The following is a 57671-nucleotide window of genomic DNA, read 5'->3' as shown; positions in this document are numbered from 1 at the left end:
GGGAAGTTGCCGACCCTGGAACAGCATTAAAACTGATCAAAGAGCAACTGCGTAGTATACCGGTTCGAGGTATTGGCTATGGCTTGCTGCGCTACCTCAATGAAGACCGTAATATTACTGACCAACTAGCAAAACTGCCTCAACCGCAAGTGAAATTCAACTACTTGGGTCAATTTGACCAGGTGATGTCGGAGTCATCACTATTTGAACCAGTTGACGAGTCTACTGGCCCAGAGCGCAGTTTGCAAGGTAGCCGCGATCGCTTGTTGGTAGTTAACAGCTTAATTACTTCCGGTCAGCTGCAACTGAATTGGAGTTATAGCGAAAATATCCATCGCCGAACCTCCATTGAAACTTTAGCTGAGAATTTTGTACAGGCGTTGCGCGAACTCATTACCCATTGTCAGTCTCCAGAGGCTGGAGGATACACGCCTTCTGATTTTCCCCAAATGCAGTTTAGCCCAGAAGAGTTTGATGAACTGCTTGCAGAACTATAGTGAATCATTATTAAAAATATGGAAAATAAAAAGAATATAGAAGATATTTATCCCCTTTCGCCCACGCAGCAAGGCATACTTTTTCACAGTCTCTATTTACCCAATTCAGGAGTATATGTAGCTCAGATTAGCTGTACTCTTAGTGGTTTTCTCAATGTCTCGGCATTAAAGAAAGCCTCGCAGTTGGTAATGGAGCAGCACTCAGTATTGCGTACTTCTTTTCATTGGGAACGTCGTGACCAACCGTTTCAGGTCGTTTATCGGCATGTAAACTTGCCTTGGAAGCAGCATGATTGGCGGGGAGTTTCTCCAGCTGAGCAACAACCATTGCTAGAGAATTTCTTACAGACGGATCGAGAGCAGGACTTTGACCTTGACAAACCCTCACTCATGCGTCTAAATCTGATCCAGCTAGCTGACGACAAACACCAATTTGTCTGGAGCAAACACCATCTAATTCTAGATGGGTGGTCAACGGCAATTGTTTTCAAGGAAGTTTTTGATGCTTACGAAGCGCTGCATCAAGGTAGCGATTTGCCTGTGAGCCGCAGCAGACCTTACGGAGACTATGTTGCTTGGCTACAGCAGCAAGATTTGTTGCAAGCCGAAACTTTCTGGCGGCTGATGCTTAAAGGTTTTACTGCACCTACTGCTTTAAAAGTTGATCGTAATTTTAGCGACTCTAATGGCAAGCAAGACCACAATGAGCAGCAAATCCAGCTATCTGAAGCGACAACATCTGCCCTAAAGTCTTTGGCTCAACAGCATCAGCTAACCTTGAACACTCTTGTCCAAGGAGCTTTTGCTCTACTTTTGAGTCGTTACAGTGGAGAGACGGACATCTTATTTGGCGTAACTTCTTCTGGTCGTCCACCAACTCTAGCTGGTGTTGAATCAATGGTAGGTGTTTTTATTAACACCCTCCCACTACGAGTCAATGCAAATCCTGAAGATTTTCTTCTACCTTGGCTGAAGCAGTTGCAAACTCAACAAATTGAGGCACGAGAATACGACTATAGCCCGTTAGTCGAAGTCCAAGCATGGAGTGAAGTGCCACGAGGTACACCTTTATTCGAGAGTATCTTAGTATTTGAAAACTATCCTATTGACTCTTCTTTACCAAAGCAAAGTGAAAACCTGGGTATTCGTGAGGTTCGCTTTGTTGAATCTATAAATTACCCCCTTACTATGCTGGTAAATGGTGGTACAGAGATGTCAATCAATATTTGGTATGATTGCCAACGTTTTGATGCAGATACTATTACCCGGATGTTGGGGCATTTCGGGACTTTGCTAGAAGAGATGGTTGCCAATCCTGAAAAGCGCCTCAAGGATTTGCAGTTATTGACACAAGGTGAACGGCATCAACTGCTGATAGAGTGGAATGATACTCAGGTAAATTATCCCCAAGACAAGTGCATTCATCAGTTGTTTGAGGAGCAGGTAGAGCGATCGCCAGATGCCATTGCTGTAGTTTTTGAAGACCAACAGTTAAGCTACCGAGAGCTGAATCAGCGAGCGAATCAGTTAGCGCACCACTTGCAAAAGCTAGGAGTGCGGCCAGAGGTACTGGTGGGGATTTGCATAGAGCGATCGCTAGAAATGGTAATCGGTCTTTTAGGCATCCTCAAAGCTGGTGGAGCCTATGTACCAATCGATCCAGCCTATCCACAAGAGCGCTTAACCTTCTTTTTACAAGACTGCCAAACAAGAATATTATTAACTCAAGATAAATTTAAACAAACCCTGTCCAGCAATGAAATTCAACTGATTTGTCTAGACAATGAGTGGACTACTATTGCCCAAGAACCCAGCGATAACACAGTCACAGGCATTGCATCTCATAATTTAGCCTACGTTATTTACACATCTGGTTCCACAGGTAAGCCCAAAGGCGTTTTAGTCAATCACTCTAATGTAGTTCGTTTGTTTGCAGCGACAAACTCTTGGTATAACTTCAACGCTGAAGATGTGTGGACACTGTTCCACTCTTATGCATTCGACTTTTCCGTGTGGGAAATTTGGGGTGCATTGTTTTATGGTGGAAGACTGGTAGTAGTGCCTTATTTAGTGACGCGATCGCCCGATTCCTTCTATAAGTTATTGTGTCAAGAGCAAGTCACAATTCTCAATCAAACACCTTCAGCCTTCCGCCAGTTAATTCAAGCCGAACAGTCAATAGCAACTATTGGTGAGTTAAACTTACGCTTAGTAATTTTCGGTGGAGAAGCCTTAGAACCCAAGAGTTTACAACCTTGGTTTGAAAGCCACGGCGACCAGTCGCCCCAATTAGTTAATATGTACGGGATTACAGAAACCACTGTACACGTTACCTATCGTCCACTAAGCAAAACCGATTTGCATGGCACGGCAAGTGTAATTGGTCGTCCAATACCCGACTTACAGGTGTATGTGCTGGATGAATATAAAAAGCCAGTACCAATTGGTGTTCCAGGCGAGATGTACGTTGGTGGTGCTGGGGTAGCGCGTGGTTATCTGAATCGTTCCGAATTGACACAACAACGGTTTATCTCTCATCCTTTTAGCCATGAACCAGGAAAACGACTTTATAAAACTGGAGATATCGGGCGATACCAACCAGATGGAAGCATCGAGTACTTGGGACGAATTGACAATCAGGTAAAAGTCCGCGGCTTCCGCATTGAGCTAGGAGAAATTGAGGCGACTCTGAGTCAATACCCAGGTGTGCGGGAAACGGTGGTTCTGGTTCGAGAGGAACAACTAGGCGACAAGCACTTGGTGGCTTATATTGTTCCAATGTCTGAGCAAACTCTTACAACTAGTGAACTACGAAACTACCTGAAGGGGCGAATGCCTAATTATATGGTGCCAACAGCTTTTGTCATGCTAGAGGCACTGCCTTTAACGCCTAACGGTAAAGTGGATCGTCGGGCATTACCTGCACCCGACACAGTTAGACCCGAATTGGACAAAGGTTTTGTCGCACCTCGCACCCCTGTAGAGGACTTATTGGCTGGGATCTGGTCTCAAGTTCTGAGTATTGAGCGGGTTGGCATCCACGACAACTTTTTTGATTTAGGTGGACACTCGTTGCTTGCGACCCAAGTCATGTCCCGCTTGTACAAAGCTTTCCAGATAGAGCTACCACTGCGCTATTTGTTCGAGTCACCGACTATTGCCGGATTAGCAGAGCATATTGAGACAGCAATAAGAACTGGGTCAGGATTAACAGTTGTGCCTCTTGAGTCGGTTTCACGGGATAAAGACTTACCTCTATCCTTCTCCCAACAACGCCTCTGGCTCCTCAACCAATTGGAGCCTAACAGTTCGTTGTACAACGTTCCCGCAGCAGTGCGCCTAACAGGTTTACTTAATGTCGCAGCACTCGAACATAGTTTCAATGAGCTGATCAAGCGTCATGAAGTTTTGCGGACTAGATTTGTGGCAGTAGATGGGCAACCGTTTCAGGTAGTTGAACCAACCTTAAGCTTGACCCTACCATTAGTGGATTTGCGATCGCTTTCTCAGACAGAACGAGAAGCTGAGGTTGAGAAATTAGCTCAAGAGGAAGCTAATCGACCTTTTGAGTTAGCTAAAAGTCCCCTGCTACGATGTGTGCTGCTGCAACTGGATGATACAGAGCATGTGTTGCTGGTCACCATGCACCACATTATCTCTGATGCCTGGTCTGTAGCAATCCTCATCCGAGAGCTAGGGGAACTCTACAAAGCTTTTTCTGCCAATCAGCCCTCTCTACGAGACGCTACGCGTAGCTTGCTTCCCCAAAGGGGTACACCACTTACTGAACTGCCCATCCAATATGCTGACTTTGCTATTTGGCAACGGCAGTACTTGCAGGGAGAGACGCTCAAAACTCAGTTGACCTACTGGAAGCAGCAACTAAACGGTGCTCCTCCCTTACTGCAATTACCTACAGATCGACCGCGACCAGCAGTTAGAACTTTCCGGGGTGCAACCCAATCTTTTACTCTACCAAAGTCCCTAACTGAGGAAATTAAAAACCTCAGCAACCGCGAAGGGGTAACTTTGTTCATGACTCTGCTGGCAGCTTTCAAGACTTTACTCTATTGCTGGACAGGGCAGGAAGATATTATAGTCGGCTCACCCATTGCGAATCGCACTAGAGCAGAACTGGAGGGACTAATAGGATTTTTTGTTAATACCTTAGTTTTGCGGACTGATTTGTCTGATAATCCTAGTTTCCGGGAGTTACTAGGTCGGGTACGCTCACGTACGTTAAAAGCTTACACTCACCAAGACTTACCATTTGAAAAACTAGTAGAAGAGTTGCAGCCTGAGCGAAATTCGAGTTACAATCCACTGTTCCAAGTGTGGTTTGTCTTCCAAAATGTTGCAATGCCATCGTTAGAGCTTTCAAATTTACATATCACTTCATTAAATATTGATAGCGATAGGGCAAAGCATGATTTGAGGCTTGAGTTAGCAGAGAGTGAAGAGGGGCTTATTGGCTCAATTGGTTACAGAGTGGACTTATTTGAAAAGGCTACCATTGCTCGCATGGTAAAAGATTTTGAAAGTCTTCTGATACAGATTACCATGCAGCCCAATATTAAATTAAACAATCTTGTAGAAATACTAACTGAAACTGATAGACAACAACAGATGATCAGAGAAAAAGAGTTAGAAAATGCCACTAGACAAAAGCTCCAGATGACTAAACGCAAGTCTATCAGTGGCATTTAAGTTCATTTAAATTAGATAAATAACCATGAAAAAACCTGAGATTGATAAACCTGTTATCAAAAAAATAGGAACTTTTAAGCGGCAAGTTGTTAGCATTTCTCCAGAGGAATTGATCAAAACAGAGTGGCTAGAAGGTAGGCTATTACCTTTGATAATTAAACCTGCTACACAAGAGTTAAAACTTGCAGATTGGGCTAAAAATAATCAACAGATGATCGAGACTAATTTACTCAATCATGGTGGCATTCTTTTTCGTAATTTCCAGGTAAATGGAGCAGCAGAATTTGAGTTATTCATTCAGGCGATCGCTGGAAACTTATTAGAGTATTCTTATCGTTCAACACCACGTCATCATGTCAGTGGCAAAATCTACACTTCAACTGAATATCCGGCTGAAGAATCTATTCCTTTACACAATGAAATGTCATATTCTTGCAACTGGCCAATGAAGATTTGCTTTCATTGTGTGCAACCTGCAAAAGAAGGAGGAGAAACACCAATTGCCGATAGTCGTAAAGTTTTTCAACGCATCGATCCCAGCATTAGAGAAAAATTTCAGCAAAAAAAGGTCATGTATGTGCGAAACTATAGAGATAAATTAGACCTTCCCTGGCAAGATGTTTTTCAGACTAATAGCAAAACCGAAGTAGAAGATTATTGCCGCAATAATGGCATTGAATATGAATGGTACGATCAAGATAGTCTGAAAACTCGCCAAATTTGTCAGGCTGTTGCTACTCATCCTCAAACCAACGAAACAGTCTGGTTTAATCAAGCTCATTTATTTCATATTTCTAGCTTAAATCCAACTGTTCGAGAAGGTCTTTTAGCTGGTTTCAAAGAAGAAGATTTACCACGTAATACTTATTACGGTGATGGTTCACCTATTGAAACTTCTGTATTAGATAGTATTCGGGAAATTTATCAACAAGAAGCGATTACTTTTCCCTGGCAAGCAGGAGATGTATTGTTACTAGACAATATGTTGATTTGTCATGGACGCGCTCCATTCATAGGCTCTCGAAAGGTTTTAGCAGGTATGGCAGAGCCGTTTAGCAGTAAGAATTAATCAGAGGGTGAAATATGCAACAGGAAATCATTGAAGGTTATCGGCTTTCGCCTCAGCAAAAGCATTTGTGGTCGTTACAACAACTTGATTCGACACTACCTTATCGCGCTCAGTTTTCTCTTCTAATTGAGGGAAATCTCAATCAGAAAATTTTAGAGGTTGCCTTAGAAAAGCTTGTCAATCGACATGAAATTCTTCGGACAAACTTTTGTTGTTTACCTGGAATGACAACTCCACTTCAGGTAATAGCTGATAACAGTAAACTCTCAGTTCATTATTCTGACTTCAGCAATTTAGATAGGCAACAACAAGATGCCAAAATTGCAGCGCTTTTTGATGAAGTACTTCAATTACCTTTTAACTTTGAACAGAAGCCCATTTTTGATGTATATCTAATAACTCTATCCATAAACCAGCATATATTGCTGATTAGTTTACCATCTCTTTGTGCGGATACTGCAACTATCTCTAAATTAGCAGAAGAAATTAGTTATTTATATACAGCATGTTATCATGCTCAAGAATTAACTGACGAACCTACACAATATGCAGATATTGCTCAATGGCAAAATGAAATCATTGAAGCTGATGAAACAAAAACAGGAGTAGAATATTGGCAATTTATAGATATTGATAACATTTTCAAGGCGCAGCTTCCTTTTGAAAATAAAATTATAGAAAAATCTATATTTCATCCTCAAACTTTAACTTTAAATATTCGTCCAGATTTAGTAGAAAAAATTGCAGCTTTAGCTCAGAAGTATGAAACTTCAACTTCTACATTCTTACTAGCTTGCTGGCAAATTATGTTATGCCGTCTGACTGGAGAGTCAAAGATTATTGTAGGTCAGGCTTTTGATGGTAGAAAATATGAAGAGTTAGAGCAAGCAATAGGGCTATTTGCCAAATATTTACCGATCGCTTGTATTCTAGAAGATAATTTACAAATTAATGAAGTTATAAATCAAGTTCATAAATTAGTCAATGATGCCTACAAATGGCAAGAATATTTTGATTGGGAGCAACTAAATTTCAATAAAAAAAGTATAGGATTAGCATTTTTACCTTTTAATTTTGAATTTTCAGAATATCCTGAAAAATATTCTCATAGCGGAATTACATTCTCGCTTTTGAATCAATATGTCTGTTTTGACAGATATAAAGTAAAATTATCTTGTATTTGTCAAGATGATTATTTAACATTAAATTTTCACTACGATTCATCTTTATTTAACTCAGAACTTATTGAACGTTTAGCAAGCAAATTTCAGACTTTGTTGCAAAGTGCAATCAATGAACCGAAAGTCGCAATTGGCAAGTTAGAAATCCTCAATTATATTGAACGACAACAATTATTAATTGAGTGCAATCAAACCAAAATTGACTATTCGCCAGATAAATGCATTCACTATTTATTTGAACAACAAGCAGACCTGACACCAGACAAAATTGCTGTAGTCTTTGAAGACCAGCAAATTACTTATGCTGAACTCAATGCCAAGGCTAACCAACTAGCTCATTATCTCCAGCAACTGGGAGTCCGGCCTGATATGTTGGTGGGGTTGTTTGTCGAGCGATCGCTTGAATTAATAATAGCAATCCTTGGTATCCTAAAAGCTGGCGGAGCATACCTACCCTTAGACCCAACATTGCCGAAAGAAGGCTTAAACCTAAGGTTGCAAAATGCCCAAGCCCCAATACTATTAACCCAGCAGCATTTAGTTGAGACACTACCTGATTACGCTGGAAAAATAGTAACTTTAGATACTGGCTGGCACAACATTGCCCAGGAAAACCAGGAGAATCCCACTAGTGGGGTTGGACTGGAGAATTTAGTCTATGTGCTGTTTACTTCTGGCTCTACAGGTAAGCCTAAAGGCGTTGCCGTTGAACATCAACAACTGTTCAACTACATCAACGCTATCAAAGATAGACTAGACCTTTCCGGCTGTAATACATTTGCTACAATTACCACCTTTGCTGCTGATTTAGGCAACACCACAATTTTCCCTTCACTGTGCAGTGGTGGATGTCTGCATGTAGTGTCATCAGAGAGAGCATCTAATCCAGAGGCATTAGCAGATTATTTTCATCGTCATCCCATCGACTGTTTGAAAATTGTGCCTTCTCACCTTGCAGCCTTACTAGCATCTTCTCAAGCCCAAACAATATTACCAAAGCAACGGCTGATTCTTGGTGGTGAGGCTTGCAGTTGGGATTTAATTGAGCAGATTCAGCAATTAGAGCCAAAATGCTTGATTTTTAATCATTATGGGCCCACAGAAGCTACTGTAGGCGTGCTGACTTATCCAGTCAAGCTAGGACAAACAGATTGTCATTCTAAAACTGTACCTATCGGACGCCCAATTGCTAATGCCCAAGTATATCTGCTGGACTCTTATCTGCAACCAGTACCGATAGGTGTACCAGGAGAGCTATATATTGGCGGTGCAGGTGTAGCTAGAGGCTATTTGAACGAACCTGATTTGACTAGCGAAAAGTTTATTTATCATACATTTGAGAAGACACAAGGCAAAGGAGCAGAGGAGAATTTCCCAGTCACCAGACTTTACAAAACTGGCGATTTAGCTCGCTACTTACCTGATGGAAACATTGAGTTTCTGGGAAGGATTGACCAACAAGTCAAAATTCACGGCTACCGCATTGAGCTTGGGGAAATAGAGGCGGCGTTGAGACAACACCCGGCGGTGCGGGAGACTGTGATACTGGTTCGTGACGAATCAGGTAATAAGCGTCTGGTAGCCTATGTTGTGCCTGAGAAACAATCTGCCCCCAAAACTGCCGAATTGCGGGCATTCCTGTCAGAAAAGCTACCTGAGTACATGATTCCCTCTGCTTTTGTACGGCTGAAAGCTCTACCACTGCTGCCCAACGGTAAGTTAGACCGTCAAGCACTCCCAGCACCCGACATGACCCGCTCGGATTTAGAAGGAAGTTTTGTTGCTCCTAGCACGGCTTTTGAAAAAGTATTGGCTGAGATTTGGGCGAAAAATCTCCGACTTGAGCAGGTAGGAATTCACGATAATTTCTTTGAGTTGGGTGGAGATTCTATCCTCAGTATGCAGATTATCGCCAAAGCTAACCAAGCTGGTCTACAAATTACTCCCAAGCATCTGTTTGAACACCAGACAATTGCCGAGTTAGCAGTAGTAGCTGGCAAAAACCGAATCATTCAAGCTGAACAGGGGCTAGAGACAGGTCAAGTACCGCTTACACCGATTCAGCACTGGTTTTTTGAACAGAATCTTCTCGATTCCCACCACTGGAACCAATCAATCCTGCTAGAAGTTCACCAATCTCTCGACCCCGCACTTTTGGAACAGGTAGTTAAGCAGTTATTGGCACATCACGATGCCCTCCGCCTACGCTTTGTTCGCCAAGAATCTACCTGGCAGCAGGTTAATGCCAACCTCGATGCAGTAGTGCCATTTACCGTAGTAGATTTGTCAGGGGTGTTAGAGACAGAACAAGCTGCGGCAATATCAGTTACAGCAGCTCAACTACAAACCAGCCTGAATTTGTCGTCAGGGCCGCTGATGCAGGTAGCTTTCTTTAACTTGGGAGATACTAAGCCAAGCCGACTGCTGATGACTATCCACCACTTAGCTGTGGATGGTGTTTCATGGCGGATTTTATTGTCTGACCTGGAAACTGCTTACCAACAAATCAGCCAAGGTAAGGCAATACAACTACCACCTAAAACTACCTCCTTCAAACATTGGGCAGAAAAATTGCAGGAATATGCCCAATCTACACTACTACAACAAGAACTAGAATACTGGTTGGTGATCGCTCCTGAGCAATTTGCCCAAATCCCGGTAGATTTTCCTGAAGGCGACAACACAGTAGCTCAGGCGCACACTATATCGGTAGCCCTCAGCCAACAAGAAACGCAAGCTTTGCTACAGAAAGTCCCGACAATTTATCAAACCCAGATTAACGATGTCTTACTCACGGCGCTGGTACAAGCCTTTAAACCCTGGACAAACGAAAGGTTGCTAGTTGACCTAGAGGGACATGGACGAGAAGAAATCTTTGAAGATGTAGACTTGTTGCGTACTGTGGGCTGGTTTACTACCATCTTCCCTGTTGTGCTAGATGTCAGCAAAACCTCCGGTGTCGGCGAAGCAGTCAAAGCAGTCAAAGAGCAGCTACGTAAAATTCCAAATCGAGGTATTGGCTATGGTGTGCTGCGCTATCTCAAGGGTGAGTCACGACTGCATCAACTAAAAGCCAATGTCAGATTTAACTACTTGGGTCAGACTGACCAAGTATTTGAATCATCTATGTTTGCACCAGCCTCAGAGTCTACTGAACCAGGGCGCAGCCTGGGAGGAAACCGCAGCTATTTACTAGATATCAACGGCATTGTTGCTGATGGTCAGTTCCAATTAAATTGGACATACAGTAAAGCAATTCATCGCCAAGCGGCGATAGAAAGTCTGGCACAAGATTATATAGCAGCACTACGCGAGCTAATTGCCCATTGTGAAACTTTCACAGATTACAAATCTTTGGACTTACCAGAAGCAAAGCTCAGTCCAAAGGAGAAACAAGGAGTTTCTACTAATGTTGCCTTTTTAAACGCCGAAGCTGTACTAGACTCAACAATTTACCCACAGACATATTTTGAACATAACGCAGAACCATCTCATATTTTTTTAACTGGAGCAACAGGTTTTGTCGGAGCTTTTTTAGTTTATGAACTTTTGCAACAGACTTCTGCTGATATTTATTGCTTAGTACGTTCTCCTAATGCAGAATTAGGAAAGAAGAAGCTCCAAAGCCATTTAGAATCTTATAAAGTTTGGGATGAAACTCTAAGCGATCGCATCATCCCAGTTGCAGGTGATTTATCTCAGCCATTACTCGGTCTTTCCCATGATCAATTTCAACTAATGGCGAGTAAAATTGATATAATTTATCACAATGCAGCTTCTATTAATCTTGTTTATCCTTACTCTACTTTGAAGGCAGCTAATGTTCTTGGAACTCAAGAAATTTTGAGGTTAGCCTGTCAAACAAAAGTCAAACCTGTGCATTACATTTCGACTTTGAGCGTTTTAACCTCAGAAAATCATGCTGAAGTTAAGCAGATTTCAGAACTTCACAATTTTAATCATAATCAAGTACCATTTGGTGGCTATGCTCAAACAAAATGGGTTGCTGAAAAATTAGTAACTATTGCATATCAACGAGGAATTCCTGTCAGCATTTACAGACTGGGACGGATCTCAGGACATAGCAAAACTGGTGTTTGTAACACTAATGACCGTCTGTACAGAATGATTAAAGGCTTTATCCAACTTGGATGTGTGCCAGATGTAGACACTATAGTAGACATGACTCCAGTGGATTATGTGAGTCAGGCGATCGTTCATATATCAAAGCAGAAAAAATCACTCAATCAGATATTTCACCTGTCTAATCCCAATCCTAGTCGCTCATTCCAACTGTTTAATTTTATCCGTGAGTTTGGTTATCCACTCCAACTAATGTCTAACAACCAATGGCAAACAGAGCTACTTAATGTTGCTGAACGTTCCTTGGACAATCCATTGTATCCACTCATACCTTTTTTCGCTAGTAATGAAGGCGCTAATGAGAAAGAGGAATTAGCAGAAGATTTGAATTCACCCTCATTAAAATTTGATTGTCAGAATACAACTGATGAACTTGCAGATAGCTCAATTATTTGTCCAGCTGCTGATGTTGAGTTACTTAGTACTTACTTTTCTTATCTTATTCAAAGTGGCTTTATGAATGCCCCACAGATAAAAGATTTATCTAGTTAAGTGCGGCAATTGTCCAAACCTAAAAGCTAGTTTTGTATTAATGAGTAAGTAAACATCTAGTCTTAAACAATTAAAAACGTAGGAAAATACATGGGAACTCTAAATAAGGAAGCAACAGAAAATCATATTTCCCACCAACAAAAGTATCTAAATGAATTAATAGCACGCTATACCAAACGCACAAAGACATCAAAACAAATGACCCAAGCCTACCGCTCTGTTATGGCAGATAACAGAGTCTCCGCAGGGTTTAGTTTTCCTCTAAAAGAGATGTTTTATCCCATTGTAGGAAAGCGCTCTTTAGGCTCAAGAATTTGGGATATTGATGACAACGAATATATAGATCTCACGATGGGGCTAGGAGTAAATCTCTTTGGTCATAATCCGCTTTTTATCAAAAAAGCCTTGGAGGAACAACTAGAGTTAGGCATACAACTTGGGCCGCAATCTGAGTTTGCTGGTGAGGTAGCTGAGTTGATTTGTGAACTAACAAAGATGGAGCGAGTAACCTTTAGTAATACAGGTACAGAGGCAGTGATGACGGCGATTCGCCTTGCACGAACAGCAACAGGTCGCAACAAAATTGCCTTATTTTCTGGCTCTTATCATGGTCATTTTGATAGCACTTTAGTTGAGGCGCAAATAGTAGACGGTAATCCAATTACAGTGCCAATCGCTCCAGGAATCCCGCCAAATATTGTAGAAGATATTTTGGTTCTAGATTACGGCAAGCCAGAATCACTAGATGTTATAAAAGCTCATCAGCATGAATTAGCAGCTGTTTTAGTTGTACCTGTGCAAACAACGCGACCTAATTTACAACCTAAAATATTTCTTCAACAATTACGGCAATTAACAAAAGAAACAGGAATAGTGCTAATTTTTGATGAAATGGTTACGGGTTTTCGTATTCATCCAGGTGGCGCACAGGCTTGGTTTGATGTTGAAGCAGACATAGCAACTTATGGCAAGATTGTTGGCGGTGGTATGCCCATCGGAATTATTGCTGGTAAGGCTGCTTATATGGATGGTATCGACGGCGGAATGTGGAATTATGGAGATGAATCTTACCCGCAAGCAAAAACAACAGTTTTTGCAGGCACATTCTGTAAACATCCATTGGCGATCGCCGCTGCACGAGCTGTACTGAAGCATTTAAAGACTCAGGGACCAGTTCTCCACGAGGAGTTAAATCAACGCACATCGCAATTTGTTCAAGCCTTGAATACTTACTTTGCAGAACAAGAACTACCTATTAGGATGGCTAATTTCGGCTCACTCTTCGGACCTGCTTATTCAGAAGATTCTACACCTTCAGAAAACTCTTCAGCCTCAGATAGCATGGCTTTGTTACTATATCACCTGTTTGACAGAGGAGTTTATCTCCTTTCGCGGGGAGGTGGTTTTCTATCAACAGCCCATACAGATGATGATATTAATTACATAATTCAAGCAGTCAAAGATAGTGTTGAAGAATTACAAATAGGTGGTTTTTTGCCTGTTCCTGCTGACAAATTAGCCAAAGCATGAAAGTAGTTTAAATTAATAGTAAATAACTTCAATAGGTTTGCATATTTTCTGGGATTAATCATTATGTCTGCAACAACACTCCATTTGAATTACGATATTTATGCTCGGATATACAACGATCGCAATGGCCAAAGTTTGTGCGAGATGGGATTACAGCCTTTAGAAAAATTATTGCTCCCACATCTTTCCCCAGGAGCGCATATTCTTGACCTCTGTTGTGGTACAGGACAATTAGCACAACAGCTGAACTTGAAAGGCTACAAAGTGACTGGAATTGACATTTCGGAAGGCATGTTAGACTATGCCCAAAAGAATGCACCAGATGTTGAATTTATCCAGGATGATGCACGCTTTTTTGAATTGCCTGCTATTTTTGATGGAGTTATTTCGACATCTGATAGTCTCAACCATGTTATGAGCCTAGAGGAGTTAACTCGCGTTTTTCAAAACGTGTATGCAGCACTGCAAGAAAACAGTTTGTTTGTATTTGACTTAAATTTGGAAGAACGGTATAAAACAGATTGGTGGAACGGCTCTATTGTTGGGGATATTAAGGAGGATTATGCTTGGGCTGCTCGACGTAGCTATGACCCAGAAGAAAAAATTAGCCAAACTCAAGTTACTATATTTCATCTGCTAAATGGTAACTGGCAGCGTGCAGACACTAATTTACTGGGAAGATGTTATTCCAGAACAGAAGTTCAAGCAGCTTTAGAAAGTGTAGGGTTTACAGATATAAAGGTCTACGACGCAGAACTTGACTTTGATATACATGATTGGGGACCAGGCAAAGCTTACTTTGTTGGGTGCAAGCAGGCAACAAAGTAAGTAAAATTTCCAGGTTGATAGACCACAGGTAGTATAAATTGTGTGGTTTAATGGCGAGGTAGTAATAATTACAATGTCTCGAATCTAGGTGAAATACCAAAACCGATAGCGATCGCCAGGGATAAATCAACCAAAATATTTTAATTAATTTTGCAAAAACCTTGAATTGTCTCAACCAATAGGTCGATTTCCGATTCTAAAGTAAAGTAATGAACGGTGGCGCGTATACAGCTAGGATCGGCAATTGTTCGAGTTAATATCCTTTGTGAGTCTAAAACTTGCACTAACTTGAGATTAGCTTGGGGCTGATTATTTATGAGTTGAAACGAGACTATACCACTTTCGGGTGGAGAAGTTCGCAGACACTTGACATCAGATAACGCCACCAAGCGCCGCCAGAGGTAGTCACTGTTCTGACAAATTTGCTCGTAACGTTCCTGTGAGGTTCCCCATTGCTGATGGATAGCGATCGCTTCCTTTAGCCCAAGATACAACGGATAAGCTAATGTAGACACTTCGTATCGTCGCCCATCTGGAAGCCAATCTACAGGCTGAGATTGACTATCCACAACAATACCATTCAAGCCAATAAACGTGGGTTTCAAGCTTTCTCGTGCTTCTGGCCGGACATACAAGCCACCAGCACCCGCTGGGCCACATAACCATTTATGGCCAGTGAAAGCATAAAAATCTACACCCAATTCAGTTAAGTTTAAAGGTAATAAACCAGCAGATTGGGCAGCATCTATCAGTAAAAAAGAATGATTATTTCTGCATACTTCGGCAATTTTATCAAGAGGTAAAACTTGACCAGTATTCCAGAAAACATGACTCAATATGACTAGGCGGGTATTGGGGCGCAAGTGCTGGGTAATGACTTTTACGGGGTCGCCCTCATTTAAAGTTGACTTGAGAGGACAGGTAGTAACTTCCACAGCGAATCTCCGCGCGATTTCCTGTGCTGTAGCAATTACGCCTGGATGTTCGCAGTCTGAGAGCAGCATATGGTCGCCAGCACGCCACTCAATGCCCCACATAGCGATATTACAGCCAATAGTGACATTCTGCGTGAGACTAATTGTTTGACTTGGTGCATGTAACTCCGAAGCGATCGCTTCTCTTGCGGCTTGAGTCTGGGGTGCTATCCAGCGATACGCCTCATTACCAAAGGGGCCTATTTCCTGAACATAAGCTTGAGTTTGGGTCATAGCATCCATTGCACTTTGGGGCATTGGCCCTTGTCCCCCATAATTGAAATAAGCCTTATTCGCTAAAGCGGGAAATTGTTCTCGATGGCTATGTAACCTAGTTTGTGCGACAGAAATACTAGTCATAATTTACAAGGGATATCTGCTATTTACAGGCTATTGATATAAGAGGTATTTGTACTTTGTCCTAGTAGCAACGCTAAAAATAGGGATGAGATTAATTTAAGCGATCGCAGCCAAATCTTATCTTGTAATCAGTAACAATAAATCCTCTCTGACTTTTTGTCCTAGATTCTGCGCTGTTTGAGGAGTAATCAGATGGTGTTTGAATTCTGATGCATGAAGCCACGGAATACCTTGGTGATCAGGATCAGACTCGTAGCGTGGGAAAAGATGCCAATGAATATGTGGTTCACTATTGCCATAACATGCATAATTCATTTTCCACTGACTTCACTAGCTAGCTGTTGACAGTATAGAGTAAACGGCAAATCAGGAGTAGAGGCGTTGGTGTAGCCCACCGTACCCCTACGGGGAAGCAAGCTACGCGTAGCGTCTGTCTGCGACACGCTGCGCGAACGCAGAGAAGGTATCGCCACTTCAAAACTTTTATTGTCTGAGTTACTGCCAGTGTGTGCTAATTCTTGTTAACTTAAAAGGATGCTAATTAATGCTGAACTCCTACTGCAATATCAACGCTGTAAACGCCGGACTTTTTTAGATATCCACGGTGACAAAAGTCAGCGCGATGCTCCCAATGAGTTGCTGCGAAAACTACAACAGGACAAAATCGCTCATCAGCTGAATGCTTTGGCACAGATGACTTATCACCAACCAGATTATTCATACGGAAACTGGGAAAAGGGAGAGAAGGCAACTTTAGAATTAATGGAGCGTGGGGTTGAGTATATATACAAAGGAGTACTGTTAACAACTTATTCTGAAGGATACACCCTGCTGAGTCGTCCAAATTTACTTGTGAGACAACCAGGACAGTCCCGTTTTGGAGAATGGATGTATGTCCCAGCTAGTATTGAACTGGGTAAGCGTCCTAAGCAAGAATATCAAGTTGTCGCTGCATTTCATGCCCAAGTATTGGCAACAGTGCAGGGAGTAGTACCAGAAACAGCTTCGCTCATATTGCGAACTAAAAACACCAATTATGCGGTGGATCTGTTCAAGTGGACACCACGGATGCAGCATATTCTGGAGGAGTTCATTCAAGTTTTAGAGTTAGCGAATCCGCCAGAGGTGTTTATTTCTCGGCAAAAGTGCAATTTTTGCCATTGGTATAGTCAATGTTATGCGATCGCTCAATCTGAAAAACATCTCTCACTATTACCAGGCGTAACACCTCTTCGCTACACTCAACTCCAAGACCTAGCCATTACCACACTAGAATCTCTCGCTAACACCAGTCCCGCCACCCTAGAAAATCTGCTTGGTTTCGACCGTGAAGTAGCACCCAAGCTAGTAGTACAAGCTCAATCTGCACTAGAAAAACGACCCCTAATATTACCCTACCCGTTACCAATAGAAGATATTACATTCACAGCGCCTATAGAGCTTTACTTTGATATCGAAGCACAGCCAGACTTGGATTTAAATTATCTTTTGGGAGTTTTGGTCGTTGATAGACAAGCAAATACAGAACAGTTTTATTCGTTTTTAGCAGATAAACCAGAAGACGAAGAACTAGTTTGGCAGCAATTTTTGGATTTGGTTTGGCAATATCCCGAAGCGCCAATTTATCATTTTTGTGTCTACGAGTTTGATACAGTCAAACGGTTGGCAAAGCTTTACAACACTCCCAACTCCTTAGTGCGTCCTCTGCTGAGTCGATTTGTGGATGTGTATGAACAATTAACCCAAAGTGTAGCATTGCCTGTAGAAAGTTATGCCCTGAAAGCGATCGCTCGTTGGTTAGGATTTGAATGGCGTGAAAAAGAAGCTAGTGGTGCTAAGTGTATTTACTGGTATGATCAGTGGCTAGAAACAGGCGATCGCACCTTACTAGAAATTATCCAAAGCTACAACGAAGATGACTGTCGCGCTACCCTGAGAGTTAAAGACTGGCTTGTAAACTTTTTTCAGGATGAATATGGTTTGCGGCTAGCTTAAGTAATTTCGTATTTTCTAAAGTTTTTTAATTGGTTGGAATACATGGTTTTTGTAGTGGTGCACAGATGTGCAGCCCTGCATCCTTCAGCGTGATATCTTATTTGTAACTTTGACACTTTAGCAAAAAAACTATGCAGCTAATTAAAAAAATAGTTACAATTCCACGAATTTTTTACTTATTTATTCCGATTATAATCATCATTTTCTTAGCCATAAATTTATCTACGAATGCTGTTGAAATTAGTAGCATAGAATTTATCGGGGAAGCCACTTTAGCGAAAGGTTTAACTTTCCAAAAAACTGAAGTTGGAGGTTTATCTGGAATTACCTATGATGCAAAAAACAGCCTTTATTATGCTATCTCCGATGACCGGGGACAAAAAGCTAATGCCCGCTTATACACCTTGACAATTGACTTGAGTAAGGGTTCTTTACAACAGGGTAGAGTTGTTCCTGTCAGTGTTACCACATTATTAAATGAAAATGGTCAAACATTTAGCCCTGGTGAGACTGATACAGAAGGTATTGCATTAACTAATAAAGCAACTGTATTTATTTCTTCTGAAGGCGATGCCGCAAAATTAATTAATCCTTTTATTAAAGAGTTTTTACTATCTTCTGGTAGAGAAATTGCAACACTTCCCATACCAAACAAATTGTTTACCGATAAAAGTGGTCAACAAGGTATCCGCAACAATTTGGCTTTTGAAAGCCTTACCATTACACCCGATAAAAAGCATCTATTCACAGCCACCGAAAATGCTCTAATTCAAGATGGTGTCGCAGCTAAACCTAACATCGGTAGTCCTTGCCGGATTTTGCAATACAACTTGCTTAACAACCAGCCAGAAAAGGAATTTCTTTACCAAACAGAACCAGTTTCCCCTTTCTTGAATCTGACTGGCAAATTCGCTAGTGGATTACCTGATTTACTTGCTCTCGATAATCAAGGACACTTCCTAAGTTTAGAACGGTCTTTTACTGGTTTAGGATTTGCTATTTCCCTGTTTCAGATTTCTTTAGAAGGATCTGATGATATTCATCAGATAGATAGCCTTTTAGCAGTTGACTCCAAGAATATTAAACCAGTTCAGAAAAAACTTCTGTTAGATTTGAGAACCCTAGATGTATTGCTAGACAACATCGAAGGCTTAACTCTTGGCCCTAAACTACCCGATGGTCAGCAATCATTAATTCTCATCAGTGATAACAATTTCAACTCTCTGCAACGCACCCAGATACTAGCCTTTAAACTTAAAATTGAAACACCACTAATCAGATTATTACGCCGTTTACTCCCGAATCTCAACCGTTAACTGTACAGAGGTATCGCCTCTTTTATGCCATTTACTTTTTCCTGTGTATTCACTGAATATACTAGGCAGCTTTATCTAGCTTATTTGTAGTTTACGTGTAATTTCTCAACCGTATTCATTAATAAATATGTTACACAATATTTAGGAAAATTAGCAGAAAGATTAACCTTATGATTAATTTTCTGCAAACTATTATGCTTTTTAGATTTTAATTTAATTATTAGCTAGACTTATCAAAGTATTTTGCCAATAATATTTTTCATAAATGATTTTTATGCCACAAAATAAAATTGAGAATATGGTAGGGCAAAAAGCAGAACTAGACGATTACATCGGGCAATTTTTAAATAATCGCTATTTAATCAGAAATTTGATTGGCAAAGGGGGGATGAGTAGAGTTTATTTAGCAGAGGATACTGCTAAAGGTAGTATGCCGATTGCAGTGAAAATTTTATCATTTAATTTGGCTAACCAGCATATGTCCCAACGTTTTGCCAGAGAAATTTTTATTGGCGCTCAATTGGGTCGCAAAAGTAAAAATATTGTTCGTATCTTAAGCTATGGGTTTACTGAGGATAAAACTCCATATTATGTAATGGAATATCTTCAAGGAAAAAACCTCAAACAAATTCTCAAAATTCAGCCCTTAACAATATCAAAGTTTTTGGATATTTGTAAACAAATTTGTTTAGGTTTACAATGCGCTCACCAAGGTATCAGTCATAAAGGAGAGATTTATCCCATTGTTCACAGGGATATTAAACCAGAAAATATATTTATTACTGAAGATAGTAAGCAAGAAGAAATTGTTAAAATACTCGATTTTGGTATTGCTAAGTTTTTAACAGAGCGAAGTGGGATGACCCTGACAGATTCTTTTATTGGCAGTTTACCTTACTGTTCTCCAGAACATATGGAAGGACGTAAATTGCTAGATGTCCGCTCTGACATTTACAGTTTGGGAGTACTAATGTTTGAGATGCTGACAGGAAAGCATCCATTTCAGACAAAAAGTAACTCCTTTGGTACTTGGTATCAAGCGCATCGCTTTCAAATTCCACCTACACTTGAGGAAGTGAACCCGCAAGTCAAAATCCCGCAGGTGTTAGAAAAAATAGTGATGAGTTGTTTAGCTAAAGAAGTAAGCGATCGCCCGCAAAATATCAACCAAATATTAGAAGATTTAGAAAAAGTTAATGTTCAGATTAATGATCTTACTCCTAGCAATAGTAGTAACATTATTAAACTTTCATTACCGGTTCAATTAGTCCCTGCAACTTTATTATCAGAAAAAGAGTGTTTGCAGAAGAATTGGCCTAAAAATAAACCAATTGCGCAAATTGGGTTTCCTCATTTACTCCAAACGACTCAAAGAGCTATACCAACGTTTTGGGCAATGTTACCCAAACAAGAGATTACAAAATTTTTGGATAAAATACATGGTACTGAGTTTATTAGTAAAATGAATATTTACCCAATGCTATTGTGGGTAACAGTACTATATGATGCACAACCTTCTATGGCTAAGTGGCTACCTCATTTTCTCGATTTAAAAGATAATAAAGGCCAGAATATAGCACGTAGTTTAGCAGAAGTAGGCTACTATCATCTACTATTTTTTGCTCTAGAAGATCCAAACCGTTGCTCTCATGTAACGACTTTAACCCTGACCGCTAACCAGCGACAGCAACTGATAGATTGCTTAGAGATGAGTCAAAATTCAAATGAATTAATTTTGTCTAATCAAGCTAAGAACCTTCTAAAAATAGATTACGAAAAGCTGAAAATAGAAATCTTACAAAAGTTAGGTGGATATCAAAAAGCTGAGAAAGAAGGCTTAAAAAATTGGATGGCTAAATTGTTGGAGATTTTTTTAAAACTCTTATCACGTCCTTGAAAATCTGCGATTAAAATCAAAATGCTTGCCACCATTCTCTAGTGATATTTTTATGCGTGTATTGCTAACTTTAAATGGATTCATCAGCAGAGGTGATCAAAGTGAATCAAAGCCCATTTACATCTCCAAGTAGTACGGGCTTGCTTGCCAATCGTTATCAACTCAAGCAATTAATTGGCAGCGGTGGCATGGGTGAAGTTTTTTTAGCACATGATATTTTGTTAGGAGGCATACCAGTTGCTATCAAGTTTTTGACTCAGACTGTGGTCGATAAAAAGATGCAAGAAGACTTTGCTCGTGAAGCTTTAATGAGTGCAGCTTTAAGTCAAAAGAGCTTACATATAGTTCGGGCGTATGATTATGGTGTAAATGAGAAAGGAAAACCATACTACGTCATGGAATATCTATGCGGCAAGAGTTTAAAGGATTTAATTCCGCTATCCTTGCCGATGTTTTTGACTCTCTCACGACAAATTTGTTTGGGCTTACAGTGCGCCCATCAAGGCATTAATCTTGATGGTATAATTTGCCCGTTAGTTCATAGAGATATTAAACCTGCCAATATATTAGTTATTCCTGATCCGATATTGGGTCAGTTAGTTAAAATTCTCGATTTTGGTATTGCTAGATTTTTGAATTATGCATCCACAGCTAGTACAAGTAGGGGATTTAATGGCACTTTACCCTACTGTTCTCCAGAACAGCTAGATGGAGAAAAATTAGATAGTCGCTCTGATATTTATAGCCTGGGTGTGATGATGTTTGAGATGCTCACCGGCAAAAAACCCTGGCAACCAGAAACTGATTACTTTGGTGCTTGGTATAAAGCACATCACTTTGAACAGCCAAAAGCGATCGCAGATGTTAAACCCACTCTTAAAATACCTCATAAGTTAAATAATTTAATCATGTCTTGTCTTGCTAAAAAAGCAAGCGATCGCCCACAAAACATTGCTCAAATTTTGCAAGTATTAAACAGTTTAGAACAGTCCAATTGTCCCAGTATACCTAGAACTTTAGGCTCTAGTTCTATCCTTAGCCGTCCTTTAAATTCAGGATTGCCAATCACAGTAGAACAAAGCTGTCGAAAAGTTTTGTGGCCTCAAAATAAACCAATTCAAGAAATTGTTTTTCCCCAGCTTATAGACACTGCACAAGGATCTATGACAGCGCTATGGTTGATGTTGCCTAAACAAGAAATCAAAAACTATGCGGTTTCTACCCGTTACAACCAGTTTATCTTCATGACATCCCCTCACCCAATGCTGTTGTGGGTGACTGTACTCTACAATCGGCAATTGGCTCCTAAGTGGTTACCATGCTACTTAGATATGCAAAATCCCCAAAATCTTAAGCTGGTAAGTTTGCTGGCTGAAAATGAACACTATCCTTTAATTTTCTTTACTCTGGAAGCACCACATTCCTGCACCAACGTTCTCAGCAGTCGCATTGAGCCAACTCAGCGGCAAATGTTGAAAAACTGGGCGCAACAAATTCATAGTCTACCACCAGCTTCTCAGCCCCAGTTGAGCAAACAGCTATTAAAGCAGCAGTATAAACAAATCCAATCCCGGATATTAGAGCATCTGGAATCACAGCCACAGGTTGTATTATCAGGGTTTTAACGAAAAATTCGCACCTTGGAGAGACGGGACAAAAATAATTCCGAATTTCCAACTCCAAAACACTTGACAAGTAGAAAAAAAATAGTGATAATAGCAAAGTTGCCAAACAAGGGACTGTAGTTCAATTGGTTAGAGCACCGCCCTGTCACGGCGGAAGTTGCGGGTTCGAGCCCCGTCAGTCCCGTTCTAAGTTTATGAGTAGTGAATCACCGAAGTTCAGTTCGGTGATTTTTAGTTTTGAATTCCCCAAAGGCATTAACTCAGAATTCAAGGTTTGAATATAAGCTACATTTATCATGCTTTGCAAAAGAGAGAATTAACTGTGACTGTTAGAGTCCGTATTGCGCCGAGTCCAACCGGAAATTTACATATTGGTACAGCTAGAACGGCTGTATTTAACTGGTTATTTGCCCGCCACCACGGTGGGAAGTTTATACTACGAATAGAAGACACAGATTTAGAGCGATCGCGTCCCGAATACACCGACAATATTCTTGAAGGACTGCGCTGGCTAGGTCTTAACTGGGATGAAGGGCCATTTTTCCAATCACAACGCCTGGATCTTTATAAAGAAGCAGTGCAAAAGCTACTAGATCAAGGATTAGCCTATCGCTGCTACACCACTTCTGAAGAACTAGAGGCGCTAAGAGAAGCCCAAAAAGCTAGGGGCGAAGCTCCCCGCTATGACAACCGTCACCGCAACCTCACCCCAGAACAACGCGCCGCATTTGAAGCAGAAGGTCGCTCCTCTGTGATTCGCTTCAAAATCGAAGATGGGCGGGAAATTGTCTGGAATGACCTAGTACGGGGAAAAATGTCTTGGCGAGGTAGCGATTTAGGTGGTGATATGGTCATCGCCCGCGCCTCCGAAGAAAGTAGCGGTCAACCACTGTATAACTTTGTCGTTGTAGTGGATGACATCGATATGCAAATCACCCATGTCATTCGCGGAGAAGACCACATCGCCAACACTGCCAAGCAAATTCTGCTATATGAAGCAATGGGTGCAAAAATTCCAGAGTTTGCCCACACGCCGCTAATTTTGAACATGGAAGGGCGCAAGCTTTCTAAGCGTGATGGAGTTACTTCCATTTGTGACTTTCAGCAAATGGGCTTTACTGCTGAAGGCTTGGTAAATTACATGACATTGCTGGGTTGGTCGCCACCAGACTCGACGCAAGAAATATTTACCTTAGAAACAGCAGCCAAAGAATTTGGCTTTGAGCGTGTAAATAAAGCGGGTGCAAAGTTTGACTGGGCAAAACTCGATTGGTTGAACAGTCAGTATATCCACAATACCCCAGTAGATAAACTCACAGATTTACTCATCCCCTATTGGCAAGCAGCTGGATATAAATTTGATGGTGGAAGAGATCGCCCCTGGTTAGAGCAGCTAGTAACTTTAATTAGCCAGAGTTTGACTCGTTTAGTAGATGCAGTACCTCAAAGCCAACTGTTTTTTAGCGACACAGTTGAATTTAGCGACGAAGGTAGTACACAACTGAAGCAAGAAGGTTCTACTGCTGTCCTTGAAGGGATTGTCACAGCTTTAGAAAATCAGCCGGAACTGTCAGAAACCGCCGCCCAGGACATTATTAAACAAGTGGTGAAAGAGCAAAAAGTCAAAAAAGGCTTGGTAATGCGATCGCTCCGAGCAGCCTTAACTGGAGATGTTCATGGCCCAGACTTGATCCAATCTTGGTTACTACTAAATCAGATTGGTTTAGATAAGTCGCGCTTGAATAGGGCAATAACGGAAGCTAATTAGCTATTACTTCCAGATTTTAGAAATATTTTAGATTTTAGGGGCGCACGTTTGTGCGCCCCTATCCATAAGGTAGAGCAACTATAAGAACAAAAAATCATTGACTAATTACTAATGAATTATCCCCAATTGCAAATCTAAAATAGGTAGTCAATTCTCCTCACATTGGGAACTTGGTGTGTAAAATTCATGTCTTCAAAAACACTTAGAAGCGAACGTAATTACAATGCCAACAAAAGCGCTCAATAGAGGGATGAGATTATCGTTCATGATAGTTACGCTCTTCATCACATCGGCAGTTAATGCTGCGGTTGATGCTCAGGAAGCGCCAACGATATTTGGAGATGTCACCATTGGCCCTCAGTTTTCCCCAGACCCCCTGACAGTTCGCGGGATGAGTGGTGGTTCAATATCTGGGAGTCAAGTAGCCGGGAGAAGCGAAACAGTCACTGGTACTTGCACTGGATTTGTTGATGAAACACCAGACCACACATTAGCGTTAACAAGTAAATTTGACTACCTGAAGCTACAAGTGCAAAGTCCTGAGGACACCACCATAATTGTCAAGGGGCCCGGTGGTAGTTGGTGCAATGACGATGTTGACGGCAAAAATGCCGGTATTGTTGGTGAATGGCTGGCTGGAAGTTACCAAATTTGGGTTGGTTCCTACGAAAAAGGCAAGTATCTCCCTTACACTTTACAAATTACAGAAGTGAAGTAGGGTATTGCGTATGGATTATTTTTTCCTCCCCGGCTCCCTCGTGTCCCTCATCTCCCACTCTCCCTAAATCTACATCTACAATCTTCCCCACAATGATGATTAAGAGAGGCTGGAACGGCACGAGGAGCATTGTGGAGAAATTATCTGTGGTTTTGTATCCCGTTGCGCTCCCTTTTCTCGTGCGATATTGTATTAAAATTAAGTTAACTTTGATTAAGATTCTTGTTGGCATCGCCATAATGCCCTAATTGCCTTATGGCAGTGCATGTAGGAGATCAAATTAAACAAAATGGATTTATAGACATCCGTTTAACAGCTTAAAGTAACAGAATGAGAAACATTCGGTTGCTAAGGCTGATGAGTTGTATAGCCATCTAAAGGCAAATTAACATGAAATTCTCTTGGAAAGTCCTAGTACTCTGGACATTGCCGGCTTTGGTAATTGGCTTTTTCTTCTGGCAAGGGGCCTTTGCAGGCGCTCCTACTGATATGAGTAAGAATGCAGCCAATACCCGCATGACTTATGGTCGCTTTCTAGAATACTTGGATGGCGATCGCGTCAGCAGTGTGGATCTGTACGAAGGCGGTAGGACAGCTATTATAGAAGCCCGCGATCCAGACATCGAAAATCGCGTCCAAAGATGGCGGGTAGATTTGCCTGTTAACGCTCCTGAGTTAATTAGCAAGCTCAAAGAAAAAGCTATTAGTTTTGATGCTCACCCGATGCGGAATGATGGCGCAATTTGGGGCTTGTTGGGCAATCTCGTGTTTCCAGTTTTATTGATTACCGGGCTGTTCTTTTTGTTCCGGCGTTCTAGCAACCTCCCCGGCGGGCCAGGTCAAGCGATGAACTTCGGCAAATCCAAAGCGCGTTTCCAAATGGAGGCAAAAACCGGGGTCAAATTTGACGACGTAGCCGGGATTGAAGAAGCTAAAGAAGAATTGCAAGAAGTCGTCACCTTCCTGAAGCAGCCAGAAAGATTTACTGCTGTAGGCGCACGCATTCCCAAGGGAGTACTGTTAGTTGGGCCTCCTGGAACTGGTAAAACTTTACTAGCAAAAGCGATCGCTGGCGAAGCAGGCGTACCTTTCTTCAGTATTTCCGGTTCAGAATTTGTGGAAATGTTCGTTGGTGTAGGTGCATCCCGCGTCCGCGATTTGTTCAAAAAAGCCAAAGACAACGCCCCCTGTATCATCTTCATCGATGAAATCGACGCAGTTGGACGGCAACGGGGCGCTGGTATCGGCGGCGGTAACGATGAAAGAGAGCAAACCCTCAACCAGTTGCTCACCGAAATGGACGGGTTTGAAGGTAACACAGGCATTATTATTATTGCTGCCACCAACCGTCCCGACGTACTAGACTCAGCCTTGTTGCGTCCCGGTCGCTTTGACCGCCAAGTAACAGTCGATGCCCCCGATATCAAAGGGCGTTTGGAAATCTTGCAAGTCCATGCGCGGAACAAGAAACTAGACACTAGCGTATCTTTAGATGCGATCGCTCGCCGCACTCCTGGATTTACCGGTGCTGACTTAGCCAACTTACTCAACGAAGCAGCAATTCTGACTGCTAGAAGACGCAAAGAAGGTATTACTCTCCGCGAAATTGATGATGCGGTGGATCGGGTAGTCGCTGGGATGGAAGGCACTCCTTTGGTAGACAGCAAGAGCAAGCGCTTAATTGCATACCACGAAATTGGACACGCTTTAGTGGGAACTTTGTTAAAAGACCATGACCCCGTGCAGAAAGTAACCTTAATCCCAAGAGGACAAGCGCAAGGTTTGACTTGGTTTACTCCCAACGAAGAACAAGGGTTAATTTCTCGTTCTCAGTTGAAAGCCAGGATTACTGGTGCTTTGGGCGGTCGCGCTGCTGAAGAAGTAATTTTTGGGGCTGCCGAAGTCACAACTGGCGCTGGTGGAGACTTGCAACAGTTATCGGGAATGGCGCGGCAGATGGTGACTCGTTTCGGGATGTCCGACTTAGGGCCACTTTCATTGGAAAGCCAACAGGGTGAAGTGTTTTTGGGTCGTGACTGGACAACTCGATCTGAGTATTCCGAATCTATTGCCTCTCGCATTGATGGACAAGTGCGAGCGATCGTGGAAGAATGCTACGAAAACGCCAAGAAAATTGTCCGTGACCATCGCACTGTCACCGATCGCTTAGTCGATTTACTCATCGAAAAGGAAACCATTGACGGCGAAGAATTCCGCCAGATTGTGGCTGAGTACGCTGAGGTACCTGAAAAGCAGCAGTACGTACCACAACTCTAATAGCTGATTTCTGGGCTAATGCCTGGAAATGAGCAAAACAAAAAAAATAAAATGGGGATGGTATTGACTATCCTCATTTTTTATTGCCAAGTTATTGTTGAAACTACACTGACCCAAAAACTCCTGTCTCAACTTTTGAAGTGCTTACTGGTTGAGAAACCACAGTAACTTCTGCTTGTGTAGTTCTATTTATAAAGTAGGTGAGTCCCAAATCAATTTATTCGCTGGTAGTGATAAAGGAACTTCTGCTGATTGAATATTGGGTATTTTTGTGTATAATAATTTACTTTAAATGCTTCAAAAATTCTATCTTTGCCTGTACACATTTTCAGGAACAGCGATGTTGATAATGTAGCTGTTGTTTATAAGTTATACTGAACCTGAATTTTGGTACTACGAGCATTTGCACTACTTGAAACTGCGATCGCAAAATCTTTGACCCTTCTACCAATGCTTTACTGTCTATTAGTAGCGAATTTAGCCAATGAAGAGCGATCTGACTCATGTCAGTAATTAGTTCATCATTCATAATTTATGAGTAATTGCTACTAGACAGCAAAATTTGAATTATGGAGATTGTACGGCTTTAAGAGAAAAGTCTGAAATTGGGACAATGGATTTTGTAGATAAAACTATAAACGTGTTTTTACCTCAAAAATCATGAAGAGTAAAGATAAATTATTGACTATTTTTACTACAATTCTTGCCCTTTCTTCTTTGACAGTCGGGACAGTACTAGCACAGACAAAACTGACCAATCAATCTAAATTGTTTACCAATGGTATTGGACAGGTGCGAGTTGGAATGACTGTTTCTCAAGCGAAGAAAGCTGCTGGTACTCGGCTAGTTGGCGATCCACCTAATAATAATTGCTACTACGTGAAGCCGGAATCGGAACCGAAGAATCTTGGGTTTATGGTGACAGAAGGTCGCATTTCTAGGGTAGATGTGTGGAGAAATAGTAAAATTGCTACCTTAAAAGGTGCAAAAATCGGCGATACCGAAGCGCAAATCAAGTCTCTTTACCCAGGACAAATTCAAGTCACACCTCATAAATACGTTCAAGGCGGACACTACCTAACATTTATCCCGAAAGACCGTGCTGATCAGAAATATCGTGTGGTATTCGAGACTGATGGTAAGCGTGTTACTCAGTTTCGGTCAGGTAAACTGCCGGAAGTTGAATTTGTTGAAGGCTGTTCTTGATCTGAGATATCATCAAACTCACTTGCGTAGCTTGTCGCCGTAGGTATCGCTACACTTTACTACCAAGATGATACTATGCAGTTAAGTTTAACCAGCAACAAGGAAATATGATCAATGAAATTTATGGTGTAGTTGCAACAGGAACAGATTGGAAATTTATCAAACTTTGTGAGAATACCATCTTTATCGATAAGAACGATTACTTTATTAAAGAAATAGACAAAATCTTAGGAATTCTGACAACGAATCTGATGGCTTGTCCGCAATTTTAGTTTGGGGATGGTGTGTACCATCCCCATTTTTTATCGTTCCACTTCATCCACTGCTTTGGGAACTCCCACAGTTAACACTTCATGTCCATTAGATGTAACTAACACATCATCCTCAATTCGAATACCAATACCAACCCATCGAGGATCAGTCTCTGGCTGGTCTTCTGCTAGTTTAGTGTCAGGCACAATATATAGTCCCGGTTCCACTGTCAAAATTTGGCCTGGTTGCAAAATCTGTGGTTTATCTTCACCGTGCTGGTAAACCCCCACATCATGGACATCCAAACCTAACCAATGACTGGTGCGGTGCATATAATATGGCTTATATTTCTCTTCTTCAATTAACTTGTCAATTTCACCTTTGAGAATGCCAAGTTCAACTAAACCTTCCGTGAGGACACGCACTGCTGTATCGTGAACTAATTTAAAGGGATTACCTGGTTGCACTTGAGCGATCGCTTGTTTTTGCGCCTCCAAAACAATCTCATACAACGTCTTTTGTTCGGGCGTAAATTTACCCCCGACAGGAAATGTTCGGGTAATATCGGAATTGTAATAACCGTATGCACAACCGGCATCAATTAGCAGTAATTCTCCATCCTGCATTTGACGATTATTTTCAATGTAGTGCAGTACGCAAGCATTCACGCCAGAAGCCACAATCGAAGGATAAGCTGGTCCCATTCCACCCCGCACTCGAAAGATGCGTTCCATCTCCGCCTGAATTTCGTACTCATAACGTCCGGGTGCGGCGATTTCTTGGGCGTAATTGTGGGCTTCAGTTGCGATCGCAACTGCTTGACGCATCAACCCCAACTCAGCTTCACTTTTGATCAATCTCATGCTGTTGAGGACAGTCCCAGTATCTTCAATAGCGATCGGCCCAGTACCGCGTTTAGGATAAGTCCGCAGTAAACTTTGGTAATGTCCCAGGATTTGGTCATTAAAAGTGCGATCGCGTCCTAAGTGATAATAAATGCGGCTGGCTTTTTCCAAATACTGTGGCAGCTTTTCGTCTAACTCGCTAATGGGGTACGCTTCATCAGCACCATAAATTTCCTTCGCTGCATCTACCCCAGAAAGATAACCAGTCCATACTTCCTTTTCGCGATCCTTCGGTTGCACAAACAGCACAAACCGATGTTCTGAATGATGTGGTGCTAACACTGCAACAGCCTGTGGTTCATTAAAACCAGTCAGGTAGAAGAAATCACTGTCTTGGCGATAAACATACTCGACATCGTTGTGCATCACTGCCATTGGTGCACTGCGAAAAATGGCTGTGCCATCACCAATTTTTGCCATTAACTGCTCACGACGCTGCCGATATTCTGCTTGCATAGCTGATGTATGTATTAAAGTATTGTGTTATTTTACACTTTTGGCAACTAGAAGATGCACAAATAATGCTTCTCGGTAGTTGCTAATCTAAGTTATTCTAGCCAATATTTGTTTCTACTCAATTCATAAATTCTTAGAGAATAATCAATTATCTTGAAAAGCTTAGAGCCTTGAATTCTTTGATATTCGGGCATCTGAGCTTTTAATCAATAATTTAGGCTTCCTATACAAACTACTATGTAATCACATCAAGATTACATAGACTAAATATTTTTATGTAACCCAATAACTGTTAGATGAATGCGTATGTTTTAATTCAAAATATAACAAAAGTAAAAGCTAACATATTTTGTCTATAAATCATCATTTACATAAAAAGCAAAAATATTTTGTAATTGCTTATATAGAACCGAAAATTCCATAATGATCATTTAAAACAAACAGATATTTATCTTCAAAGAATGACATTAATAAAGAAAAAATAGTTATAAAGAAATATTGAAAACTTGACAAATGTTATTTGGTTACAGAAAGAGATTGCCAAAAAAAGTTAAAAAAAGATGACAACCAATCATAAAACTACATCATGTTTGGAACTCAAAATACTTCAAAATCTTTGAATTCACAATGGGCAGAAACTACCCAAAAAATACAAGTATTAACATCTCCTCTTAATACTTTAACTACTCTAAGTTCTGATTCGCTTCTGGGAAGTAAGAGTTCCTCACAATCCCAACAATCTGCGGTGGTGTCAGCAAATCCCAATCCTAATCCTTACTTAACCAGTGCGGCGATTGTTCCTGACTTCAATGCTGATGGCAAAACGGATAAACTTTGGGTTAATACCCAAACTGGTGAAATTATCGTTCGCCTGATGGATGGGACAAGAGTTATCGAACAAGGTTCCCTGGGCCAATTTGACCTAGCCGCCTATGATTACAAAATTGGCGAATTCAACAATGATGGCAAAACCGACTTTTTATTACGCAATAAAACAACCGGTGAGAATAGCATTGTCCTGATGGATGGTACAAGAGTTGCTAATGCGGCTTCTCTAACTAGCGTTGACCCAGCCTGGACTTCTCAGATTGGCGATTTCAACGGCGATCGCAAAACCGATATCTTCTGGCATAATGCTCAAACCGGTGAGAATGCTATTTGGGAAATGGATGGCACAACAGTTGTCACTGCAACTGTTCTAGACATTACAGACCCAGCACTAACTGCTACCATTGTTGATTTCGACGGCAATGGCAAGAGTGACATCTTCTGGCGCAATCAGACAACAGGCGATAACAGCGTTTGGTTCATGGATGGTACGCAAAAGAGTGAGTTTGCGTTGCAATCACAAGATGCATCCTGGACTTATAGCGTTGGCGATTTCAACGGTGATTTAAGCACAGACCTGCTGTGGAGAAACGCTCAAACAGGTGAGAACAAGATTTGGACAATGAGAGGCATCTTAGTTACAGAGGGTGCTTTGGGAACACTTGACTCATCTTGGACTTCCAAAATTGGTGATTTCAACGGTGATGGCAAGACCGATATCTTCTGGCGCAATGGAACCACAGGTGCGAACACTGCTTGGTTGATGGATGGTACAACAGTTGCTACTGAAGCTTTCTTACCAGCTAATAACGCGGCCTTGACACCATCTCTTGGCGATTATAACGGCGACGGTAAGACCGACATCTACTGGCGTGATCAGACAACATTTGCAGATAACATTTGGACTGTAAATGAGACAACAGCAGTTGAGACTCCCATCAGCGAAGCAGACAAGCTTGGTCCAGAGTGGTATACGTTCTAAAAGCTAGAGTTAGGAGTTAGGAGTTAGAAGTTAGAAATCTTCCACTGCTTCTCCTACTCCTCAAAACTTGTAACTCAAAATTTGTAACTCAAAACCTGAATTTCCCCATTTTCGGGCAATTTACCAGGGCTAATGGAAATACTATCTCCATTACTACGTCGCACTGTCATACCTTGAATCAAGGTCAGAAAATCATCCAGTGGCGAAATATCGCACGCAGCAGCGTCAGCCGCCTGTGTTCGGTAATGGGTCGGAATCACCAGCTTGGGATTTAACACTTGAACAGCCTGCTTTGCTTCTTGGGCATTGTAGGCTTTTGCACTACCTCCCACTGGAATAAATGCTACATCAGGACGTCCCATCAGGATTTTTTGCTCAATGGAAATAGGTGCAGCGGCTCCGCCTAAGTGTAGGATATTAATTCCGCCTTGCTTCCAACTCCAAGCAGTATTTGAGCCAAACTGCTTACCACCTTTGCGATCGTGGTCTATGGCAATTCCTTGGAACTTAATGCCTTTGAACTCATAAACTCCTGGTTCGTAGATGAGTTTTGCATTTCCCGGTAGTACATCCACAGCGCCTTCATCCAGCAGTTGACTGCTAATCAGTACCAAATCTGCTGCAACTTTTGGTAGACGATACCCAGCAGTACAGCCGACCGCTCGAAAGGGATTGACAAGAATTTTCGCACCGCCACCAGTAAAAAGAAAGCAAGTATGACCCAACCACTGAACTGATAAACTGCTAGATTGTGCGTCAGCTTGAGATTCAGAACCCAAGGTAGTAACCAAAGCTGTGACCAACCCCGCCCCAGCATAGCCCATCAACTGTCGTCGTTTCATTAATTATGCTCTCGACTGTAACTGTTCCAGAAAATTTCGCAATAACTGTTTTCCTGAAGATGTCAGGACACTCTCTGGGTGAAACTGGACGCCCTGAATGTGAGGATAGTTCCGGTGTCGCACTCCCATAATGGTGTTATCTTCAACCCAAGCGGTGATTTCTAACACATCGGGGCAAGTCTCACGTTCGATTACCAAACTATGATACCTAGTGGCGGTTAGAGGATTTTCTAATCCCCGGAAAACCCCCACTCCAGTGTGAGACACCTGAGAGGTTTTGCCATGCATCAACTCTGGAGCAGGAATTATTTTACCACCGAATACTTGACCAATGCTTTGATGTCCCAAACAGACACCCAAAATTGGCAACTCTTGGCCTAGTTGTTCAATCAACTCTAGGGAAATACCGGCATCTTCCGGGCGACCAGGCCCAGGAGAAATAACCACAGCTTCTGGCTTTAATGCCCGAATCTCATCTATGGATATCTTGTCGTTACGAAAAACTTTAATATCATCTGCCACTGGGAATTCTGCTGCCAATTCTCCCAGATATTGTACTAAATTATATGTAAAACTGTCGTAATTGTCGATAACTATAATCAAAGCTCATCACTCCTGGTTTTTACCACTCATCAGTTGCAAAAAGCATAGACAAATATCTCATGCTATTTGTTCGCTAGGTGTAAAAATAAAGCTGGCGTGGACGCATAAAGATTACCCAGTAACCCTTCACCTAGGATGTTTGGCACGATCGCACTACTTAAATTTTGAATATGTTTTGTAAAGGGGATCGGACAGAGTGTGATCTCTTACCGAGTTACTTGGCGATGCCTGCGGTGGGCTATGACGCTCAATGACTCGCTACCGCTTCTCTACGAGACGCTACGCGTAGCTTGCTTCCACGGAGTGGTACGCTATCGGCGTCGCAATTCACCTCTACAAAGCCGATATAATTAACTTTACCAGAGGAGGGAGCAGGAGCGTACCAGCTACCAGCACCGCTACCAAAGCAGAGACAAGGACTGCACCTGCCGCACAATCTTTAGCAATTTTTGCCAAATCATGGTATGTCTGCTTAACGGTTAAGTCTACAAGGGACTCGATCGCTGTATTTAGTAACTCTAATGCCAAAACTAAACCACTAGTTATGCCAATTACTGCGATTTCCACCGCTTGCAGATGCAAAAAAACGCTTAAAGCGATCGCTAAGGCACAAACACTTACGTGGATGCGAAAATTACGTTGAGTTTGAAAACTATAGCTGATTCCAGCCCAGGCATATTTAAAACTGACAAATAAATTAGAGGCCACTTTCCAGGAGAATTCCCGTTCGTTAGACACCAGTGTTTGTAACGAGGTAGGCGTTGGTGATGAAGAAATTTTTTGGGACATAGACTTAAAAACACAAGAACAGAGTTGCTACAGTGGGAATATTCGCCGATCTTAATGGCAGAATTAACTTTGAGGCAATCTTTAAGCAATTTTCCACAGAAGTATTATAAAAGTATTACCCAAAATTAACATTAAGGGATACACAAGCTAATGCTATTCGATGTCAATAGTAATACCTATTGCATTCAGCAATCTCACTTGCTGTTCTAACATTCGCCCCAAACTTTCTTCATCAGGATGATCCCAGCCTAAGAGGTGCAATAAACCGTGAGCAGCTAACCAGGCTAGCTCTGTTGGTAAGGTATGTTCCTGCTGTTGAGCTTGACGTTGTGCTGTATCTACAGACACGATAATATCACCTAAGTATAATGGTACAGAGGCAAGCATTTCTTTGCTTTGAGGAAAATCCACCTCCAAAGCAGCAAAGGCTAAAACGTCTGTGGGCTTATTTTGTTGACGATACTGGGCATTCAGTTCTTGAATTTGCGAGTCATCTGTCAAACGCAGCCCGATTTCATAACTTGGCGCTGGCGGAATATGAGGGTGAAGTATTTCCAACCAGTCATTAAACCATTTTTCCCAAGTTTCAGGAGTAATTCGGGGATGAGTGTCCCCAATGCTTACAGATGTTGTCGGGGACAACTCATAAAAATAATCCTCCACATATAGTTCAACTCTCAGGGGCACACAGTCTCCTAGTCTGAGGTTTACAGTTTGGCGTTAGTGAGTTAGGTAAGCAAGACCAACAAGGAGAGCTAAAAGCCCTACGGCAGTCAACGCAAAATGCTTCAGGGAAGTTCCACCCTTGCGCACCATGTTTCGCATGGCGAGTTTTACGTAGCTAGGTTGAGGTTCTGTTGAAGGAGAGTTGCTCATAGTTATTTGTCCACAGACTCTTTTATAACTGTAACAGTTGGTCTGGGATAGAATTGCGATCGCCTGTATATTGCTAAGGAAATTCTCTGAAAACGCCCCAATCAGAGGGAATGCTGTGCATCGCGCCAATATGAAACACTAAAAATAAAGAACAAGTGCTAAGTAATGTTAAAAATAATTACTTAGTACTTGTCATTAATCTCCAATTATGAAGGAGTGCTTTCTACCAGTTTATTTTCTTGGCGCAGATAAGCTTGAATGAATGTATCAAGTTCGCCATTCATCACATCACCAATCGCTGTTGTTTCTGTATTTGTACGTAAATCCTTCACCATTTGGTAAGGGTGAAACACATAGTTACGGATTTGGTTTCCCCAGGAGGCTTCCACCATATCGCCACGAATTTCGGCAATTTCTTGGGCACGTTGCTCCTTGGCGATGACCAACAGCTTTGCTTTGAGGCGATTTAGAGCTTTTTCTTTATTTTGCAGCTGCGATCGCTCTTCTGTACAGCGCACAGCAAGACCTGTAGGAAGGTGAACAATCCGCACCGCAGTTTCTACTTTGTTGACATTTTGCCCACCTTTACCACCAGAACGAGTTGTGGTGATTTCCAAATCCTTGTCTGGAATGTCCAGTTGCACAGAGTTATCTATCTGTGGCATGACTTCCACTCCTGCAAAACTGGTTTGTCGCTTGCCGTTAGCATTAAAAGGTGAAATCCGCACTAAGCGATGTGTACCCATTTCTGAACGCAAGTAACCATAAGCATAGCGACCAGTAATTTCTAGGGTTGCCGATTTAATTCCGGCTTCATCACCCTCCGACTCTTCAGCTAAAGTTACCTTATAGCCGTGAGCTTCGCCCCAACGGGTGTACATCCGCATCAGCATAAATGCCCAGTCTTGAGCATCTGTGCCACCAGCACCAGCACTAATCGTTAGTACAGCACCTTCCGCATCATAGGGGCCAGAAAGTAACTGTTGTAACTCCCACTGGTCAAGGTCACGATTCAGTTGAGTGATGGTAGATTCGGCTTCTTGGAGTAGCGCCTCATCTGTTTCTAACTCCAACAATTCAACAACTACCTTAGTATCTTCTAGATTGGCGTGCCAGCGATCGTATTGCTGAAGATGGGCTTTCAGGTCATTAAGTTCTTGCAGCGTTTGTTGGGCCTGGGTTTGGTCATCCCAGAATTGTGGCTGTGATGATATTTTTTCGAGGTCTTGAATTTTGGCTGTCAGTGCAGGTACGTCAAAGATAGTCCTGGGTTTTACCCAGGCGGCCAGACAACGTTTCGATTTCGCGTTTGAGTTCTAGGACATCCATAATGCTTGTTGAATGATAGATAGAGCGCTTTGGATTAAAAAATTGCTCTTTATTCTACTTGTGTTTCTTGATTTTAGCTGTAGTTGGGCAAATTTTTTCTGCACTAGTTACAAAAGTTACTTGAAATTCTCAAGTGCTTCTTTACCCAGTGAAGTAGTGTGATTTAGCTGTTGCAGATAGGCTTTGATAAACAAATCAATCTTACCGTCTAAGACCTCTGTCGCAGCAGGTGTTTCGACATTGGTACGTAAATCTTTCACCTTGGTGTAAGGATGCAAGATATATTCACGGATGAGCTTGCTGGATAGAGATTTTATCAGCCGAGGTTGAATTTCATCAACTTGCTGGACATTTTGGGCTAGTGCGTAGGCGTAGCCAGCCGTAGGCATCGCAAACAGTTTACTCTTGAGAATAGCCAAAGCTTTCTCTTTATTTTGCAGCTGGCTACGCTCTTGGTTACAAGATACACTAATCCCAGTAGGAATGTGAACCATCTTTACCCATGTTTCTGTTCGGTTGACATTCCCCCGATGACGATAAAAAGTAATTTCCAAATCCTTCTCTGGAATCTCAAAATCAACAGACTCATCTAAAATAGGGCTGACTTCTACGTTGGCTACGCAAGTATGCCGTTTCCCATTGCCATGAACAGGAGAAATTCGCTCTATTCTTGCATGAGTTCCTTGTTCCGATTTTAGCCAGCCATAAGCATAACGCCCTATAATTTCTTTCTAGGATGGCATGTTTAACCTCTCCTAAATCACCTGCTGACTCTTGCACTAGATATACTTTATGATTATGATTTACTGCCCAACGATGGTATAGCTGCAATAACATCGTTGCCCAGTGTTCGGCATCTATACCTCCAACCTCAGTCGTAATTGTCAAAAATGCCCCCTTCTCATCGCAGGGGTCTGACAGTAATTGGTGGATTTCTACTATTTCGAGTTCTTCCTGTAGTTGGGTAAGGTTAGTTTGTACCTCTTGCAACAATTCCTCATCAGCAGATAATTCTAGTAGTTCTAGTGCAGCCTTGATATCTTCTAGAATGAAGTGCGATCGCTGATATTGTTTCTTTGTAGCCTTGAGGAAATCAATTTCTTGAAGTATCTGATAAAAACTGGCAGAATTATGCCAGAAAGTAGCTTGAGAAATCAATTGATTCAACTCTTCAATTCTTGCACACAGTTCTGGCAGGTCAAAGACAGCCTTCAGCCTTGGTCAAGATATTAGACAACTTTTCTACTTCAATTTTGATATTTGAGAGTTCAAGCATAGTTTTGCTCACTTGATACTTAACGTATCTATATATCCTATATTAAAACGATGAAAAAACCGTGGTTACTAAAAATTCAACCACGGTTTTTACTTTATAAAACTTTACTTGTGTTAGTGTCTACAGACAATTAATCGCGGCCATTTATGGCAATTAGTAACCGCAAGATAAAGACAAACAAGTTGATGTAAGTAAGGTACATCGATAAAGCAGCAGGTAGATATTGGTCATCACTGTAAGTGCGGGGCAAGATGTAGAAATCGACAACAGAAACCCCAACAAACAGAAATACTCCTAAACCGGAAATGGCAATTTCTAGCCAATTTGGCGTGTAAACACCAAACATGGCAAATCCGAATTGGGCAAGACACACAACCACCAAGGCGATAACACCGAGATTAATGGTTTTCGTCAAAGCCATGCCATCTTGTTCAGAGAGATTTGAACCAATTTGACGGGCAGCAATGAAGGTGACACCACAACCAAGGGCAGCTAAACCAATGCCTTGAATGCCAACACCTTGGGATCTCAAAGCGACAAATATCAAGCCACTGAGAGTATATCCAGACAAGAGGCTATAGGTTGCCAACAGTGGTAGTGCAAGCCCCTTGTTACCTTTTTGAGCAACATTTTGGGCAACAAAGAACAAAATTAACTCCAAAATCACCGCACCAATGAAGGTGGGAAAGAATATTCCGGGGTTAGTACGGATAACTCCCAAACCGCCGTAGGTTCCTAATGCCGTTAGCACTAATCCACCACCAACGTAGGGGAGGGCGTTGGCAATCACATTTGGGCCTACGAGGGCGTGAGATTTAGCCTCACGCATAGCTTCACGAAAATTACTGGTATTGCTCATATTGAAAAACTGTTTTTTAGGAAAACTTCTGCCTATTCCTATTCTTACCAAGATTTTGGGCGAGAAACCAGGAAGGGGAAGAGACAACTAAACAAAAAACATTATCCAATATTGAAATTTTTATGTGAAAAACAAAAATAACCTGCAACAGAGAGGTTAGCAAAATCATGCGTACAAATACTGAATTATGGAGTTCGGCCCCTCATAAGTTCAGTGAAACGACGATGGCTTATTCTGCCCTGACTAAGCAAAATAATAACAGCTTAGAAGAAAATATACGCAACTCCATTTTCTGAGGAATAGGAGTTTCAACAAAGGAATGTATATGGCAACAAGTGAGTCCTCTTTACGAACTGATGGTATAGAATTATTACACTTGTACCACCAGAATCCTTCTATTAAACTTCGTAATAAACTTGTACAGTTACATACTGGCTTAGTACGGAAGATGGCTCATAAATTCAGCCATCAATGTAATGAACCTTATGAAGATTTAGAACAAATTGGTTATTTTGGTTTGATTAGGGCAATTGAGCGTTTCGACCCCAGTCAAGGATATGCTTTTAGTTCCTTTGCTGTGCCATATATTCGTGGTGAGATGCTGCACTTTTTGCGCGATCGCAGTACTCTATTAAAAATTCCCCGTCGTTGGCAAGAATTATATAATGAAGGGCAAAAGATTCGCAAGGACTTGGCAATGTCTTTAGGTCGCCAGCCCAAGGATGCTGAAATTGCCAGCCAACTTCGGGTATCTGTGCAAGAATGGCAAGAAACCAAGTTAGCCGCTCAAAATCGGATGCCTTTAAGTTTAGATGCAACCGCAGTTAACTATGTTGATTGCCAAATAACCTTGGGTGAAGCACTTCCTTGTCCCCGTTCTCATGTTCTTTTACAACAAGAAGAAGAACGCCAACAACTGCAAGGTGCAATCAATATGTTGGAAGAAAAGCCCCGCATGGCAGTCGAAATGGTATTTTTGAAGGAACTTTCTCGCAAAGATGCCGCTAAAAATATTGGCACTAGTCCAATGACAGTAACGCGCTATCTCCAAAAGGGAATCCAGGATTTGATTTGCTATTTACAACCACAGGTAATGCCCACTGGTTCGTAGTCGTACTGAGTCAAAAATCCAATGACTAATGACTAATTATCTAGATTTTAAATCAGCGATCGCACCTTTGGTCATAGCAGCAATAGCTTGATCTGTCGCTTTTGGCAAATGATAATATTTACCGCCTGCTGTTTGCGATAATTCTTTGGCAAAGCCAGTAGACACAAATTTACTTTCTGTATCAATTACTAATAGTTGCATCCCCAAAGCACGGATTCTGGCAGCAATTTCTAATAATTCTCCTTTGATATCTGGCTTTTCTCCTGGTTCAAGCTGTTCACCTAAAGAACGCGCTAAGGGAATATTACCCCGCCCATCGGTGATTGCTACAAGGACAACTTGCCCAATATCTCCACTCATCTGAGCATTTAAACCAACGCGCACAGCTTGGGTTAAACCATGCGCTAAGGGTGAACCCCCACCACAGGGCAACCTTTCCAAGCGGTTACGTGCTAAGGCAATAGAACGTGTTGGAGGCAATAACACTTCTGCCTGTTCTCCCCGGAAGGGAATTAATGCTATTTGGTCGCGGTTTTGATAAGCTTCTGTCAACAGTTGCATCACCGCACCTTTAGCCGATTGCATTCGATTCAGGGCCATTGAGCCAGAAGCATCTACTACAAACACTACCAACGCCCCGGCTTTGCGTACCAAGCGTTTCGAGCGAATATCAGGCTGTTCGACAATAACTTTTCTATCTGGTTGTCTTTCTCTTCGTGCTTTTTGATAAGGAGCCGCAGCTCTCAGTGTGGCATCTACTGCAATGCGTCGCGCTTTCCCCTTGGGCAACATCGGCTTAATGTAGCGTCCCCTGTCATCAGAAAATATGACGCTGCGACTACCAGATTTACCTTGCCGCTTCGCCATTTGAGTAAAGTAAAGCACGTTGTCATCAAGGATTACCCCTTCTGGATCAAAGATAAACTCTTCCGGGATGCTGGGGGGTTCTTGCTCTTGATTTTCTTCTTGTTCTTCCTGTTCTTCTTGTTCTTCCTCCTCTGATTCATCTTGGGGTTCTTCTTGATTCTGTTGCGGTGGGGGTGGAGGCGGTGGTGGTGCTTGATCTGGTGGCGGTGTCTGTACAACTGTGGCGCGTGGTACAATCACAAGTTCTACAGCACGGCGCAAATCTTCGGCATTAACTGTTGTCCGTCCCTCCAAAGCTGCTGCGGCTTTGGCAACCCGCGTGGCGAATAACTCGGCGCGATGTCCCTGAACTCCTCCGCGAATGGACTCATCCACTAAGTAGGCAATTTGTTCGTGGGTGATGATGACTTCTTTTAACCATTCCCGCGCCAAGATAATTTGGGTTTTGAGGGAGTCTAAATCTTCGTTGTACTGTTTGAGGAAGTCTTGGGGAGATTTAGAATAAGCGATCGCTTGCTCAACTGCTGCTACTCTTTGATCTAAGCCGAGTACACCGTCAGCAGAGAGTGCGATCGCAATTCTATCTAACAAATGCTCCCGTAATCCGCCTTCTTCTGGATTGTAGGTGGCAATGAATAGGGATTTACACGGATGCTGAAAACTAATCCCTTCCCGTTCAATCTGGTTGCGTCCCTCAGATAATACTGTTAAAAGCTGATTTGATATTTGGTCATCTAATAAATTAATTTCATCTACGTACAGTACACCCCGGTTGGCTGTAGCGAGTAATCCGGGCTGAAAAATGGTATCACCTTGTTTTACCGACTTTTCAACATCTACTGAACCTAATAGTCGGTCTTCAGTGATACCTAGAGGAATTTGCAAAAAAGGCGCGGGGATAATTTCGACGGGAACATCTTGAATGTCTTTGTCTGCGTACTCCGCCAAAAGTTGATCGTCCCATTCTTCTGGGTGATTGGGGTCACAATTACTGATTGAACCTTTGACAACTTCAATCGGCGGTAGTAGAGCATGGATAGCACGAGCCATTACAGATTTTGCCGTACCACGACGACCTGCGATCGCTACTCCTCCTAAACCAGGATCAACTGCGGCTAACAGCAAGGCTAATTTAATTGCTTCTTGACCGACTACGGCTGTCAAGGGAAAGGCAGTGATGGTGGGATTTATAGTAGGCGCAGGCATTGTTTGCTTTTATAGCGAGTCTCGGCCTTTAGCATACCAATTTCTGACACATTTAGAATAGGGATTATGGCAATGAGAGAAAGGTAAGGTTATGAGTGTTGCTCAAGCTAAACGCTTCACACTAGATGAATACCACAGGCTTGGAGAATTGGGCTTTTTCCATGAAGATGACCACATTGAATTAATTGATGGGGAAATTATTGAAATGGCATCCAAAGGTAAAGCCCATGAAACTTGTTTGCGAAACTTGTTGCGAGAACTTCCAAAACTTGTAGGTGATAGGGCAACTTTGCAATCTCAAGCTCCGATTGCTTTGCCACCTAATAGCGAACCTGAACCGGATTTTGCTATTCTTCAAAACCGAGATGATAATTATCTTTCTGGTCATCCTCAAGCTGCTGAGGTGTTATTGGTGATAGAGGTTTCGGATTCTTCTTTAGCTTATGACCAAGATGTTAAAATACCTCTCTATGCTCAAGCGGGTATTACTGATTATTGGATATTCAATTTATTTGATAACTATTTGGAAGCTTACAGTGAACCATATCAGGATAATCAAGGCAGATATGGTTATTCAAATAAGCGAATTGTCTTGTCCACCCAGGTGATAAATTTTCCTTGTTTTCCTGATTTGTCTCTTGATTTAGCTAGAGTGTTTCCGCCAAAGCTGAATTTTTAAACTTTGTTATAGAATTCAGTCATAAGACAAAAGAGTAGTTTTATGGCTTATAGTGATTTTAAACTTCTTGAAGTTATTGATTCTTTTGGGTTAGTTATCCACGAATCATCTGGACTATTCGCAAATGTGCAGGAGCAAGAATGTAGTGATTTATTATCTACTCTTCTTAGGGAAAATGTTGATTTAGCAGTAGCGATAAGTTCGGAAAAAGCTCGTAGTGAAATGATTATCAGTCCAATTTTGTTAGAAATTAGACGCAAATTTAATTATGAAATAAGCTTTTTTTCTGGAGTTGATTTTACTGTTGATAGCCAACGAGGACTAAATGGCTTTTGCGATTTTATTTTGAGTCTTTCTTCGGAGCAGTTGCTTGTGCGTAGTCCGGTAGTTGTTTTAGTAGAAAGTAAAAATGAGAATTTGAGGTCTGGTTTAGCCCAATGTATTGCCGAAATGGTAGCGGCTCAGTTATTTAACGAGAGAGGTGGAAATCAAATCAAAGCTATATATGGTGCTGTTACTATCGGTACTATCTGGCAATTTCTCAAGCTTGAAGGCAATGTAGTTTCGATTGATTTGAGTGAATATTATATTAAGGATATTAAGAGGATTTTAGGTATTTTGTATGGTGCGATCGCGCAAAGCAAATAGTAAATTATTTATTAGCTAGAATATTATTTAAATCAATGCTGGCTTTTAGAGAATTACCATAGATAATCGACAAGCCGCTGCGCGTCTACGCTTTTACTAAAACTTCATAAATAACTATATTGACATCCAGTAGCAGCTATGCAATTCTGTATTTAAGACAGAATCAACAACCGCACTCTAAAGCGCAGGTTTTTGGTGTTGTCTCAGCAGCAGAATTCCTAGTTTCCTGCCGAGCTTCGAGTCATCCCTTCGGCTGAGTATTTAGCCTAATGTCAAGTCAACTAATTGACTAGAATTTCAATGGGAAGACAAGATGTTTGGATGAATGTTCAGGGGAAAGGATGACGCGAAACTTGGTAGGAAGCCAGGAGTTCTACGGCTGAGACTTGAACCAAACGAAAGCGACGTTAGGAAGCTTTATTACAAGGTAGTACTTTTTGAGTACAAATTCCTCGCATAAAGCCCTGCTACTGCTAGATGTGTAATTTGTTGAAGCTGTCCAGTTCACCAAACAATAACTGGATACATTACAATGCCACACGCTAATCAATTTTCCAAAAAACAAACAAGCCAGCATAAAAATGCTATTGGTATTTTTGCCGATATTCAGAACGTCTCTTCAATTAAAAGTAAGGGTCATTTTTTGCTGGAATTTGCCCAATCTAAGGGGCGTATAGACTGGAAAAATGTCTACTATAATTCACAGTACATAGACCAGATTTTTACCAAAAATGAGCTAGAAATTCTTGGTATGAAGTGTGTTGATGTTCCTGATAATTCAAATAATAGTGCAGATTATCGATTGATTGCTGACTGTGTTCAAGCAGTTGCTTTTAATCCTTCTCTAAAAACAATTATCCTATTTTCAGGAGACTGGGACTATGCCGGCTTAATTTGTATTCTAAAATCTTTGGGTAAAAAGGTGATAATTTTTGCTCAAAGAGGTAGTGCTAGTCCAAATTTAATTAAACTGGTTGGTAATGATAACTTCCATTTTGTAGATGAATTACCTCAGCTAGTTGCCAATAGCAATAAGAATCAACCTCAAAACACAGATATTGTGTCTCAGATTAATTACAAAGACGCTATAGAGTATTTAATAGAAGCTATCAAAACTGTCTCAAGCCAAGGTAAGCCTACCGTATTTGGTCGCATTGATAGATTGATGCGTCAACGTTGTGCTAACTATCAAGGATACTTATCTATTTCTACAGATGATAGCAAAAAATTTAAGAGTTTTAGTCAGTTTATTGATGTTGCTGTCAAGGATGGCAAAGTCCGAAAGCAAAATCAGGAGTTGTTTTTAACTGAGTTAGATATACTGGCTGCCTAAAATAGCTTTTAAAAACCCAGTTGAATAAAAAACTGGGTTTTCCCAAAACACCGCGATTTGCGGTTTTTCCATGTCTGAACAAAAGAACACTTGTAAACTTTCCCAACAGTCAATTTCTGCAACAGGACACAAGATAAAATGCACAAACTTCTAATATTCCATGATGAAAAACTTCTGCGTCGTGCGCTTACTCACCGCTCTTATGTCCATGAAAACCCCGGAGAAGGCGAACATAATGAACGCTTAGAATTCCTCGGTGATGCCTTGCTAAATTTCTTAAGCGGCGAATATCTATACAAGTGTCACCCAGAAATGGGAGAAGATGAATTAACCCGGCGGCGTTCGGCGCTGGTAGATGAGAAGCAATTGGCAAAGTTCGCTGAAGAGGTAGGTTTAGACTTTAGGATGCGTTTAGGAAAAGGCGCTATTCGAGATGGAGGCTACCAAAATCCTAATTTGCTTAGTAGCACCTTTGAAGCTGTACTTGGTGCTTACTATTTGGATAATGATTCCAATATTGAAGCAGTTCGGGCAATTATAGAACCACTATTTGATTCTGTAGATCCTAAGCATATAGTTGTGTCTCGTTCTAATGTAGACTCAAAAAATCGTTTTCAAGAATGGGTGCAACGCAACGTTACTCCAACTCCTCCCAAATATTTCACGGAACAAATAGGAGGCCCTTCTCACGCGCCAGAATTCATAGCAAAAGTATTGGTAGATGGAAAAATTTACGGCGAAGGTAAGGGACGTAATAAGAAAGATGCAGAGAAAGCTTCTGCTGAGGATGCGCTAGCTAAGTTGAAAAAACAAGGTTTGTTGTAATCATGTTTTTTGATTTCACGCAAAGGCGCAAAGAATAATTTTACGTCTTGGCGCGAAATCAACTTTCGATTTGTAAAGGCAAAATTACAGTAAAAGTAGAACCAACGCCTACCTCAGAGACTAGCTTAATTTCACCTTTGAGTAGTTTTACTAAGCGGGAGACGATCGCTAATCCCAATCCTGTACTATCAGCGAGATAGGGACGATCGCTTGAACTTACGCGAAAATAAGGTTCAAATATCTGGGCTTGATTTTCGGATGCAATGCCAATTCCAGTGTCACAAACTGCGATCGCACATCTCTGGTTCTCCAACACCTGACACATTATAATAATAGTCCCCGACTCTGTATAGCGAATCGCATTACTAATAAGATTTGTAATAATCTGTTGGCATTGAAAAGAATCTGTGATTAATTCTTTGGGAGCGCGATCGCAATCTACTACGACTTTTAAATTTTTCCCAGCAGCTAAAGGTTCCAACATTTCACAAACATTATTGATTAATTCACGCACATCTGTGGGTGCTAGTTGGAGTTTTATCTGCCCTGAGTCATAGCGCGAAAGTTCTAACACATCATTGATCAGATGGAGTAACTGTCTACCGTTGCGTAGCACTCGCTCAATATGTTCTAAATTGCTATAGTTATCTTTTATCTCTGTTTTGCGTCGTTGTTGGCGTAAAAACAAATCCGAGTAACCAATAATAGAAGTTAGTGGATGTTTCAATTCGTGGGCTAGTTGTGAAAGATACTCTTGATTGGCGCTAATCAAGCGCGTGAGTTCTTCATTGTGGAGTGTTAATGATGACTGCAACTGCTGTAATTCTCGCAACCGCTCCTCAACATAACTCTTGAAACAGCGAGCGATCGCTTCGTCTATAATAGCGTCAATCAAACGCATGGAACGAATTATCTCTACAGGTGTTCCACTCAATAAATCTGATTGTATAGTATCAAATATTACCGTTCGCAGCAGATGATATTCTGTAGCTATTTCTGCTGGATCAAAGCCTTGTTCGGCTCGAATAGCTCCATGCTGGAAACTAGCAGTAACTATTGACTGAATATCATTATCCTGAGATTTTGAAAGCACTGTCACCATCGCTTTCAAAACATCAGGGATGTGATCCTTTACTGCTGTATAAGATAGGTCATCAGCACTTTCAATCCGTCTATCCTTGCGAACTGCTAGAATCCATTTATCGAGGATGGTGTCCGTTTTTTCAGCCAGTACTTGACTAAAATCCATTATGTTAAATATCAGCTAAGAGATAAATGAGTAAACTTCCATATGCAATTAGTTTAGCGAGTGCAATGAGTTTTTACCAAAGTTAGTGATATTTTTCACCTACCAAAAGGAATAGATTGCACATCCTCTTCTAGTTGTTGAGCAATTAAGATTGTATAAAATTTTGCCAGTACATTATATTTCTTTTTAAAAAATATTAATTAGGTATGTAACATTCTTAATGCTTGGCTCGACTATATTGTTTAGTAGTCTGTGTAAGGAGTTCACTCACAACTTAACTAGCAACACAAGTTTTAATTATTACTACAAATTAAGAAATAACACTTGATTTTGGTATTTTAATTAACAACATTTATCATAAGATAGATGGCTTTTACTGAGCATCGATGTTATATTGTCCATAATTTAGTATCCATTAGAGTAAGTCAGCCTAATTCAGCGTGTCACAGTGCATAACGCTGGAGCGGAGGAACCAAATTGTGGGGCGTATCTCATAGAAAGTGAGGAGTTGAGAGTGAGGAGTTAGGAATTAAATAAAATTTAGTAACCCATAACTCATAACTCATAACTTTCTACAGAAGGGCATCTCTCAGCCCTAGCCCGTCAGCTAACTTCGTAGGCATTGAGAGGAGACTGAAGAGACGGCATTTTTACAATGTTCCGATCTCATCAGTGTCCAAGGCTGGTACTGCTCGGCTTTTTTGTACCTGCACTTAAATCTGTTGAGGTTGTAAATGATATTCCAATTAAATTTAGCAGTGATCGCAGCGATCGCTGGACAAGCTGCCTGGAAAAAGGCAAGCCCTGTCATCCTTAGAGATGTCTTCATTCTACCTGTATTGGGCTTCTTGGGAATAGTTGTGTTGTGGTGGATTGTTGCACTTGTCAACCATGAATTGATGCCCACCCCACCAGAAGCGTTCATCGCTAATCTAGACTACATCTTAAATCCCTTCTACCAGCGAGGCCCAGGCAACTTGGGAATTGGTTGGTTGTTAATAGCAAGTCTGCGCCGGGTATTAATAGGCTTTTTGTTAGGTGCGGTAGTAGCGATTCCTCTGGGGTTTCTCATTGGCATGTCCAGACCGGCAATGCTAGCACTTAATCCGATCATTCAAATTTTTAAACCTGTATCACCCCTAGCTTGGCTGCCCATTGCCTTAGCAATTTTCAATTTGGCAGATCCTTCAGCAATTTTTGTCATCTTTATTACTTCCCTATGGCCAACAATTATTAATACCGCTTTAGGTGTTTCTAGTGTTCCCAAAGATTATTTAGATGTGGCACGAGTGCTAGAAATGCCCCGTTGGCGGCGGATTACAAAAATCATTTGGCCTGCAAGTTTGCCATATATTTTTACAGGTTTACGAATTAGTTTAGGGATAGCTTGGCTAGTAATCGTTGCCGTGGAAATGCTCACAGGCGGTATTGGTATCGGCTTTTTTGTCTGGGATGAATGGAGTCGCTTAAACCTGAGTTCAGTCTTTTTAGCTGTGTTGATAATTGGTGTAACTGGGTTAATCCTGGATTACGCCGTTGGCAAAATTGAAGAATTAGTAACCCATCGCCCTAAAACTTCCAACTAACAAAATTTGGCTGCTATCAAAACAGCAAGATGTAACATGACTCTGCGCTTGTAGCATGAGCAATTAATCACCAATGGAGCTACAAAAATGGGTGATATTAACTGGACTCGACGAGATATTATCAAGGGAATAGGAGCAACAACAGCGGGAATGGCGCTTTCCTCCTGTGGGATTTCAGGAGATAGATCAGCCAAAGGATTGACAGAAGAAGCCTTAGCTGTACAACCAGTAGTTAAAAGCGGCGACCTAGAAAAAGCCGATCTTACAGTTGGTTACGTTCCCGTTAATGATTGTGCACCATTTGCGATCGCCTGGAAAAAAGGCTTCTTCCACAAGTATGGTTTGAACGTTACACTCAACCGCGAAGCCAGTTGGGCTACTTCCCGCGACGGTTTAATTTTTGGTCGCTTGGATGCTTCACCCGTTGTATCTGGTGCAGTTACCAACGCCAGAATTGGTGCCGAAGGCGCACGCCACGCCCCTTTGTGTGCAGCCATGACCATTCACCGCCACGGTAACGCCATGACAATGAACAAAGCCATGTGGGATTTTGGGCTGCGTCCGTGGTATGAGTATCAAGAAAAATATGGCGATGGTGCTTTAGAAGCCTTTGGGCGCGATTTCCGAGGCTACTTTGACAAGCAACCGCCAGAAAACAGAGTTTGGGCAGTAGTATTAAGTTCCTCCATTTACGAATACTTTATCCGTTACTTATCCGCCGCCGCAGGTGTTGATCCGCTTAAAGAGTTTCGCGTCATCATCGTTCCGCCACCCCAAATGGTAACAAACGTGCGGATTGGTGCAATGCAAGCTTACATGGTTGCAGAACCCTGGAATACACGGGCAATAACAGGTAATGAAAACATCGGTTTTACCTTTGCACAAGGTAAAGAAGTCTGGTTGGGACACCCAGATCGACTTTTGGGGGTGATGGAATCTTTCATCGACAAATATCCCAAAACCTATCGTTCTTTAGTCAAGGCGATGATTGAAGCCTGTCAGTATTGCAGCAAAGTAGAAAATCGCCAAGAAGTAGCCGAACTAATAACAGACCGTTCCTTTACAGGTGCTAGACCTAACAAGAAAGATGCGCCAATTGCGAAGTTTACAAGTCCGGGAATTCTCGGCAACTACAACTATGGCGGCTTTGATGGCAAAGACCGCACCATCAAAGCCGCTGACACCACGATTTTCTTCGATATTCCTGACAACCTTCCCAAACAGCCAGCAGAACACTCAACATTTTTATGGAGATCAAGAAGTATCTGGTTGATGACACAAGCAGCGCGGTGGGGACAAATTAAAGAATTCCCCAAAAATGCCGAAGAACTAGCAGAACTTGGTTGGAGAACAGATTTATATCGGGAGATAGCGTCTGAAATGGGCATCGAGTGTCCCAAGGATGATTACAAGGTCGAACCACCAGAAGTATTTATAGATAAGAAAGGCTTCGACCCCAGCGATCCGGTGGGTTATCTGAATAGTTTTGCCATCAGGGCTAATGCTCCCACTAACTTTTTCATGTCTTAAATCTAAGTTCAAATATTGACTGATGACTAAATTATTTCTGGAGCGTTTCGATGATGGAATATACCTCATTACCTATTAATACACAGACCGAAGTTATGCCCCGCACTGGGTTTTTAGAAATTGAAAATTTAGTCAAGTCTTATCCGACACCTGATAAAGATAACTTTGTCGTTTTAGATGGAGTTAATCTGACGATTGGTGAAGATGAATATATTTCTGTAATTGGTCACTCTGGTTGTGGAAAATCAACCCTACTAAAGATAGTAGCTGGTTTAGAAAAAGCCACTTCCGGCTCAGTCCGGCTAGATGGGAAAGAGATTCGTCAGCCAGGAGCCGAGCGGATGATGGTATTTCAGAACTATTCGCTGTTGCCTTGGTTAACCGTGCGAGAAAATATCCGGTTAGCTGTGGATGAAGTGCTAAAAAATGCTAATCGGGCTGAAAAAATCAGCATTGTAAATCAACACTTGGCAATGGTAAACTTGACGGCGGCGGCTGACAAATATCCCGATGAAATCTCTGGAGGTATGAAACAACGAGTAGGTATTGCCAGAGCTTTAGCAATTCGTCCTAAAATGTTGCTGATGGATGAACCTTTTGGGGCACTAGATGCGCTAACTCGTGGCAAATTACAACGGCAGGTATTGGATATTTGGGAAAATAATCGTCAAGCAGTGATGATGATTACCCACGATGTAGATGAAGCAATTTATATGTCCGATCGCATCGTCTTGATGACCAATGGCCCATCTGCTAGTATAGGAGAGATTTTAAAAGTTCCTTTTGAGCATCCACGCGATCGCGCCGCCATGCGAAACTCAAAAGAATATTTTGAACTCCGCAACCACGCCCTAAATTTCCTTGACCGATATTTTGCCCAAGACGAGTAAATTAGATTATCATTTTTTTTAGTGGGTAGCCTAATTCAAATTCATGAAAGCTGAATTTGGAACGGAGGAACCAATGTTTGGGGCTAATCTTACGAGAGACACCTTCCAGTCTTAGCCCGTCAGCTAACTCCGTAGGCAATGGAAGGAACCCCCAAGACTTTGGCTGTAATACAGTTATTATTGGGGTTTCCTTGACTGATTTAAGATTTGAACTTTTGGTTATCATCACTCAATCTAAAATCCAAAATCTTTTGACTGAGTGTAGCCGTTCGCGTAGCGTTCTGCAGGAAAGTCCAAAATCTCAAATTAATCGCCCTGCTTCTCATTACTAATTAATTTCATTGGGAGAAGTAAAACTGTGCAAATTAAGCCAATGTTAGCACGTCTGCAAAGTGCCACAGGCCGAGATGACTTAATTGAACAAATGGTACTGTTGCCAGAACCAAAAAAACCTTTTTCTAAAAAACCTCAAAAAGCAAAAGCAGTTAATTTAATTGTTGCCTATGACGCATCTCCTAACAGTCATACGGCGCTAGATATTGCTTTCTGGATTGCCCATCAAACGCGTTTAGCCACCAATGCAGAAGTCACAGTTCAAGCCGTTTATGTGCTAGAAGACAATCAAAGCAGCCAGTATCCAAATATCTTGAGCTTTCCACAACAACAGCCTTCATTGGAATGCCAAGTTAATGAAGTATCAAAATCTGCCACACTGGTATTAAGTCAACCCCAATTGCAGACAGTAGTAACTCCCCTACAACAAGCAGATATAATTCTCTGGCAAGCCCGAAGTCTGGCTGAAGAATGGCAGGGTTGCTTCAAATCTCATTTGCGGTTTGGCTGCATTTACACAGAACTTACCAAAGTTGTTGAATCAGAAACTGCCGATATTCTGTTTTTAGGTTGCAACTCTGTTAATCATCCGATGATTGAGGCACTAGGTTCTAATTTTCCCTGCGCCGTTTTGGGTATTCCCAGTTGTATTGATGAATAATCACTGTTCAGAATTTCAGTAATTTTTATCCAATTGTAATGATAGATAAGTCACCTACAACTAGGTGACTTTTTTCGCTACTATGCAACCAATTAAACTTCGAGAGGTAAGGTGTGGAAAACTGGCAAGCAATCCTCAGCGTAATTACATTTATAAGCGTCATTGTTTTAGTAATGACGGAATGGGTACATCTCACCATTGCGGCATTGTTGGGAGCATTGTTATTAGTTTTTACCAACGTCATGACTTTAGAAGAAGCTGTTGGTTATATCGGCAACAGTCATGGAACACTCGGTTTATTCTTTGGAGTTATGGTCTTAGTGCGGGCTTTTGAGCCTACAAAAATATTTGATTATTTAGCTACTCAAATAGTACTCATAGCTAAAGGACAAGGCAAGCGTCTATTACTTGGTATTGTGGCTATCGTTACACCCATCTGTGCAGTTTTGCCAAATGCCACAACAGTAATGTTGCTAGCACCTTTAATTCCCCCAATGGCTCAGGAAGTTGGGATAAATTTCGTACCCTTGTTGATTTTAATGGTATTTGTTGCTAATAGTGCGGGATTGCTGACTTTAGTTGGAGATCCAGCTACATTTATTGTTGGCGATGCTGTGAATATTAGCTTTACAGATTATTTATTGAAGTTGAGTTTAGGGGGAGTAATTGCCATTGTCATAGTGATTGCAACACTACCATTTTTATTCCGAAAAATTTGGAATACACAGTTAGATAATCTTGAGGAACTACCACATCCACAAATCAATCATCCACGAGCTTTAAGCGTCGGTGCAGTTATAGTATTTTTCGTCCTGCTATTTTTTGTCATCGGAGAATCTCTACCAGTTCCGATCTCACCTGCTGCCGCAGCTTTGTTAGGAGCAGCTTTAGCTTTGCTTTTATCCCACCATAGTAAAATCGATTCAGTTAACAACATTCTGCGGGATGTAGACTGGAGTACATTGATATTTTTTATGAGTATTTTTGTGCTAATTGGAGGGTTAGAAAAAACAGGTGTAATTAATGGTTTATCAGGAGTATTGGCAGCGATTTTAGGAAAAAATATTGTGCTGGGTTCCCTATTTTTATTATTTTTTGTGGGGATATTATCAAGCGTAGTGCCCAATATTCCTTTAGTGGTGGGGATGGTGCCATTACTCAAACAATATATTGTTACTGTCGGATTAGCACCTGCCGAAGTTTTAGCACAAGACTTTCAAGGGCAGTTTCCGCCAGAAGTATTACCTCTGTTTTATGCGATGATGTTTGGTGCAACTTTGGGAGGTAATGGCACACTAGTAGGAGCATCATCTAACATCGTAGCCGCCGGTATTTCTGAGCAGCATGGACGCCGTATATCATTTAAAACTTTTCTACACTACGGTATCCCAGTGATGGTATTGCAACTTGTAGCTTCGGCTTTGTACGTGTTAGTTCGCTTTTTGCTCTAGATAGAGAAGGGTCAAAGTAATTCAGTAATTCATATTATTGATAATTATGCTCTCTACAACACGCTACGCGTAGCTTGCTTCCCCACAGGGGTACGCAGACTCGCTACGGTTGCGCGAACGTAATTCGTAAAATACGTTCGCGGACTTCCTAACGCTGCGCTATCGGTGTTAGCTTCTGAATTTATCACTCATAGCGTAATGCTAGCTAGTTCGCAAAGGCCTTGCAAACAACCAAATCAAAGATTATTGTAACGGCTTGTACTCTCTTCAATTATGAATTAGTAATTATTTGGTCAACCTAATTAAAGATAAAATGCTCAGGAGATAAATCCCCGACTTTTAGTGAGAAGCCGGGTTTAGGGTTAGAGTATTTATTTATACTCCCTTACTTATCAATCCTGAGCTATTGCTAATATCTAATTAGGTGTAGTACGTCCCTTAAGACGCTATAACCAGCTAAATCCCAAAGTAAATAGGCTAGAAAACCAATTGCTGCCAAGCGACCATTCCAAAGTTCGGCTTGAGGTGTCCAACCAAATAGGAATGCATTACGATCTACGCCGTTGTAAGCTTTAGCAACAGGTTGTAAATCAGTAGAAGAACGAGTTTCTTGAGTTGCCATTTTTTTTCTCCAAAATCTAGTAGATTTTTAGGTGTTTAGTTTCTAGTAGCTAATCAGATGTAAAACATCGCGCAAGACGCTATAACCGGCTAAATCCCAAAGCAAATAGGCAAGAAAGCCAATTGCTGCCAAGCGACCATTCCAAATTTCGGCTTGAGGTGTCCAACCAAATAGAAATGCATTGCGATCTATGCCGTTGTATTCTGGTGCAACAGGTGGTAAATCAGTAGAAGAACGAGTTTCTTGAGTTGCCATTTTTTTCTCCAAAATCTAGTAGATTTTTAGGTGTTTAGTTTCTAGTAGCCTTTGTTTTGTTCTCAACAATTCATTTGTTAACTTTAATGTACCTGTTTATAACTAGACTGCTTTCTGCCTGTAGGCACAAACCGCAGGCACTTCTTATGGACGATTAATAGAAACATCTTGTTGTAGACAAATCCACCTTGGGAGGGTGAGCAAAAATTGATATGTAAAAAAATGTAAAGGTTTCGTGAGAAACTATAATTTAAACAGAATCAATCGCTATAAATAAGCAATTAAAAATTAAAAACTAGCCATACATAATTAATAGTAGGTGGCAATTTGATTAAGATTTCCACCGAGAGATAATAAAAGTTATATCTTCCGCTGGATACACTTTTCAATCTTTGGAGAGATGCTTTAGACAGCTAAATTCCAGGATTCTGAGCTAAAGAGTTAGGTAATGCCATAGGTACAAACATAAATACTAAGAGTTGCTTCTCAAGAAATTCTTAATTCCCCAAATTTAAACTTAAGTAGAAGGAAATACAATGTTCCAAAGTACGGAAATCATGCTGGGACTCTACAAACCACTATTGTGGGTGGCACAGATTCCAGTAGATCCCTCAAATGTCACGCCAGCACAGGCATCGGTTCTCACTTCCGGGCCGCGCTTTTTTGTGGCTTTAATCTCCGGCGTGATCCTAGCCTTTGCTTTCCAATTAGTTTTAACTAATCTCTCCCTTGCAGCCGGTATTTCCTACCTGGGGCACTCATCTGACTCGGATTCAGATACTGGGGAAGCCGGAAGTTTGGGCGGTAACATTCGCAAAATTGGCACCGCAGTGGGGATTTGGACATTAGTCACTGTGACGATCGCCTTATTAATCGCTTCTTTTCTCGCGGTCAAATTAAGCCTTGTAATCTTAGACCCAGCATTGGGGGCGATTCTCGGTTTGGTGATTTGGGGCGCTTACTTTTTGCTCCTTGTCTGGGTAAGTTCCACCACCGTGGGTTCCTTAATTGGCTCAGTCGTCAATACGGCAACTTCCGGTTTTCAAGCGATTATGGGTACAGCTACCGCCGCACTGGGCGCAAAGGCTGTAAATAGCCAAGTGGTAGCGACAGCTGAAGCCGCCGCCGCCGCTGTCCGCCGGGAATTAGGCAGCGCCATCGACCCTGTGAGTATCCGAGAGAACATAGAGGATTACTTAGACAAGCTGCGTCCTCCAGAACTAGATGTGTCAAAGATTCGGAGTGATTTTGAAAATTTACTCAACGATCCGCAATTAAAAGCGATCGCAGGGACTCCAGATATCCGCAACATCGACCGCCAAAAGTTTATCGAGTTAGTCAGCAGTCGCACCGACCTTTCTAAAAAAGACGTTAACCGGATTGCTGATACGTTGTACAAAGTTTGGCAACAGGTAGTGAGCCAGCAACCACCCACCCAAGACCGCATGGGTGAGTTAATGGATTATCTGAAATCACTTCCACCAGGACAAAGCAAGACAGATGAACTCAACGCCAAACTGGATCGATTAGTAGCAGAAATGCGTGACTCTAAAGAAGCTGACCAAAAGGCGGTTCCAGGGCCCATTCAAAGTACACTCCAGCAAGGACTATCCGCCTTAACCGGCATTGTGTTGGGACGTACAGATTTGTCTGATTTGGATGTGGAAAAAATCTTGCGTAGCCTCACCACCGCCAAAGAAAAAGTCACCCAACAAGCAGATAAGCTAGGTTTGCCAACACCATCAGAACCCTATAGCCCAATTCGGGCTGATGTCGAAAACTACCTGCACAACACTTATGCTTGGCAACTGAGTCAAGAAAAAATCGCCCAGGAATTTCGTGATGTCATTTACGACCCAGCAGCTGATCCTGGAATCGTCCGCAGGGAATTAGAACGACTATCTCGTAACGATTTTGTCAATATCTTGCAACAACGGGGACTACTTACCCAAGCCCAAATTCAGCGCATTGCAGATCAGCTAGAAGTTGTCCGCAAAGAAGTGCTAGTGACAGTTACAGGTATCGAAGAAAGAGAGATAGTCCAAGACTTGCAACGTGCAGTGGAAAGTTATCTGCTCGTTACCCCAAAAGCAGATTTGACTCCCGTTGGTATTGAGCAGAATTTCAAACCACTGTTGCAAGACTCAGAGGCAGATTATGAAACCCTGACATTGAGACTAGCCCACCTTGAACGTCAGGAAATCCGGGAGATATTGCTGGAACGGAATGATATCCAGCTATATGAAGTAGACAGCATTCTGGACGAGTTGGAAAAACAACGCGATCGCGTCTTGGTAGAATCCAAAGGACTGGCTGAACAGGCACAATATCAAGCAGAAACCCTGTGGCTGAATGTAGAATCATATCTGCGTAACACAGGGAAATCAGAACTCAATCCTGATGCCATCCGCGCCGACTTCAAAAAGTTACTGGAAGATCCCCAAAGTGGAATTACTTCTATTCGGGCCCGATTGTCTCGCTTTGACCGCGATACTTTGGTGCAATTGTTGAATCAGCGGCAAGATTTGAGTGAAGATCAGATTAATCAAATCATCAATGCTGCTGAGGAGTCTTGGCATAGTATTCGCCACACACCCCAAGCTGTTGTGGATAAAGCGAAAGAGCAATACGACTCTGTTACTACCACGATCGCAGATTACCTGCGGAATACTGGTAAACAAGAACTCAATCCTGAAGGTATTCAGCGAGATTTGACCAGATTGTTTGAAAATCCCAAAGAGGGAGCCGTAGCACTGCGCCGTCGGTTGTCGCAGGTAGACCGGGATACACTGGTGAAATTGCTCAGTCAACGCAAAGACTTGAGTGAAGAACAAGTCAATGAAATCATTGATTCCACCCAAACTTCGATTCGTAACTTTGTCCGTGCGCCTCGTCGCCTAGCTACCCGGACACAGCAAAGAGCAGAAACATTCAAAGCTTATCTGGAAGAGTATCTGCGCCAAACTGGCAAGGAAGAACTTAATCCTGAAGGTATTAAACGCGACTTGCAACTACTGTTACACGACCCACGAGTTGGAGTAGAAACTTTTAGCGATCGCCTTTCCCATTTTGACCGTTCTACCATCATCGCCCTGCTGAAAATTCGGGAAGATATTTCCGATGAAGAAGCTGCACGGATTGCCGATAACATTGTGTCCGTAAGGGATCAATTTGTCGAACAAGTGCGGAATATCCAACGAGGCATTCAAGATGCAATTGACGGGGTTTTTGCCCGCATTCGCAACTATCTCAACTCTTTGGATCGCCCAGAACTTAACTACGATAATATCAAGCGCGATGTCCGCACATTTTTTGACGATCCCCAAGCGGGGTTTGATGCCCTGCGCGATCGCCTGTCTTCTTTTGACCGTGATACCCTAGTGGCAATTATGAGTTCTCGTGAGGACATCTCTGAGGAAGATGCCAACCGGATCATCGATCAAATTGAACGGGCCCGCAACACAGTATTACAACGTGCAGAACGCATACAGCATGAAGCCCAACGCCGCCTAGAACAGGTGAAGCATCAAGCACAACGGCAAGCGGAAGAAACCCGCAAAGCCGCAGCTTCAGCATCTTGGTGGCTGTTTGCCACAGCAACCGTATCTGCGATTTTCTCTGCATTAGGAGGAGTGATTGCTGTAGTTACGCAGTAGGTTGATAAGTTTTCTCCGCTAACTTTTAAGCCTCCCATCATGGGAGGCTTTTTTGTTCCGCAGACTTACCAAAGAGGCAGGGGAGCAGGGGGAAGAGGGCAGGGAGAAAGATACTGGAATTAGCCTGCCACAAGGGTTAGAGAGCAACTACATTCATGTATGGTGATTCCCCCCCTGCTCCCCGCCCCC

Annotated in this window: 44 protein-coding genes, 1 tRNA gene, 1 pseudogene and 2 riboswitches (1 of these 48 running past the window's edge); of the genes and pseudogenes, 28 read left to right on the top strand and 18 right to left on the bottom strand. The window is 41.8% G+C overall.

Annotated elements, in window-relative coordinates; translation table 11 throughout:
• From F8R90_RS20850 to F8R90_RS20825, 6 genes are all read left to right on the top strand, one after another.
• Positions 1–497 carry the final stretch of a non-ribosomal peptide synthetase gene (locus F8R90_RS20850; protein WP_196512268.1) on the top strand. It extends 4078 nt beyond the left edge of the window, so the window shows 497 of its 4575 coding nt (coding positions 4079–4575); the start codon falls outside the window, past its left edge; the stop codon is at positions 495–497.
• 18 nt (positions 498–515) lie between these two features.
• On the top strand, positions 516–5204 hold the full coding sequence (locus F8R90_RS20845) for a non-ribosomal peptide synthetase (RefSeq protein WP_196512267.1): 4689 nt from the start codon (positions 516–518) through the stop codon (positions 5202–5204).
• Positions 5205–5229: 25 nt separating this feature from the next.
• On the top strand, positions 5230–6273 hold the full coding sequence (locus tag F8R90_RS20840; protein WP_196512266.1) for a TauD/TfdA family dioxygenase: 1044 nt from the start codon (positions 5230–5232) through the stop codon (positions 6271–6273).
• A 14-nt stretch (positions 6274–6287) separates the two neighbouring features.
• Complete coding sequence (locus F8R90_RS20835) at positions 6288–12089, top strand: non-ribosomal peptide synthetase (protein ID WP_196512265.1); 5802 nt, start codon at positions 6288–6290, stop codon at positions 12087–12089.
• A gap of 90 nt (positions 12090–12179) precedes the next feature.
• Entirely contained in the window at positions 12180–13619 is a 1440-nt protein-coding gene (locus F8R90_RS20830) for an aspartate aminotransferase family protein (protein WP_196512264.1), read from the top strand.
• Positions 13620–13682: 63 nt separating this feature from the next.
• Complete coding sequence (locus tag F8R90_RS20825) at positions 13683–14447, top strand: class I SAM-dependent DNA methyltransferase (RefSeq protein WP_196512263.1); 765 nt, start codon at positions 13683–13685, stop codon at positions 14445–14447.
• Positions 14448–14587: 140 nt separating this feature from the next.
• Here F8R90_RS20825 and F8R90_RS20820 read toward each other — a convergent pair whose 3' ends face one another.
• The 3 genes from F8R90_RS20820 to F8R90_RS20810 form a co-directional block, all read right to left on the bottom strand.
• Positions 14588–15781 carry an aminotransferase class V-fold PLP-dependent enzyme gene (locus F8R90_RS20820; protein ID WP_196512262.1) on the bottom strand — a complete coding sequence of 398 codons (1194 nt, stop codon included), beginning with the start codon at positions 15779–15781 and terminating at the stop codon, positions 14588–14590.
• Between the two features lie 117 nt (positions 15782–15898).
• Positions 15899–16096: a hypothetical protein gene (locus tag F8R90_RS20815; protein WP_196512261.1), complete on the bottom strand. Its 198-nt coding sequence runs from the start codon at positions 16094–16096 to the stop codon at positions 15899–15901.
• Positions 16093–16254, bottom strand: a complete 162-nt coding sequence (locus F8R90_RS20810) for a hypothetical protein (protein ID WP_196512260.1) — start codon at positions 16252–16254, stop codon at positions 16093–16095. The genes F8R90_RS20815 and F8R90_RS20810 overlap by 4 nt, the downstream gene beginning before the upstream one ends.
• 61 nt (positions 16255–16315) lie before the next feature.
• Here F8R90_RS20810 and F8R90_RS20805 point away from each other — a divergent pair, with 61 nt between their 5' ends.
• The 7 genes from F8R90_RS20805 (at position 16316) to F8R90_RS20775 (ending at position 25100) form a co-directional block, all read left to right on the top strand.
• Complete coding sequence (locus F8R90_RS20805; RefSeq protein ID WP_196512259.1) at positions 16316–17776, top strand: TM0106 family RecB-like putative nuclease; 1461 nt, start codon at positions 16316–16318, stop codon at positions 17774–17776.
• A 131-nt stretch (positions 17777–17907) separates the two neighbouring features.
• Positions 17908–19092: an esterase-like activity of phytase family protein gene (locus F8R90_RS20800; RefSeq protein WP_196512258.1), complete on the top strand. Its 1185-nt coding sequence runs from the start codon at positions 17908–17910 to the stop codon at positions 19090–19092.
• Between the two features lie 274 nt (positions 19093–19366).
• Positions 19367–20989 carry a serine/threonine protein kinase gene (locus tag F8R90_RS20795; protein ID WP_230966553.1) on the top strand — a complete coding sequence of 541 codons (1623 nt, stop codon included), beginning with the start codon at positions 19367–19369 and terminating at the stop codon, positions 20987–20989.
• A gap of 101 nt (positions 20990–21090) precedes the next feature.
• Positions 21091–22614 (top strand): serine/threonine protein kinase, encoded by a 1524-nt coding sequence (locus tag F8R90_RS20790; RefSeq protein ID WP_196512257.1) that lies wholly within the window; start codon positions 21091–21093, stop codon positions 22612–22614.
• 110 nt (positions 22615–22724) lie between these two features.
• Positions 22725–22798 (top strand) — tRNA-Asp (locus tag F8R90_RS20785).
• Positions 22799–22936: 138 nt separating this feature from the next.
• Positions 22937–24382, top strand: a complete 1446-nt coding sequence (gene gltX, locus F8R90_RS20780; RefSeq protein WP_196512256.1) for a glutamate--tRNA ligase — start codon at positions 22937–22939, stop codon at positions 24380–24382.
• 223 nt (positions 24383–24605) lie between these two features.
• On the top strand, positions 24606–25100 hold the full coding sequence (locus F8R90_RS20775; RefSeq protein ID WP_196512255.1) for a hypothetical protein: 495 nt from the start codon (positions 24606–24608) through the stop codon (positions 25098–25100).
• On the opposite strand, the gene F8R90_RS33005 is transcribed toward F8R90_RS20775, so the two are convergent.
• The gene (locus F8R90_RS33005; protein ID WP_230966548.1) at positions 25084–25332 is read right to left on the bottom strand and encodes a hypothetical protein; all 249 of its coding nucleotides are present in this window, start codon (positions 25330–25332) and stop codon (positions 25084–25086) included. The genes F8R90_RS20775 and F8R90_RS33005 overlap by 17 nt on opposite strands.
• 158 nt (positions 25333–25490) lie before the next feature.
• Here F8R90_RS33005 and ftsH2 point away from each other — a divergent pair, with 158 nt between their 5' ends.
• Entirely contained in the window at positions 25491–27377 is a 1887-nt protein-coding gene (ftsH2, locus tag F8R90_RS20770; RefSeq protein WP_196512254.1) for an ATP-dependent zinc metalloprotease FtsH2, read from the top strand.
• 328 nt (positions 27378–27705) lie between these two features.
• Here the strand turns inward: ftsH2 and F8R90_RS20765 are convergent, their stop codons facing one another.
• Entirely contained in the window at positions 27706–27906 is a 201-nt protein-coding gene (locus F8R90_RS20765) for a hypothetical protein (protein ID WP_196512253.1), read from the bottom strand.
• A gap of 131 nt (positions 27907–28037) precedes the next feature.
• Here F8R90_RS20765 and F8R90_RS20760 point away from each other — a divergent pair, with 131 nt between their 5' ends.
• Positions 28038–28583: a hypothetical protein gene (locus F8R90_RS20760; RefSeq protein WP_196512252.1), complete on the top strand. Its 546-nt coding sequence runs from the start codon at positions 28038–28040 to the stop codon at positions 28581–28583.
• A 107-nt stretch (positions 28584–28690) separates the two neighbouring features.
• Positions 28691–28855: a hypothetical protein gene (locus F8R90_RS20755; protein WP_230966540.1), complete on the top strand. Its 165-nt coding sequence runs from the start codon at positions 28691–28693 to the stop codon at positions 28853–28855.
• 30 nt (positions 28856–28885) lie between these two features.
• On the opposite strand, the gene F8R90_RS20750 is transcribed toward F8R90_RS20755, so the two are convergent.
• Positions 28886–30196, bottom strand: a complete 1311-nt coding sequence (locus F8R90_RS20750) for an aminopeptidase P N-terminal domain-containing protein (RefSeq protein ID WP_196512251.1) — start codon at positions 30194–30196, stop codon at positions 28886–28888.
• A gap of 586 nt (positions 30197–30782) precedes the next feature.
• On the opposite strand from F8R90_RS20750, the gene F8R90_RS20745 reads away from it, so the two are divergent.
• Positions 30783–32006 carry an FG-GAP repeat domain-containing protein gene (locus tag F8R90_RS20745; protein ID WP_196512250.1) on the top strand — a complete coding sequence of 408 codons (1224 nt, stop codon included), beginning with the start codon at positions 30783–30785 and terminating at the stop codon, positions 32004–32006.
• Positions 32007–32080: 74 nt separating this feature from the next.
• On the opposite strand, the gene F8R90_RS20740 is transcribed toward F8R90_RS20745, so the two are convergent.
• The 8 genes and pseudogenes from F8R90_RS20740 to F8R90_RS20705 form a co-directional block, all read right to left on the bottom strand.
• Positions 32081–32848: an MBL fold metallo-hydrolase gene (locus tag F8R90_RS20740; protein WP_196512249.1), complete on the bottom strand. Its 768-nt coding sequence runs from the start codon at positions 32846–32848 to the stop codon at positions 32081–32083.
• A gap of 3 nt (positions 32849–32851) precedes the next feature.
• Positions 32852–33451 carry an anthranilate synthase component II gene (locus tag F8R90_RS20735; RefSeq protein WP_196512248.1) on the bottom strand — a complete coding sequence of 200 codons (600 nt, stop codon included), beginning with the start codon at positions 33449–33451 and terminating at the stop codon, positions 32852–32854.
• A gap of 333 nt (positions 33452–33784) precedes the next feature.
• Positions 33785–34240 carry a diacylglycerol kinase family protein gene (locus F8R90_RS20730; RefSeq protein WP_190890544.1) on the bottom strand — a complete coding sequence of 152 codons (456 nt, stop codon included), beginning with the start codon at positions 34238–34240 and terminating at the stop codon, positions 33785–33787.
• Between the two features lie 153 nt (positions 34241–34393).
• Positions 34394–34921 (bottom strand): rRNA maturation RNase YbeY, encoded by a 528-nt coding sequence (gene ybeY / locus F8R90_RS20725; RefSeq protein ID WP_196512285.1) that lies wholly within the window; start codon positions 34919–34921, stop codon positions 34394–34396.
• A 39-nt stretch (positions 34922–34960) separates the two neighbouring features.
• Positions 34961–35116, bottom strand: coding sequence for a DUF3285 domain-containing protein (locus tag F8R90_RS20720; RefSeq protein ID WP_104904774.1), 156 nt, complete (start codon positions 35114–35116; stop codon positions 34961–34963).
• Between the two features lie 206 nt (positions 35117–35322).
• Positions 35323–36445 (bottom strand): peptide chain release factor 2 gene (gene prfB, locus F8R90_RS20715; protein WP_196512247.1). Its coding sequence is split into 2 segments (ribosomal slippage): positions 35323–36372 and positions 36374–36445, totalling 1122 coding nucleotides; the frame shifts between segments, so codons are not numbered across the junction.
• Positions 36446–36561: 116 nt separating this feature from the next.
• Positions 36562–37721 (bottom strand): annotated as a pseudogene (locus tag F8R90_RS20710) (PCRF domain-containing protein).
• A 130-nt stretch (positions 37722–37851) separates the two neighbouring features.
• Positions 37852–38580, bottom strand: coding sequence for a Bax inhibitor-1/YccA family protein (locus F8R90_RS20705; RefSeq protein WP_190890540.1), 729 nt, complete (start codon positions 38578–38580; stop codon positions 37852–37854).
• Between the two features lie 325 nt (positions 38581–38905).
• Between F8R90_RS20705 and F8R90_RS20700 the strand changes: the two genes are divergently transcribed.
• Positions 38906–39691, top strand: coding sequence for an RNA polymerase sigma factor SigF (locus tag F8R90_RS20700; RefSeq protein ID WP_069069688.1), 786 nt, complete (start codon positions 38906–38908; stop codon positions 39689–39691).
• A 36-nt stretch (positions 39692–39727) separates the two neighbouring features.
• On the opposite strand, the gene bchD is transcribed toward F8R90_RS20700, so the two are convergent.
• Positions 39728–41764 (bottom strand): magnesium chelatase ATPase subunit D, encoded by a 2037-nt coding sequence (gene bchD, locus F8R90_RS20695; protein ID WP_196512246.1) that lies wholly within the window; start codon positions 41762–41764, stop codon positions 39728–39730.
• 91 nt (positions 41765–41855) lie between these two features.
• Between bchD and F8R90_RS20690 the strand changes: the two genes are divergently transcribed.
• The 4 genes from F8R90_RS20690 (at position 41856) to rnc (ending at position 45249) form a co-directional block, all read left to right on the top strand.
• The gene (locus F8R90_RS20690) at positions 41856–42443 is read left to right on the top strand and encodes a Uma2 family endonuclease (RefSeq protein ID WP_196512245.1); all 588 of its coding nucleotides are present in this window, start codon (positions 41856–41858) and stop codon (positions 42441–42443) included.
• 42 nt (positions 42444–42485) lie between these two features.
• On the top strand, positions 42486–43091 hold the full coding sequence (locus F8R90_RS20685; RefSeq protein WP_196512244.1) for a hypothetical protein: 606 nt from the start codon (positions 42486–42488) through the stop codon (positions 43089–43091).
• 532 nt (positions 43092–43623) lie between these two features.
• Positions 43624–44424, top strand: a complete 801-nt coding sequence (locus F8R90_RS20680) for an NYN domain-containing protein (RefSeq protein WP_196512243.1) — start codon at positions 43624–43626, stop codon at positions 44422–44424.
• Between the two features lie 138 nt (positions 44425–44562).
• Positions 44563–45249 carry a ribonuclease III gene (gene rnc, locus F8R90_RS20675; RefSeq protein ID WP_196512242.1) on the top strand — a complete coding sequence of 229 codons (687 nt, stop codon included), beginning with the start codon at positions 44563–44565 and terminating at the stop codon, positions 45247–45249.
• A gap of 58 nt (positions 45250–45307) precedes the next feature.
• Here rnc and F8R90_RS20670 read toward each other — a convergent pair whose 3' ends face one another.
• Positions 45308–46498, bottom strand: a complete 1191-nt coding sequence (locus F8R90_RS20670; RefSeq protein WP_196512241.1) for a sensor histidine kinase — start codon at positions 46496–46498, stop codon at positions 45308–45310.
• Between the two features lie 417 nt (positions 46499–46915).
• Positions 46916–47135: riboswitch (cyclic di-AMP (ydaO/yuaA leader) on the top strand.
• A 97-nt stretch (positions 47136–47232) separates the two neighbouring features.
• Between F8R90_RS20670 and ntrB the strand changes: the two genes are divergently transcribed.
• The 5 genes from ntrB to F8R90_RS20645 all read left to right on the top strand — a co-directional run bounded on the left by ntrB (position 47233) and on the right by F8R90_RS20645 (position 52949).
• Positions 47233–48084 carry a nitrate ABC transporter permease gene (gene ntrB / locus F8R90_RS20665; protein WP_196512240.1) on the top strand — a complete coding sequence of 284 codons (852 nt, stop codon included), beginning with the start codon at positions 47233–47235 and terminating at the stop codon, positions 48082–48084.
• 87 nt (positions 48085–48171) lie between these two features.
• Complete coding sequence (locus F8R90_RS20660; protein ID WP_196512239.1) at positions 48172–49614, top strand: ABC transporter substrate-binding protein; 1443 nt, start codon at positions 48172–48174, stop codon at positions 49612–49614.
• A 53-nt stretch (positions 49615–49667) separates the two neighbouring features.
• Positions 49668–50504, top strand: a complete 837-nt coding sequence (locus F8R90_RS20655) for an ABC transporter ATP-binding protein (protein WP_196512284.1) — start codon at positions 49668–49670, stop codon at positions 50502–50504.
• Between the two features lie 38 nt (positions 50505–50542).
• Positions 50543–50657, top strand: a riboswitch (cyclic di-AMP (ydaO/yuaA leader).
• A gap of 220 nt (positions 50658–50877) precedes the next feature.
• Complete coding sequence (locus tag F8R90_RS20650) at positions 50878–51498, top strand: universal stress protein (RefSeq protein ID WP_190890775.1); 621 nt, start codon at positions 50878–50880, stop codon at positions 51496–51498.
• 113 nt (positions 51499–51611) lie between these two features.
• On the top strand, positions 51612–52949 hold the full coding sequence (locus F8R90_RS20645) for an ArsB/NhaD family transporter (protein ID WP_196512238.1): 1338 nt from the start codon (positions 51612–51614) through the stop codon (positions 52947–52949).
• A 409-nt stretch (positions 52950–53358) separates the two neighbouring features.
• On the opposite strand, the gene F8R90_RS20640 is transcribed toward F8R90_RS20645, so the two are convergent.
• Together F8R90_RS20640 and F8R90_RS20635 are read right to left on the bottom strand one after the other, a co-directional pair.
• The gene (locus tag F8R90_RS20640) at positions 53359–53571 is read right to left on the bottom strand and encodes a high light inducible protein (protein ID WP_196512237.1); all 213 of its coding nucleotides are present in this window, start codon (positions 53569–53571) and stop codon (positions 53359–53361) included.
• Between the two features lie 42 nt (positions 53572–53613).
• Positions 53614–53826, bottom strand: a complete 213-nt coding sequence (locus F8R90_RS20635; protein ID WP_190890516.1) for a high light inducible protein — start codon at positions 53824–53826, stop codon at positions 53614–53616.
• Positions 53827–54362: 536 nt separating this feature from the next.
• Between F8R90_RS20635 and F8R90_RS20630 the strand changes: the two genes are divergently transcribed.
• Entirely contained in the window at positions 54363–57482 is a 3120-nt protein-coding gene (locus tag F8R90_RS20630; protein WP_196512236.1) for an MFS transporter, read from the top strand.
• The last annotated feature ends 189 nt before the right edge of the window (positions 57483–57671 follow it).

The sequence above is a fragment of the Nostoc sp. NZL genome (assembly GCF_015714705.1).
In the GTDB taxonomy this organism is placed as follows: domain Bacteria; phylum Cyanobacteriota; class Cyanobacteriia; order Cyanobacteriales; family Nostocaceae; genus Nostoc; species Nostoc foliaceum_A.
Note: the sequence above shows the minus strand (reverse complement) of the source record. Positions and strands in the feature narration are given on the sequence as shown.

Coding starts and splice junctions, on each gene's coding strand:
- F8R90_RS20845 (WP_196512267.1), top strand. CDS start 516: ATGGAAAATAAAAAGAATATAGAAGATATTTATCCCCTTTCGCCCACG.
- F8R90_RS20840 (WP_196512266.1), top strand. CDS start 5,230: ATGAAAAAACCTGAGATTGATAAACCTGTTATCAAAAAAATAGGAACT.
- F8R90_RS20835 (WP_196512265.1), top strand. CDS start 6,288: ATGCAACAGGAAATCATTGAAGGTTATCGGCTTTCGCCTCAGCAAAAG.
- F8R90_RS20830 (WP_196512264.1), top strand. CDS start 12,180: ATGGGAACTCTAAATAAGGAAGCAACAGAAAATCATATTTCCCACCAA.
- F8R90_RS20825 (WP_196512263.1), top strand. CDS start 13,683: ATGTCTGCAACAACACTCCATTTGAATTACGATATTTATGCTCGGATA.
- F8R90_RS20820 (WP_196512262.1), bottom strand. CDS start 15,781: ATGACTAGTATTTCTGTCGCACAAACTAGGTTACATAGCCATCGAGAA.
- F8R90_RS20815 (WP_196512261.1), bottom strand. CDS start 16,096: ATGAATTATGCATGTTATGGCAATAGTGAACCACATATTCATTGGCAT.
- F8R90_RS20805 (WP_196512259.1), top strand. CDS start 16,316: ATGCTAATTAATGCTGAACTCCTACTGCAATATCAACGCTGTAAACGC.
- F8R90_RS20800 (WP_196512258.1), top strand. CDS start 17,908: ATGCAGCTAATTAAAAAAATAGTTACAATTCCACGAATTTTTTACTTA.
- F8R90_RS20795 (WP_230966553.1), top strand. CDS start 19,367: ATGCCACAAAATAAAATTGAGAATATGGTAGGGCAAAAAGCAGAACTA.
- F8R90_RS20775 (WP_196512255.1), top strand. CDS start 24,606: ATGCCAACAAAAGCGCTCAATAGAGGGATGAGATTATCGTTCATGATA.
- F8R90_RS33005 (WP_230966548.1), bottom strand. CDS start 25,332: ATGCCAACAAGAATCTTAATCAAAGTTAACTTAATTTTAATACAATAT.
- ftsH2 (WP_196512254.1), top strand. CDS start 25,491: ATGAAATTCTCTTGGAAAGTCCTAGTACTCTGGACATTGCCGGCTTTG.
- F8R90_RS20765 (WP_196512253.1), bottom strand. CDS start 27,906: ATGAATGATGAACTAATTACTGACATGAGTCAGATCGCTCTTCATTGG.
- F8R90_RS20760 (WP_196512252.1), top strand. CDS start 28,038: ATGAAGAGTAAAGATAAATTATTGACTATTTTTACTACAATTCTTGCC.
- F8R90_RS20755 (WP_230966540.1), top strand. CDS start 28,691: ATGATCAATGAAATTTATGGTGTAGTTGCAACAGGAACAGATTGGAAA.
- F8R90_RS20750 (WP_196512251.1), bottom strand. CDS start 30,196: ATGCAAGCAGAATATCGGCAGCGTCGTGAGCAGTTAATGGCAAAAATT.
- F8R90_RS20745 (WP_196512250.1), top strand. CDS start 30,783: ATGTTTGGAACTCAAAATACTTCAAAATCTTTGAATTCACAATGGGCA.
- F8R90_RS20740 (WP_196512249.1), bottom strand. CDS start 32,848: ATGAAACGACGACAGTTGATGGGCTATGCTGGGGCGGGGTTGGTCACA.
- F8R90_RS20730 (WP_190890544.1), bottom strand. CDS start 34,240: ATGTCCCAAAAAATTTCTTCATCACCAACGCCTACCTCGTTACAAACA.
- F8R90_RS20720 (WP_104904774.1), bottom strand. CDS start 35,116: ATGAGCAACTCTCCTTCAACAGAACCTCAACCTAGCTACGTAAAACTC.
- F8R90_RS20705 (WP_190890540.1), bottom strand. CDS start 38,580: ATGAGCAATACCAGTAATTTTCGTGAAGCTATGCGTGAGGCTAAATCT.
- F8R90_RS20700 (WP_069069688.1), top strand. CDS start 38,906: ATGGCAACAAGTGAGTCCTCTTTACGAACTGATGGTATAGAATTATTA.
- bchD (WP_196512246.1), bottom strand. CDS start 41,764: ATGCCTGCGCCTACTATAAATCCCACCATCACTGCCTTTCCCTTGACA.
- F8R90_RS20690 (WP_196512245.1), top strand. CDS start 41,856: ATGAGTGTTGCTCAAGCTAAACGCTTCACACTAGATGAATACCACAGG.
- F8R90_RS20685 (WP_196512244.1), top strand. CDS start 42,486: ATGGCTTATAGTGATTTTAAACTTCTTGAAGTTATTGATTCTTTTGGG.
- F8R90_RS20680 (WP_196512243.1), top strand. CDS start 43,624: ATGCCACACGCTAATCAATTTTCCAAAAAACAAACAAGCCAGCATAAA.
- rnc (WP_196512242.1), top strand. CDS start 44,563: ATGCACAAACTTCTAATATTCCATGATGAAAAACTTCTGCGTCGTGCG.
- F8R90_RS20670 (WP_196512241.1), bottom strand. CDS start 46,498: ATGGATTTTAGTCAAGTACTGGCTGAAAAAACGGACACCATCCTCGAT.
- ntrB (WP_196512240.1), top strand. CDS start 47,233: ATGATATTCCAATTAAATTTAGCAGTGATCGCAGCGATCGCTGGACAA.
- F8R90_RS20660 (WP_196512239.1), top strand. CDS start 48,172: ATGGGTGATATTAACTGGACTCGACGAGATATTATCAAGGGAATAGGA.
- F8R90_RS20655 (WP_196512284.1), top strand. CDS start 49,668: ATGGAATATACCTCATTACCTATTAATACACAGACCGAAGTTATGCCC.
- F8R90_RS20650 (WP_190890775.1), top strand. CDS start 50,878: ATGTTAGCACGTCTGCAAAGTGCCACAGGCCGAGATGACTTAATTGAA.
- F8R90_RS20640 (WP_196512237.1), bottom strand. CDS start 53,571: ATGGCAACTCAAGAAACTCGTTCTTCTACTGATTTACAACCTGTTGCT.
- F8R90_RS20635 (WP_190890516.1), bottom strand. CDS start 53,826: ATGGCAACTCAAGAAACTCGTTCTTCTACTGATTTACCACCTGTTGCA.
- F8R90_RS20630 (WP_196512236.1), top strand. CDS start 54,363: ATGTTCCAAAGTACGGAAATCATGCTGGGACTCTACAAACCACTATTG.